At 63.3% G+C, this 56351-nt stretch carries 56 protein-coding genes and 2 pseudogenes (1 of these 58 running past the window's edge); 27 read left to right on the plus strand and 31 right to left on the minus strand.

Annotation, left to right across the window (positions count from 1 at the left end):
- The first annotated feature begins 303 nt into the window (after positions 1-303).
- Together FJ934_RS09735 and FJ934_RS09740 are read left to right on the plus strand one after the other, a co-directional pair.
- Complete coding sequence (locus FJ934_RS09735) at positions 304-642, plus strand: hypothetical protein (protein ID WP_140609143.1); 339 nt, start codon at positions 304-306, stop codon at positions 640-642.
- Positions 643-769: 127 nt separating this feature from the next.
- The gene (locus FJ934_RS09740) at positions 770-1246 is read left to right on the plus strand and encodes an NUDIX hydrolase (protein ID WP_140609145.1); all 477 of its coding nucleotides are present in this window, start codon (positions 770-772) and stop codon (positions 1244-1246) included.
- Between the two features lie 3 nt (positions 1247-1249).
- Here the strand turns inward: FJ934_RS09740 and FJ934_RS09745 are convergent.
- Positions 1250-1788 (minus strand): annotated as a pseudogene (locus FJ934_RS09745) (citrate/2-methylcitrate synthase); the annotation flags it as partial.
- Positions 1780-2135 (minus strand): annotated as a pseudogene (locus tag FJ934_RS27955) (tripartite tricarboxylate transporter permease); the annotation flags it as partial. The pseudogenes FJ934_RS09745 and FJ934_RS27955, both read right to left, overlap by 9 nt.
- A gap of 677 nt (positions 2136-2812) precedes the next feature.
- Here FJ934_RS27955 and FJ934_RS09755 point away from each other — a divergent pair.
- Positions 2813-5305: an EAL domain-containing protein gene (locus tag FJ934_RS09755; protein WP_140609147.1), complete on the plus strand. Its 2493-nt coding sequence runs from the start codon at positions 2813-2815 to the stop codon at positions 5303-5305.
- Between the two features lie 7 nt (positions 5306-5312).
- On the opposite strand, the gene FJ934_RS09760 is transcribed toward FJ934_RS09755, so the two are convergent.
- On the minus strand, positions 5313-5852 hold the full coding sequence (locus FJ934_RS09760; RefSeq protein WP_140609149.1) for a GNAT family N-acetyltransferase: 540 nt from the start codon (positions 5850-5852) through the stop codon (positions 5313-5315).
- A gap of 286 nt (positions 5853-6138) precedes the next feature.
- Here FJ934_RS09760 and FJ934_RS09765 point away from each other — a divergent pair, with 286 nt between their 5' ends.
- Positions 6139-6594: a DUF2214 family protein gene (locus tag FJ934_RS09765; protein WP_140609151.1), complete on the plus strand. Its 456-nt coding sequence runs from the start codon at positions 6139-6141 to the stop codon at positions 6592-6594.
- On the opposite strand, the gene nth is transcribed toward FJ934_RS09765, so the two are convergent.
- Positions 6588-7394 (minus strand): endonuclease III, encoded by an 807-nt coding sequence (gene nth / locus FJ934_RS09770; protein ID WP_140609153.1) that lies wholly within the window; start codon positions 7392-7394, stop codon positions 6588-6590. The genes FJ934_RS09765 and nth overlap by 7 nt on opposite strands.
- A 22-nt stretch (positions 7395-7416) precedes the next feature.
- On the opposite strand from nth, the gene FJ934_RS09775 reads away from it, so the two are divergent.
- Positions 7417-7911: a DUF2244 domain-containing protein gene (locus FJ934_RS09775; protein WP_140609155.1), complete on the plus strand. Its 495-nt coding sequence runs from the start codon at positions 7417-7419 to the stop codon at positions 7909-7911.
- 44 nt (positions 7912-7955) lie between these two features.
- Here the strand turns inward: FJ934_RS09775 and FJ934_RS09780 are convergent, their stop codons facing one another.
- Positions 7956-8771: a class I SAM-dependent methyltransferase gene (locus FJ934_RS09780; protein ID WP_140609157.1), complete on the minus strand. Its 816-nt coding sequence runs from the start codon at positions 8769-8771 to the stop codon at positions 7956-7958.
- A gap of 115 nt (positions 8772-8886) precedes the next feature.
- Between FJ934_RS09780 and FJ934_RS09785 the strand changes: the two genes are divergently transcribed.
- The 5 genes from FJ934_RS09785 (at position 8887) to FJ934_RS09805 (ending at position 13545) form a co-directional block, all read left to right on the plus strand.
- A complete protein-coding gene (locus tag FJ934_RS09785) occupies positions 8887-9765 on the plus strand; it encodes a bifunctional helix-turn-helix domain-containing protein/methylated-DNA--[protein]-cysteine S-methyltransferase (protein ID WP_140609159.1) in 879 nt (292 codons plus the stop codon).
- 269 nt (positions 9766-10034) lie between these two features.
- Positions 10035-10937, plus strand: coding sequence for a ribokinase (locus FJ934_RS09790; RefSeq protein WP_140609161.1), 903 nt, complete (start codon positions 10035-10037; stop codon positions 10935-10937).
- A gap of 10 nt (positions 10938-10947) precedes the next feature.
- A complete protein-coding gene (locus tag FJ934_RS09795; RefSeq protein WP_140609162.1) occupies positions 10948-12390 on the plus strand; it encodes an amidase in 1443 nt (480 codons plus the stop codon).
- An 84-nt stretch (positions 12391-12474) separates the two neighbouring features.
- Entirely contained in the window at positions 12475-13089 is a 615-nt protein-coding gene (locus FJ934_RS09800; protein ID WP_140609164.1) for a LysE family translocator, read from the plus strand.
- Positions 13090-13116: 27 nt separating this feature from the next.
- Positions 13117-13545 (plus strand): hypothetical protein, encoded by a 429-nt coding sequence (locus FJ934_RS09805; RefSeq protein ID WP_181165572.1) that lies wholly within the window; start codon positions 13117-13119, stop codon positions 13543-13545.
- 29 nt (positions 13546-13574) lie between these two features.
- On the opposite strand, the gene FJ934_RS09810 is transcribed toward FJ934_RS09805, so the two are convergent.
- Positions 13575-14519, minus strand: coding sequence for a nucleoside hydrolase (locus FJ934_RS09810; protein WP_140609168.1), 945 nt, complete (start codon positions 14517-14519; stop codon positions 13575-13577).
- Positions 14520-14857: 338 nt separating this feature from the next.
- Between FJ934_RS09810 and FJ934_RS09815 the strand changes: the two genes are divergently transcribed.
- Both FJ934_RS09815 and FJ934_RS09820 read left to right on the plus strand, forming a co-directional pair.
- On the plus strand, positions 14858-15283 hold the full coding sequence (locus FJ934_RS09815; RefSeq protein WP_096450220.1) for an Hsp20 family protein: 426 nt from the start codon (positions 14858-14860) through the stop codon (positions 15281-15283).
- Between the two features lie 121 nt (positions 15284-15404).
- Positions 15405-15662 carry a DUF1150 family protein gene (locus FJ934_RS09820; RefSeq protein WP_140609171.1) on the plus strand — a complete coding sequence of 86 codons (258 nt, stop codon included), beginning with the start codon at positions 15405-15407 and terminating at the stop codon, positions 15660-15662.
- Positions 15663-15717: 55 nt separating this feature from the next.
- Here the strand turns inward: FJ934_RS09820 and ptsN are convergent, their stop codons facing one another.
- From ptsN to lptC, 6 genes are all read right to left on the minus strand, one after another.
- On the minus strand, positions 15718-16182 hold the full coding sequence (gene ptsN, locus FJ934_RS09825) for a PTS IIA-like nitrogen regulatory protein PtsN (RefSeq protein WP_010911486.1): 465 nt from the start codon (positions 16180-16182) through the stop codon (positions 15718-15720).
- A gap of 57 nt (positions 16183-16239) precedes the next feature.
- On the minus strand, positions 16240-16824 hold the full coding sequence (gene raiA, locus FJ934_RS09830) for a ribosome-associated translation inhibitor RaiA (RefSeq protein WP_127279801.1): 585 nt from the start codon (positions 16822-16824) through the stop codon (positions 16240-16242).
- Between the two features lie 266 nt (positions 16825-17090).
- A complete protein-coding gene (rpoN, locus tag FJ934_RS09835; RefSeq protein WP_140609173.1) occupies positions 17091-18617 on the minus strand; it encodes an RNA polymerase factor sigma-54 in 1527 nt (508 codons plus the stop codon).
- 216 nt (positions 18618-18833) lie between these two features.
- Positions 18834-19652 carry an LPS export ABC transporter ATP-binding protein gene (lptB, locus tag FJ934_RS09840; RefSeq protein ID WP_140609175.1) on the minus strand — a complete coding sequence of 273 codons (819 nt, stop codon included), beginning with the start codon at positions 19650-19652 and terminating at the stop codon, positions 18834-18836.
- Positions 19652-20242, minus strand: a complete 591-nt coding sequence (locus FJ934_RS09845; RefSeq protein WP_140609177.1) for an LptA/OstA family protein — start codon at positions 20240-20242, stop codon at positions 19652-19654. The genes lptB and FJ934_RS09845 overlap by 1 nt, the downstream gene beginning before the upstream one ends.
- 4 nt (positions 20243-20246) lie before the next feature.
- Positions 20247-20942 (minus strand): LPS export ABC transporter periplasmic protein LptC, encoded by a 696-nt coding sequence (gene lptC, locus FJ934_RS09850; protein WP_140609179.1) that lies wholly within the window; start codon positions 20940-20942, stop codon positions 20247-20249.
- A gap of 356 nt (positions 20943-21298) precedes the next feature.
- On the opposite strand from lptC, the gene sppA reads away from it, so the two are divergent.
- From sppA to FJ934_RS09900, 10 genes are all read left to right on the plus strand, one after another.
- Positions 21299-22255 carry a signal peptide peptidase SppA gene (sppA, locus tag FJ934_RS09855; protein ID WP_140609181.1) on the plus strand — a complete coding sequence of 319 codons (957 nt, stop codon included), beginning with the start codon at positions 21299-21301 and terminating at the stop codon, positions 22253-22255.
- Positions 22256-22333: 78 nt separating this feature from the next.
- A complete protein-coding gene (locus FJ934_RS09860; RefSeq protein ID WP_006200394.1) occupies positions 22334-22618 on the plus strand; it encodes an integration host factor subunit beta in 285 nt (94 codons plus the stop codon).
- Positions 22619-22672: 54 nt separating this feature from the next.
- A complete protein-coding gene (locus FJ934_RS09865) occupies positions 22673-23005 on the plus strand; it encodes a DUF1049 domain-containing protein (RefSeq protein ID WP_140609183.1) in 333 nt (110 codons plus the stop codon).
- 37 nt (positions 23006-23042) lie between these two features.
- Positions 23043-24008, plus strand: a complete 966-nt coding sequence (locus FJ934_RS09870; protein WP_140609185.1) for an ornithine cyclodeaminase family protein — start codon at positions 23043-23045, stop codon at positions 24006-24008.
- Between the two features lie 113 nt (positions 24009-24121).
- Positions 24122-25213, plus strand: coding sequence for a class I SAM-dependent rRNA methyltransferase (locus FJ934_RS09875; RefSeq protein WP_140609187.1), 1092 nt, complete (start codon positions 24122-24124; stop codon positions 25211-25213).
- Positions 25214-26071 (plus strand): RNA methyltransferase, encoded by an 858-nt coding sequence (locus tag FJ934_RS09880; protein ID WP_140609189.1) that lies wholly within the window; start codon positions 25214-25216, stop codon positions 26069-26071.
- Between the two features lie 13 nt (positions 26072-26084).
- Positions 26085-26567, plus strand: a complete 483-nt coding sequence (lspA, locus tag FJ934_RS09885; protein ID WP_140609191.1) for a signal peptidase II — start codon at positions 26085-26087, stop codon at positions 26565-26567.
- 56 nt (positions 26568-26623) lie between these two features.
- Positions 26624-27613, plus strand: coding sequence for an MDR family oxidoreductase (locus FJ934_RS09890; RefSeq protein WP_140609193.1), 990 nt, complete (start codon positions 26624-26626; stop codon positions 27611-27613).
- Between the two features lie 142 nt (positions 27614-27755).
- Entirely contained in the window at positions 27756-30050 is a 2295-nt protein-coding gene (locus tag FJ934_RS09895) for a PAS domain-containing hybrid sensor histidine kinase/response regulator (protein ID WP_140609195.1), read from the plus strand.
- A 287-nt stretch (positions 30051-30337) separates the two neighbouring features.
- Positions 30338-31213, plus strand: a complete 876-nt coding sequence (locus FJ934_RS09900) for a GNAT family N-acetyltransferase (RefSeq protein WP_181165576.1) — start codon at positions 30338-30340, stop codon at positions 31211-31213.
- Positions 31214-31263: 50 nt separating this feature from the next.
- Here the strand turns inward: FJ934_RS09900 and FJ934_RS09905 are convergent, their stop codons facing one another.
- Both FJ934_RS09905 and grpE read right to left on the minus strand, forming a co-directional pair.
- Positions 31264-31896, minus strand: coding sequence for a trimeric intracellular cation channel family protein (locus FJ934_RS09905; protein WP_140609342.1), 633 nt, complete (start codon positions 31894-31896; stop codon positions 31264-31266).
- 116 nt (positions 31897-32012) lie between these two features.
- Positions 32013-32645 carry a nucleotide exchange factor GrpE gene (gene grpE, locus FJ934_RS09910; protein WP_140609199.1) on the minus strand — a complete coding sequence of 211 codons (633 nt, stop codon included), beginning with the start codon at positions 32643-32645 and terminating at the stop codon, positions 32013-32015.
- Positions 32646-32882: 237 nt separating this feature from the next.
- Here grpE and FJ934_RS09915 point away from each other — a divergent pair, with 237 nt between their 5' ends.
- Together FJ934_RS09915 and FJ934_RS09920 are read left to right on the plus strand one after the other, a co-directional pair.
- Positions 32883-33083, plus strand: coding sequence for a hypothetical protein (locus FJ934_RS09915; protein WP_140609201.1), 201 nt, complete (start codon positions 32883-32885; stop codon positions 33081-33083).
- Positions 33084-33176: 93 nt separating this feature from the next.
- On the plus strand, positions 33177-34199 hold the full coding sequence (locus FJ934_RS09920; protein WP_140609203.1) for a fatty acid desaturase: 1023 nt from the start codon (positions 33177-33179) through the stop codon (positions 34197-34199).
- A gap of 111 nt (positions 34200-34310) precedes the next feature.
- Here FJ934_RS09920 and FJ934_RS09925 read toward each other — a convergent pair whose 3' ends face one another.
- From FJ934_RS09925 to cysG, 6 genes are all read right to left on the minus strand, one after another.
- Positions 34311-34931 carry a DJ-1/PfpI family protein gene (locus FJ934_RS09925; protein WP_140609205.1) on the minus strand — a complete coding sequence of 207 codons (621 nt, stop codon included), beginning with the start codon at positions 34929-34931 and terminating at the stop codon, positions 34311-34313.
- 218 nt (positions 34932-35149) lie between these two features.
- Positions 35150-35683 carry a DUF934 domain-containing protein gene (locus FJ934_RS09930; RefSeq protein ID WP_140609207.1) on the minus strand — a complete coding sequence of 178 codons (534 nt, stop codon included), beginning with the start codon at positions 35681-35683 and terminating at the stop codon, positions 35150-35152.
- Positions 35684-35852: 169 nt separating this feature from the next.
- Complete coding sequence (locus tag FJ934_RS09935) at positions 35853-36617, minus strand: phosphoadenylyl-sulfate reductase (protein WP_140609209.1); 765 nt, start codon at positions 36615-36617, stop codon at positions 35853-35855.
- Positions 36592-38262, minus strand: a complete 1671-nt coding sequence (locus tag FJ934_RS09940) for a nitrite/sulfite reductase (RefSeq protein ID WP_140609211.1) — start codon at positions 38260-38262, stop codon at positions 36592-36594. Before FJ934_RS09940 ends, FJ934_RS09935 begins: the two co-directional genes overlap by 26 nt.
- A gap of 46 nt (positions 38263-38308) precedes the next feature.
- Positions 38309-38602 carry a DUF2849 domain-containing protein gene (locus FJ934_RS09945; RefSeq protein ID WP_140609213.1) on the minus strand — a complete coding sequence of 98 codons (294 nt, stop codon included), beginning with the start codon at positions 38600-38602 and terminating at the stop codon, positions 38309-38311.
- Entirely contained in the window at positions 38599-40044 is a 1446-nt protein-coding gene (cysG, locus tag FJ934_RS09950) for a siroheme synthase CysG (protein WP_140609215.1), read from the minus strand. The genes FJ934_RS09945 and cysG overlap by 4 nt, the downstream gene beginning before the upstream one ends.
- Before the next feature lie 369 nt (positions 40045-40413).
- Here cysG and FJ934_RS09955 point away from each other — a divergent pair, with 369 nt between their 5' ends.
- Positions 40414-40863 (plus strand): host attachment family protein, encoded by a 450-nt coding sequence (locus FJ934_RS09955; protein ID WP_140609217.1) that lies wholly within the window; start codon positions 40414-40416, stop codon positions 40861-40863.
- A gap of 216 nt (positions 40864-41079) precedes the next feature.
- On the plus strand, positions 41080-42906 hold the full coding sequence (locus FJ934_RS09960; RefSeq protein ID WP_140609219.1) for a cation:proton antiporter: 1827 nt from the start codon (positions 41080-41082) through the stop codon (positions 42904-42906).
- Between the two features lie 163 nt (positions 42907-43069).
- Here FJ934_RS09960 and FJ934_RS09965 read toward each other — a convergent pair whose 3' ends face one another.
- The 8 genes from FJ934_RS09965 to FJ934_RS09995 form a co-directional block, all read right to left on the minus strand.
- Entirely contained in the window at positions 43070-43822 is a 753-nt protein-coding gene (locus tag FJ934_RS09965; RefSeq protein ID WP_140609221.1) for an SDR family oxidoreductase, read from the minus strand.
- 164 nt (positions 43823-43986) lie between these two features.
- The gene (locus FJ934_RS09970) at positions 43987-46251 is read right to left on the minus strand and encodes a transglycosylase domain-containing protein (protein WP_140609223.1); all 2265 of its coding nucleotides are present in this window, start codon (positions 46249-46251) and stop codon (positions 43987-43989) included.
- A 341-nt stretch (positions 46252-46592) separates the two neighbouring features.
- Positions 46593-46976: a hypothetical protein gene (locus tag FJ934_RS09975; RefSeq protein WP_140609225.1), complete on the minus strand. Its 384-nt coding sequence runs from the start codon at positions 46974-46976 to the stop codon at positions 46593-46595.
- Positions 46977-47051: 75 nt separating this feature from the next.
- Positions 47052-47285, minus strand: coding sequence for a hypothetical protein (locus tag FJ934_RS09980; protein ID WP_181165579.1), 234 nt, complete (start codon positions 47283-47285; stop codon positions 47052-47054).
- 117 nt (positions 47286-47402) lie between these two features.
- A complete protein-coding gene (locus FJ934_RS27960; protein ID WP_281407120.1) occupies positions 47403-47588 on the minus strand; it encodes an SGNH hydrolase domain-containing protein in 186 nt (61 codons plus the stop codon).
- Positions 47589-47679: 91 nt separating this feature from the next.
- Positions 47680-47883, minus strand: a complete 204-nt coding sequence (locus FJ934_RS09985) for a hypothetical protein (RefSeq protein WP_140609229.1) — start codon at positions 47881-47883, stop codon at positions 47680-47682.
- 85 nt (positions 47884-47968) lie between these two features.
- Positions 47969-48589, minus strand: a complete 621-nt coding sequence (locus tag FJ934_RS09990) for a ribonuclease D (protein WP_140609231.1) — start codon at positions 48587-48589, stop codon at positions 47969-47971.
- Between the two features lie 142 nt (positions 48590-48731).
- Positions 48732-50117, minus strand: a complete 1386-nt coding sequence (locus tag FJ934_RS09995) for a M20/M25/M40 family metallo-hydrolase (RefSeq protein WP_140609233.1) — start codon at positions 50115-50117, stop codon at positions 48732-48734.
- Between the two features lie 422 nt (positions 50118-50539).
- Between FJ934_RS09995 and polA the strand changes: the two genes are divergently transcribed.
- Positions 50540-53494, plus strand: a complete 2955-nt coding sequence (polA, locus tag FJ934_RS10000; protein WP_181165577.1) for a DNA polymerase I — start codon at positions 50540-50542, stop codon at positions 53492-53494.
- Between the two features lie 51 nt (positions 53495-53545).
- Here polA and FJ934_RS10005 read toward each other — a convergent pair whose 3' ends face one another.
- The 3 genes from FJ934_RS10005 to FJ934_RS10015 all read right to left on the minus strand — a co-directional run.
- The gene (locus tag FJ934_RS10005; protein ID WP_140609235.1) at positions 53546-53950 is read right to left on the minus strand and encodes a Fur family transcriptional regulator; all 405 of its coding nucleotides are present in this window, start codon (positions 53948-53950) and stop codon (positions 53546-53548) included.
- Between the two features lie 448 nt (positions 53951-54398).
- Complete coding sequence (mgrA, locus tag FJ934_RS10010; RefSeq protein WP_140609238.1) at positions 54399-55445, minus strand: L-glyceraldehyde 3-phosphate reductase; 1047 nt, start codon at positions 55443-55445, stop codon at positions 54399-54401.
- A 124-nt stretch (positions 55446-55569) separates the two neighbouring features.
- On the minus strand, positions 55570-56351 hold the 3' portion of the coding sequence (locus tag FJ934_RS10015; protein WP_140609240.1) for a Gfo/Idh/MocA family oxidoreductase. 364 nt of this gene lie beyond the right edge of the window; the window shows 782 of its 1146 coding nt (coding positions 365-1146); its start codon lies beyond the right edge, outside the window; it ends in the stop codon at positions 55570-55572.

Here is a 56351-nt window from a genome sequence, read left to right on the forward strand (position 1 = left end):
CGCCCGGCCCCGTCTCGAGCCAGCCTGGAAACTGACCTTGAGAGACGCGCTGACTGCGTTCTGTTTTCACAGTTTCGCCGAAGACGCCGTTGTATCTGACAGACAGGCCGATGCCATTGACGCCATTCAGCTCGAGGCCGGCGCCGACCGATAGAGCGGCGAATCGACCGCTTCCGTCAAGTACAATGCGGGGTTGCCGGGCAGATTCTCCGCTGCGGCAAAGCGGCCTTCGATCTCCCATGCCTTGTTCGAGAACTCCACCCCGGCCATGGCATCGCCGGACAAACGTCCTATATACGAAGGATGAATAGCATCTTTGGCAGGAATGAGCGGATGTCAGTACATCGACCATCGGTGGTTTTTGCATCGGCGGTGCTGGCGGCGGTGGTGTTGGCCGGTGTTGCTGTGCCTGCTTCCGCGCAAGCACTCAACCCCGCTGCCAACGGCAACGCGCTGATCCAGCAGAACGATCTGCAGACCTTGCAGAACCGGGTTCAGCGGGAGCAATTTCAGCAGCAGCAACAGCAGTATCGGGCTCAGGACCGCGTGATCGTCCAGCAGCCGCCGCCGGTCGTGCCGAAGGTCAGGCCGACCTGCCAGACGCAGATAATCGGCAACACGGCTGTGAGCACTTGCCGCTGACAGGCCGGCACCTCCTTTTATTTAGCCGACTTACATGGTAGGCGCGCTCTAGTGCCCCTGCGGCAGTTTGGGTTTTGCAAAGGCGCCGCATCACGCTATGGGGCACTGCACCGACTGGATTTTACGAATGGCAGCCACCAAGAAAAAGGCCGTGCGCAAGGCCAAGAAAGGCGAGAGAATCCGCCAGGTCGCCGCGGTCCCCTTTCGGCGGAACGCGCACGGCGATATCGAGGTGATGCTGGTCACGTCGAGAACGACGAGACGCTTCATCGTGCCCAAGGGTTGGCCGATGAAAGGCAAGAGCGGACGCAAGGCAGCCACCATCGAGGCGCAGGAGGAAGCCGGCGTGCTCGGCAAGACGCTGAGAGAGCCGGCAGGCTCCTATTCCTACTGGAAGCGGCTGGCCAGCCACTTTGTCCGGGTCGACGTCATCGTCTATCTGCTTGAAGTGACGGAAGAGCTTGCCCACTGGCAGGAGGCCAAGCGGCGGCAGCGGGCATGGCTGGCGCCGGCCGATGCGGCGATGCTCATCGACGAACCGGATCTGTCGACGCTGGTGAAGACCTTGAAGCTTCCCGAGCCCGCGCCACTCGACCAGGTATAGGCTTCACGCGCCAGCCTCATCCTCCTCCGGAAACGGCCGCGCCGGTGTGCCTGCATAGGCCCACAGCCATTCGCGCGGCAACGGGCCCTTGTTGCGCTCGGCTTGCTGCGATTGTTCCCAGGCATGCGCCAGGATGCCGACAGAGCGCGACAGCACGAAGAGCCCGCGCGTCAGCGGCGGCGGAAAGCCGAGTTCGCCATAGATGACGGCCGTGGCGCCGTCGATGTTGAGCGGTATTCCTTTGCCTTTGCGCCGCGCGACGTCAGCCTCGATGGCCTCGGCAATCTCGGCGAAACGCCCCTTGACGACACCACGCGCGGCAAAGTCGCGGGTCAGTTCCAGCAGGCGCGGCGCGCGTGGATCTACCGGATGGAAGCGATGGCCGAAGCCGGCACATAGCCCTTCTCCTCGGCGAAGAAGCGGTCGAGCCGTAACGAGACGGCATCTTGGAGCGTCGCCCCACCATCGAGCGCCACCGCGATGTCGCCATAGAAAGAAAGCGCCTGTTCGCCGGCGCCGCCATGCACATCGCCGAGCACGTCGCCGACGGCGAACAGGCCGACGGCGGCAGTGATCACATCGACGCCGTCAAGCAGTTCGGTCATGCCGAAGGTGAAGCGCGGCTGACCCGTCTGCAGGCCACGCCGATCATGCCGATTACGAAGCCGGCAAACAGGCTGGTCAGACCGCGCGATGAAGGCCAGCACCATCGGCGAGAAATATACGGCCGAGCCGAAGGCAAGCGCGAACTTGACCACCACCGGCGCGAGGAAGGCGACGCCCAGCATGCCAAGAGTGCTGGCGACGAAAGAGCCAATCGCCAGGTGGCGAGCGCGGCACCGTCGCGCCCGGACCGCGCCATCTTGTTGCCTTCCAGAGCGGTGACAATGCGACGTCCGCACCTGTCTCTACCGCGTCGAATCCAAGTATCCGATTCGCTACACCATACGCGAAGGCGACGTGTTGCCTTTGCTGGCCGGATCGGGCGGACGCGTGCTCGCGGCATTTTCCGGCCAGCCGGGCGAACCCTACGAGAGCATCCGCGGAACCTGTTGCTGTCTCGCCGTCGGCGACCGAGACCCCGAGACGGCGGGCGTCTCGGCGCCGTTCGGACCGGGAGGCGTTTTGCTGGGCGCCTTGACGCTGGCCGGCCCCAGCACGCGCGTCGACGCTGCGTTTCTTCAACCATGAGACGTCGGTTGCCCTAGCGGCGGCTCGCGCCACCCGTGCCTTCGGCGACGATGCCTCCATGCTGGAGCAAGCCAGCCTCGCGGCGGAGGCTCAGCCCTAGGTCGTTCGGTTGCGACCCAGGCAAGATGGCCGATAAGCCTCAAATACAAACTGATTCAATTCGAAGCAGTTGCCTGACGTTACGTAATATTCGGCCGCCATGGCAAGAATCGCCGCCGCAAACAGCGAAAGTATTTATTTGCTGTTAAGCCCGCCATGATAACCGGATCGTGGTCGCCAGCCGAGCGACATGCGGGAAACAACATCGTCTCAACCGGTGAATGAAACAGTCGGACAGACGCGCTGACAGGATCATGGCAAGCCCATGAGGATTCGATGAAGCTGTCACCCATTGATGCGAGTTCCCGTCTTCTCGGACTCGTATGGCCCTTCGTCGCCGTCGTCCTCATCCAGGCGCTGGTGGCCAGCCTCAGCCTCTACACCCTTTCGGCGGTTCGTGCTTATGTCGGCGGCGAGAGCCAGTGGTCGAAGGGCCAAAAGCACGCTATCTATTTTCTCAGCCTCTATGCCGACACCGGCAACGAGGACTTCTTCAGCGAGTATCGCGCGGCGATCGCCGTTCCGCTGGCTGATCGGTCGGCCCGCCTGGCACTCGAGCAATCTCAGCCCGATATCGAAGCCGCGAGCATCGGTTTCCTGCAGGGTGGAAATCACGTCGACGATGTCCCCGGAATGATCTGGCTGTTCCGGGATTTCCGTGGTTTCAGCTATCTCGATGCCGCCATCCGCCATTGGACGGCCGCCGACGCCATGATCCTCGCCATCCAGCGGCTCGGCGGCACGATGCACGAGACGCTGAGCAAGGGGCCGGCATCTTTGGCCGAGATCAGCGCCTGGAAAACGCAGATCCACCAGCTCGACCGTGAGATCAGCCCGCTTTCCAAGGCCTTCTCGGAAAGCCTCGGCGAAGGTTCGCGCTTCATCAAGATGCTGCTCACCTTTGCCAATCTCGTCACCGCCGCCTTGTTGATACTGCTTGCCGTGTGGCGCACGCGCAAACTGCTCGCGCAGCGTCAGGCCTTCCAGCTGGCGCTCAATACCGAACGCGAGCGCGCCCAGATCACCCTGGCTTCGATTGGCCAGGCCGTCATCAGCACCGGCCCTGACGGGCGGCTGGATTACATGAACGCGGTTGCCGAGAAGCTGCTGGCTTGCCCGTTGGGCACAGCCAGGGGCAAGCCGATCGCATCCTTGTTTCGCCTGGTGGACAAGGACACCAGCTTTGAAGAATCGCAACTGGTCGAGCACCTTCTGGCCGGCGACCCGCGTCGTTCCAGCGCCCGTCCGCAATTGCTGCGGCGGCCGGACGGCTCCATTGTTCCCGTCGCGCTGACCGGCGCGCCCCTGCTCGTTTCCGGCGAAGTGGTCGGCGCGGTGCTCGCCTTCCACGACATGACGCGGGAAGAGGATTATATCGAGCGGCTTTCATGGCAGGCCTCGCATGACGCGCTGACCGGGCTCGCCAACCGGCGCGCTTTTGAAAGCCGGCTGGAAAGGACGATCGTCGACTTGCAGGGGCAGGCCCGGCAGCACGCCTTGATGTATCTCGATCTCGACCAGTTCAAGCTGGTCAACGATACCTGTGGCCATGCCGCCGGCGACCAGTTGCTGCGCCATATTTCCTCGGTGTTGACCAACGAATTGCGGTCCGGCGATGTGCTGGCCCGGCTGGGCGGCGACGAATTCGGCGTGCTGCTGATCGATTGCGAGGCCGGCACTGCGGCCGACATCGCCGAAAGGCTGCGCGCGGCCGTGCAGGATCTGCATTTTTCCTGGGATAACAGGCCCTTCAACACCAGTGTCAGTGTCGGCATGGTGCAGATCGCCAATGCGCAAGCGACGATCGAGGAGGTTCTGCGGGCCGCAGATGTCGCCTGCTACATGGCCAAGGAGAAAGGCCGCAACCGTGTCCAGATCCACAGCGACGGCGACATGGCCTTGCGCGAGCGTTTTGGCGAGATGGCCTGGGTGCAGCGCCTGCACATCGCCCTGGAGCAAAATCGCTTCAGGCTTCATGCCCAGGAGATCTGGCCGCTCAACGACGACGTCGCCGAGGCTGGCGCGCATATCGAGATCCTGTTGCGGCTGACCGACGAAGACGGCAGCTTCGTCACCCCGCAGAGCTTCATTCCCGCGGCCGAGCGCTACGGCCTGATGCCGTCGATCGACCGCTGGGTGGTGCGCAACACGTTCCGCATTCTGGCCGCACGGCAAGCCGATGTGCGCATGGCGCCGATCACTACATGCGCCATCAACCTTTCCGGAGCGACGTTCGGCGACGAAACGTTCCTCGATTTCCTGCGCGAGCAGTTCCTCGTCCATCGCATTTCGCCTGCGATGATCTGCCTGGAGATCACCGAAACCAGCGCCATCGCCAATCTCACCAATGCCATGCGCTTCATTGCCGATCTGCGCGGTCTGGGCTGCCGTTTCGCGCTCGACGATTTCGGCTCCGGCATGTCGTCCTTCGCCTATCTGAAGCACCTGCCGGTCGACTATCTCAAGATCGACGGCAGCTTCGTCAAGGACATGCTAGACGACCGCATCGACCGCGCCATGGTCGAGATGATCCATCACATCGGCAAGGTCATGGGCAAGCGCACCATCGCCGAGTTCGTCGAAAGCGACGGCATCGTCGCGGCCCTGAGGACGATCGGCGTCGACTATGCCCAGGGCTATGGGATCGCCAGGCCACAGCCTTTCGACAGCTCGACGGTGCTGCGCGGCCCGGACATCGCTTCAGCCGCGGCGGCTGCGGCAGATCCGTGGGCCGATCTAGCGCAGAAACTGCACCGCAGAGCCGGCTGAAACCGCCTCAGGGCAGCCGCTCCAGCAAAATTGTCGCCGCGTCGTGATAGGCGGTACGCGTCACTTCACGGTAGCCGCACTTCCTCGCGACGTTCAACGAGGCGGTGTTTTCTGGATCGATGATGCAGACGGTCTTGGCCCGTCCGAACGTCTCCTCACCCCAGCCGTGCACGCGGCTGACGATTTCGGTGGCAAGGCCGGCGCCATGGGCGGCCGGAGCCAATGCCCACCCCGCTTCGGGAATGCCTTCGATCGACGGTTCGATATCACGCTTCAGGTCGTGGAACCCGGCCTCGCCTATGAAACGGCCGGTCGCCTTCTCCTCGACGGCCCAGAAGCCGTAGCCGAGCAGCGACCACAGGCCGGCGTGACGCAGGAAGCGCATCCAGCTTTCCTCGCGTGTGCGCGGCTTGCCGCCGATGAAGCGGGTGACGACCGGGTCGACCCACATCGCCGCATAGGCGTCGAAATCCTCCAGCCGGTGTGCCCTTAGAACGGTTCGCTGCGTCTCGATCACGGGGGCAACGGTCGCTTGCGGATTGTCCATGGATTGCCTCGCTGATGTTGCCCGCGCTTAGCAAATCGCCCCCGGTGTGCAAGGGCCAGCGCGACACGCGCCATCATCCAGGGGCGTGCAATATTCCACGGTGACCTGAGTCGAACTTCAGCCGTGCCAGGCCATATTCATCGAGACGCCGGCGCGCTGCAATTCGTCCAGCATGCTTTGGCATGGGATTTCCCGTCAAGGATGCTACCGTCGCGGCGTACCGATTTAGCTATGCGGCCAGCGGGTCTCTCTCGCAAGCGGCGCCGTTCGAGCAAAGGGAAAGAGCATGGACACGACCGATCTCGTGCTGGCAATCGTCCATCATCTGCTGGTGTTTTCCTTGGCGGGGATCATCGGCGCAGAATTCGTGCTGATCCGTGGCGACTTGCCCGCCGCGACGCTCAAGCGGCTCGCCGGCATCGACCGCCACTACGGCGCCATCGCCGCACTCATCATCATCGTCGGCATCGGCCGCGTCGTCTGGGGCCTCAAGGGCTGGGAATTCTACGTCCACAACTGGGTGTTCTGGGCCAAGATGGCGGCGTTTGCGATCGTCGGCCTGCTATCGATCATTCCCACCGTGCGCTTCATTTCCTGGAACAGGCAAGCCAGCGCCAACCCTTCCTTTGCCGTGCCGGCGAGCGAACTGGCCTCGGTGAAGACCTATGTCCGCGCCGAGGCGTTGGTCTTCCTGCTGATTCCGGTCTTCGCGGCTGCGATGGCGCGCGGTTACGGCTATTGATCCTCGGCGGCCACTGTCTCCAGCGGAGCGATCGGCACCAAGGGTGCCGGAATGCTGGTGGTCTTCTCCCGCGCCTTGCAGATATCGGCGATGACGCAGGCCGGGCAATCCGGCTTGCGCGCCTTGCAGACGTAGCGGCCATGCAGGATCAGCCAGTGATGCGCGTGGCGCATGTACTCGTCCGGGATGATCTTCAGCAGGCCCTGCTCGACCTCTTCCGGCGTCTTGCCGGGCGCCAGGCCAAGCCGGTTGCCGATGCGGAAAATATGCGTGTCGACCGCCATCGTATGCTGGCCGAAAGCCATGTTGAGCACGACATTGGCGGTCTTGCGCCCGACCCCCGGCAGCTTGACCAGTTCATCGCGGTTATCAGGCACCTCGCCGCCATGGTCACGGATCAGCGCCTCCGATAGTGCGAGGACGTTCTTGGCCTTGTTGCGCCAGAGCCCGATGGTCCTGATATGGTCGCCGAGCTTGGCTTCACCGAGCGCCAGCATCTTTTGCGGCGTGTCGGCAAGCTTGAACAGCGCCCGCGTCGCCTTGTTGACGCCGGCATCGGTCGCTTGCGCCGAAAGCACCACCGCCACCAGAAGCGTGAAGGCGTTGATGTGTTCGAGTTCGCCCTTCGGCTCCGGCCGCTGCACCGAAAAGCGCCGGAAAATCTCATGCACCTCGGCCGGGCTATAGAGCGACCTGGACCGCATTGGCCTGGGGCGCGGCCTGGCGGTCGAGCCGTCACGCCGTCCGGGCAAAAGTTCACTTTTGGTCAGGGAAGAATCTTTGGACTTGGGGCTCGCCATTTCCTTCCTATAATATCGTGACATGAGTGACACAAACGCCTCGTTCAAGGCTGACGAACCATTCTTTCATGCGTTGCTGACACCACACCGGTCGCTGGGCAGGACAGGCTTCTTCGTTCTGATGGGCGCCCTGCTGTTCGGCTGGCTGGTGACAGGCGCGTTTTTCCTGTCACGCGGCGCCTGGCCGGTGTTCGGCTTCTTCGGCCTCGACGTCGTCGCCGTCTACATCGCCTTCCGTGTCAACTACCGGGCCGCCCGCGCCCGCGAAGAGGTTTCGGTCTCCCGCACCAGCCTCGATATCCGCAAGACGGATCCTTCGGGGAAATCGGAAGCGCATCGCTTCAACCCGTTCTGGGCACGGTTTTCGGTGGCCCGTCATGCGGAAATCGGCATCACCAGGATGACGGTGGAAGCACAAGGCCAGAACGTGGCGATCGGCGGCTTTCTCGATCCCGACTCCCGCGAAACCTTTGCCACCGCCTTTTCGCGGGCGCTGGCGACCGCCAAGACGCGCTGAACCGACCTTTTCCGAAACCGGTTCCCGTTTTTCGGAATGACGCCCTAAAAGCGATATCGCAGGAGTCTGCCGATCTTGCGCAACGCCGGAATGTGTTTCCAAAGGCGGACGAACAGTTTGGCTGACCAGCCCATGCGGGCGGCGTGTTCGGGCTTGTAGGCGGAAATATCCTCGACGAACCGCAGCTTCGGGACCGCCCGTTCCAACTCGTGCGGATCCTCTATGGACCAGTGGACCTCGGCGCCAGTCACCCTCAGGGCTGGATGGAGCCGAAGCAGCTTCAGCCCGAAACTGCTGTAGGCATCGAACATCAGTTCGCCACTGGCAAGATGCCAAACAAGCCGCGAAAGCAGGCGGAGCCCTTCGTCGGCGGGGAGATAGGGCGTCAGCCCCTCCGCCATCACCATGGCCGGACGGTTGCGGGGCACTTCGGCCAGCCAGCCGGGTTCGATCACCGACGAAGCGATGAGATGATAGTGGTTTCGGGACGGGTAGAGTTTCCGCCTGAGTTCGATGACCTCCGGATAGTCGACATCGAACCAGTCCACGCCGACTGGCGGGGCGACACGGAAGATGCGCGTGTCAAGCCCGCAGCCCAGATGCAGCACGATGGCACCAGGATTTCTGGCCAGAAAATCCTCGACACGGACGTCCAATGTCTTGGCCCGGATTGCCAGGCCGATGCCGAGATTGTCATCGATCTTGAGCCTGGAGAAATCATAATCGATCTTGCGCACCGCCTCGTCGGCGAAATGATCTTCCAGCAGCGAATTGGGCAGCCGGCTCTCCAGCGCCTTGCCGTAGAGCGTCATCAGCAAGGTTTCCTTTGCCCCGGTGATATCTGTTTTTTCGCCAGCCATCGCCGCCTCTTGGGCACGAAATGCGAGTCTATCTGGGCATGCGAGGCGAGAAGGCAAGTTTCGGGTGGCGATCGGCGCCCCAAGGGGCGATATTCCAGGCCAAGGAGACAGTTCCATGAGCACGCAGACAGCGGTCCTCAAAAAGGACATCACGCCCGAGGGCAGCGATTATGAGATCGTTCGCCGTGCCATCGAGAAGATCAGCCTCGACTACCGTGATCAGCCATCGCTGGAAGAACTGGCCGAAGAGGTCGGCGAGACGCCGACCGGCCTGCAAAAACTCTTCACCCGCTGGGCCGGCCTTTCGCCAAAGGCCTTCCTGCAGGCGGTAACGTTGGACCATGCGCGCCGACTGCTCGATTCCGGCATGCCGCTGCTCGAAACCTCGTTCGAACTGGGCATGTCCGGTCCCGGCCGGCTGCATGACCTGTTCGTCACCCATGAAGCGATGTCGCCCGGCGACTACAAGACGCGCGGCGCGGGCCTGACTATCCGTTACGGCTATCACCCCTCGCCTTTCGGCACCGCCCTGATCATGGCCACCGATCGCGGCCTTGCCGGGCTTGCCTTCAGCGACCCCGGCGAGGAGCGCGCCGCTTTCGCAGACATGTCCAGCCGCTGGCCGAACGCCCTCTATGTCGAGGATATGGCCGCGACCGGTCCCTACGCCGCCCGCATTTTCGATCCGACGTTGTGGCGCCCCGACCAGCCGCTGCATGTCGTGATGATCGGCACCGACTTCCAGGTTCGTGTCTGGGAGGCGCTGCTCCAGATACCCATGGGCAAGGCTCGCACCTATTCCTCCATCGCCGCCAGCATCGGCGCGCCGAGCGCCAGCCGGGCCGTCGGCGCCGCCAATGGCGCCAACCCGCTGTCTTTCGTCGTTCCCTGCCACCGCGCCATCGGCAAGTCAGGCGACCTCACCGGCTATCACTGGGGCCTGACCCGCAAGCGCGCCATCCTGGGCTGGGAGGCCGGGCAAGTGTCGTCCTGAAATATCGATTTTTGCTTCCACTTTGCTTCCACAGAGATATATCCTGGCGATAGCATTCGTTCGGGTCAGCCGGAATCGTCAACGGCACTCATACCGTTCAGGTCGACCTCACCGCCACCAGGTCGAGCGGCATCTTCCCGGCCGGCAAGTATCAGGGCATGCTCACAGTGCTGTGTGAGTGACGCGGCAAATAGTGCTGGACCATTCGCGTGGTCTGGCGTCGAACGGCTTGTCAGGATAGCTTCCCGCATTCAGCAGGGAGGCACTTCTTGATTATCGTTGTCGGCTCGATCAACCTCGACCTTATCGCCAATGTCGACCGCTTGCCGAGCCCCGGCGAAACGGTGAGCGGTTCCGGCTTCACCACGGCGCCCGGCGGCAAGGGCGCCAACCAGGCGCTGGCCGCCGCGCGCGCCGGTGTCGCGGTGCGCATGGTCGGCGCCGTCGGCAAGGACAATTTCGCCGCCGAGGCGCTGGCACTGCTGCGCGACGCCAAGGTCGACCTGTCGGGCGTGGGTGAAACCTTTGCGTCCACCGGCACGGCGCTGATCATAGTCGGCGACGACGGCGAGAACATCATCGCCGTGGTGCCCGGCGCCAACGCCTCCGTCGTGCCCGGCGACCTTTCCAAGACCTTTGTGAAAGAGGGGGACGTCGTGCTCCTGCAGCACGAGATTCCGCTGGCGACCATCGAAGCCGCACTCGACCAGGCAAGCGCGGCCGGCGCCGTCACGGTGCTCAACACCGCTCCGTTTCACGCCGAGGCGGCGGCCTTGCTCGGCAAGGCTGACTACGTCGTAGCCAACGAGACGGAGTTCGACCTCTATGGCGAGGCGCTGGCGCTCGGCGGTCGCGACCGGGCGGCACGCATGCGCGATTTTGCCGGCAGGACGGGGCGCACCATCGTCGTCACACTCGGTGGCGATGGCGTGATGGCAGCAACGCCGACCGACTTCCTGACCGTCCCGGCAATGAAGATCACACCTGTCGACACGGTCGGCGCCGGCGACACCTTCTGCGGGTACTTCGCTGCCTGTCTCTCGTCCGGCCTTGCGCTCGACAAGGCGCTGGCACGCGCCGGCGCGGCCGGCTCGCTGGCCTGCCTGAAGCCTGGCGCCCAGCCGGCGATCCCGTTGGCCGCCGATGTCGACCAAGCCCTGAAATCCCATTGAGATAAGAAAAATGCGCCCCCGGACCAAACATGCCGTGCCGCCAGCCGGCGACATTTGCCGGTTGTCGGCTGTCGACCTCGCCGACGCGATCCGCCGCAAGAGACTTTCCGTGCGCGAGGTGGTGACGGCCTTCCTCGACCGCATCGAAGCGGTCAACCCGCTGGTCAACGCCATCGTCTCATTGCGTGAGCGCACGGATATACTGCGCGACGCCGATGCAGCCGATAGCCGGCAAGCGGCCGAAACCGAAACGCTCTTCGGCCTGCCGATCGCCATCAAGGATCTCGCCTCGACCACAGGGCTCCGCACCTCTTTCGGCTCGCCGATCTTCGCCGATTTCGTGCCGCAGGAAGATGACTTCTTCGTCGAGCGTATCCGCAACGCCGGCGCCATCATCATCGGCAAGACCAATGTCCCCGAATTCGGGCTCGGCTCAAACACTTACAACAACGTATTCGGGCCGACGCTGAACGCCTTCGATCCGGCGCTCTCCGCCGGCGGGTCGAGTGGCGGCGCGGCGGTGGCGCTGGCGCTCGACATGGTGCCCGTCGCCGACGGCAGCGACTTCGGCGGCTCGCTGCGCAATCCGGCGGCCTGGAACAATGTCTACGGCTTCCGCCCGTCCCAGGGGCTGGTGCCCGGCGGGCCGGACCTCGAGGTCTTCCACGCGCAGATGGGCGTCGAGGGACCGATGGGCCGCAACGTCGCCGACATGGCGCTGCTGCTGGACGTACAGGCGGGATATCATCCGCAGGCGCCATTGTCCTATGAAAAACCTGGCTCGTTCCTCGAAGGGCTCGCTGGACCAGCAACCAGCGGCAGCATCGCCTGGCTCGGCGATCTCGGCGGTCATCTGCCGATCGAGCCGGGCATTCTCGATCTCTGCGAGGCGGCACTCGGCCGGTTCGTCGAAGCATCCTTCCCGGCTGAACCCTTGCGGCCGGATTTCGATTTCGAGGCGCTGTGGCAGGCTTTCGTGACGCTGCGCCAGGCCAGCAGCGGCTGCGCTCTCAAAACCCATTACGACGACCCCTCGAAGCGCGGCCTGCTGAAGCCGGAAGCCATTTGGGAGGTGGAAAACGCGATGCGGCTGACGGCGCCGCAGATTCGCGCCGCCTCGGTCGTCCGCACCTCCTGGCATCGCACGCTCCTGTCGATCTTCGACCGCTTCGACCTGATCGCGCTGCCGACCGCACAGGTCTTCCCCTTCGCAGTCGGCATGCACTGGCCGCGCGAGGTCGCGGGACGCGCGATGGACAGCTATCACCGCTGGATGCAGGTTTCCGCCTTCGCCACGCTTGGCGGCTGCCCGGCGGTCAATGTGCCGGTCGGCTTCGACGACAAGGGGAGGTCGATGGGCATGCAGCTGATCGGACGGCCGCGCGGCGACGTGGACGTGTTGAGGGCTGCCGCGGCCTACGAGGCAACGCTGCCGTGGCAGGCTGGCGCCTGAGTTGCACGGCATGCGCCGCTACCGCCGCCATGCATTGATTGTCGTTCACCGCGCTGCGCAGCCGGCGCTCTGATCGAGGAAAACATGTCGCTCGAACTCTACGCAGCCTATGTCGTCGCTTGCATCGTCATCATCCTGGTGCCCGGACCCACGGTCACGCTGATCATCGCCAACAGCATCCGCCACGGGTCGCGCGCCGGCCTCGCCAATGTCGCCGGCACGCAGGCCGGCCTTGCCGTCATGATTGCCATCGTCGGTATCGGTCTCAACACGCTGATTTCGGGCATGGGCCACTGGTTCGAGTGGGTGCGATTGATCGGCGCCGCCTATCTGATCTGGATGGGCGTGCAGATGTTCCGCTCCAAGGGCACGCTGAACGCGGACGGAACCGCCAGAAAGCCGCGCGGCGGGTTCTTCATGCAGGGCCTGCTGGTGGCGCTCAGCAACCCCAAGACGCTGATCTTCTTCGGCGCCTTCTTTCCGCAGTTCATCTCTCCAGCCGGCAACTACCCGCTTCAGATCGTCATCATGGGTTTCACCGCCATGATCTTCGCCGCCATGTCGGACTCGACCTATGCATTGGCCGCCGGCCGGGCCGGCCGCATGCTCTCGGCCAGCCGCATCAAGCTCCTGTCCAGGATCGGCGGCAGCTTCATGGTCGGCGGCGGCCTGTGGCTGGCGTTTTCACGGTCGAAATGATGGCGAAGCGCCTTCTTTTGAAATTTTTTGCAGCGATATATTGAAGAGTTGTGCATAGCTGCACAACTCTTCAATATGAAAAAGTCAAACGTTTCCTTTCGGAATCGCTTGCTTATTTGGCAATACGAGTACAGCGACGCAGTGATCGGCGTCACTTTCTTTTGCGCCTTGGCACTGATCAAATCCATCGCGGTCATGGAGCTTCAAATCAACCCGGTCGTCGCCACTCAACGTGTAATGGGCGTGGTCGAATATATCAGAGTGAAACCTATTAGCCCGTACGCCATGGTAGGTCACGATTTATACTACACCTACGATGTGCGCCTCAATGACGACAACACACGGATATGGATCGATGACGATGTCGAGCGGCCGCATCTTGTCGGCTCGCTCATTCCCATCGAGCGGCAACACCACAAGCACGGCGTCGACACCTATCGATTGCTCAATAGGTGATGCCGCGCACGTACCGGCTGCTCCAAACGTCAGTTCAGCCGCCCCAGCCTTTCCACCAGCAGCGCGAAAAAGCCGTCATGATCGATGTCGCGCATCACCATGGCGTTCTTCTGCCGCTTGCTCACGCCCCACCAGTCGATGACGGTCATGCCCATGGTCAACTCCGAGGCGGTCTCCACGCTGACGTTGCAGTTGCGGCCCTTGAACAGGTCCGGCTTCAACAGATAGGCGATGACGCAGGGGTCGTGCAGCGGACCGCCGTCGGTGCCGTATTTGCCCTCGTCGTAGCGCTCGAAGAATTCCAGCATCTCGGCGGTGGCAATGCCAACCTTGCTGCCCAGATCACGAATGGCCTTGATGCGCTTGGCGGTGGTCAGCGCCTTGTGGGTAACGTCGAGCGGCATCATCACGATCGGGATGCCGGACTTGAACACCAGATCGGCGGCTTGCGGATCGACATAGATGTTGAACTCGGCCGCCGGGGTGACGTTGCCGCCTTCGAAGAAGCCACCGCCCATCAGCACGATTTCCTTGATGCGCGATGCGATCCGCGGTTCGCGGATCAAAGCCAGCGCGATGTTGGTCAGCGGCCCGAGCAGGCAGAGCGTGATGGTGCCGCTCTCTTCCCTCATCAGCGTCTCGACGATGAAGTCGACGCCATACTGCTCCTGCAGCTTCATCGTCGGTTCGGGCAATTCCGGCCCGTTGAGGCCGGTCTTGCCATGCACTTCCTCGGCGGTGACCAGTTCGCGCGCCAGGGGACGGATGGCACCGGCATAAACCTTGATCTCCGGCCGCCCGGCCAGTTCGCAGATCTTGCGGGCGTTCTTTTCGGTAAGCTTCAGTGGCACGTTGCCGGCGACGGCGGATATGCCGACCACCTCCAGTTCGGGGCTGCCAAGCGCCAGCAGAATGGCGACGGCGTCGTCCTGGCCGGGATCCGTGTCGATGATGATCTTGCGTGGTTGCGGCATTTCAATTCCTTGTTTGGCTGGCCATGAGCTCATTGGACCGATCGCACGCCAGAGAGACGCCGAACCGACTGCAAGCTGCCGAACCGCTTGACCGGGAATGGTCCCGACCTTGGCGCTTCTCCTTGCATCCGCGCGTCGTTTCAAGCGCCATATCGATTATTCCTGTGAGTCCAGGACGCTGATCCTTTTGGGCTGTTCCTGCGAGCTCACGACCTGGTCTTTTGGGCGGGTCTTTCGATGGCTTGAACTTGGTCGCGAGGCGGACCATATCAAGGCCATCGGGAAAAATGCCATCAGGGTTTTTCCAGTTTATGTCGCTCTTGAGAGGACAGTGTAACATGAGCCGAATGACGCCTTTCTCCAGCCCGCTTCTCCTGGGTTTCGACGCCATGGAAAAGACCTTGGAGCGCCTGGCGAAATCCGGTGACAGCTACCCTCCCTACAACATCGAGCGCCTCAGCGGCACCGACGGCAAGGCCGAAAGGCTGCGTATCACGCTCGCCGTCGCCGGTTTCGCCGAAAGCGATCTCGATGTGACAACGGAGGAAAACCAGTTGGTCGTGCGCGGCCGTCAAACCGACGACACCGAGCGCGAATTCCTTCACCGCGGCATCGCCGCGCGCCAGTTCCAGCGCTGTTTCGTGCTGGCCGACGGCATGCGGGTGATCGCGGCGGAGCTGAAAAACGGCCTTTTGTCGATCGACCTCGATCGGCCGGAGTCCGAACGGCTGGTACGGAAAATAAATATATCGGTGAAAGACTGATCCTTACCACTGCATCGGCCGAAAAAGTCGGCACCGATTTTGCGAAAGCACGATGCACCAACTTGAATGGCTCTCATGCGGGATGGCCTTTAGCGGCGTCCTCGCGCCAAGGAGGCTTGAAATGACCAGAACTGACGAAACCATCACCATGACCAGCGGCGAATTCGCCCATCTCGGCGAAGGCTCTGTCGCTTACCTCCGCAAGGTCTCGAGCGACGAACTGCTCGGCCGCTTCCCCAACATCGGTGAAATCGCGCCCGGCCTCGAGCTGTGGGCCCTGTTTGCCGCCAACGGCCAGCCGATCCTGCTTTCCGACGCGCGTGACCGCGCGCTGGCCGGCGCCATGGAAAACGACCTGACCACGGTCGCCATTCATTAAGGCGGCCGATAAAACAAAAAAGGGCCGCTCACGGCGGCCCTCATCCAAAATGGCTTCAGGCCGCGTGCGAGGCTTGCGTGTCCGACAAAAGCGCGTGGATCGCCGTGGCGTCTCGCGTCCCCCTGATCTTGGCCACCGTGTCGGCGTCGCGCAGCACGCGCGCGATGCGCGACAGCGCCTTGAGGTGATCGGCACCCGCCCCTTCAGGCGCCAGCAGCAGAAACACCAGATCGACCGGTTGGTCATCCAGTGATTCGAAATCGACCGGCGTTTCCAGCCGGGCGAAAACGCCGGCGATGCGCTTCACGCCGGCGAGCTTGCCGTGCGGGATGGCGATGCCGTTGCCGACGCCGGTCGAACCCAGGCGCTCACGCTGCAGGATGGTGTCGAACACCTCCCGTTCCGGAATGCCCGAAATCGCCGCCGCCCGCTCGGACAGCAATTGCAGAAGCTGCTTCTTGGAATTCGCCTTCAACGCCGGCAAAATCGCCGGAACGCTGATAAGATCGCTCAGATCCATGCTTGAAAATCCTTGTTCGCCTGCCGCGCCAGTCCCCACCCCTCGTGCGGCTGGCTTTTATCCCTGTGCGACTTTGGTCGTGGACGGATCGATCCAGCCGATGTTTCCGTCGGGCCGGCGATAGACGATGTTGAGATGGTCGGTTCCGGCATTGCGGAAAACAACCACCGGACTGTCCTTGGTATCGAGCTCGATGACGGCCGAGGCCACCGACATGGTCTTCAGCGTCATGGTCGATTCGGCGACGATGGCCGGTGCGAAATCCTCCGGGATTTCCTCGTCGTCATCGGCAAGCGGTGCCATCACGGTATAGGCAATGTCGGTCAACTCGCCATTGCCATTGCCCGAATTGTGCGATTTCAGACGGCGCTTGTAGCGCCGAAGCCGGGTCTCCAGCCGATCGGCCGCGGCCTCGAAGGCCAGGGTCGGATCCTGGGCATCGCCGGTGGCCTGCAGCGAGGCGCCGGAATCCAGCCGGATCATGCAATCCGCCGAATAGCGCGAGCCCGATTTGATGACGGTGACGTGCCCCGCGAAGCCGCGATCGAAATATTTGCCGATCGCTTCACCGACACGATCGTTGATGCGTGTGCGGAACGCATCGCCGATATCCATGTGCTTTCCCGATATGCGCAGATTCATCTGAAAACTGACCTTCCTTGCTCAGGCTTCAAACTGGCCCGAGTTTATACTCGTGATCCGTGCGCACAAGCTTTGCGGCGTCACTCGCGCCGATTTAAATCCGAACTTTCCGGTTGATCACAAGCCGCCTTCTTGACCATCCCGGGGCCATTGTCGTGACGGACCATCCGCTAGCGGGCATCAAGCCCGTCTCATGCGGGCGGGCTTCTAGCCACTTCACCGCGCCTTGTCAATAAAGCTCGAGAGCTGTGGAAAATCGCAAGGGCCTAACGGCCGGCGCTGGCGCGCGCCCGCTTCTCGCGCCGGCGCTGCACGGAAGACGGAATATTCATGCCTTCCCGGTACTTGGCGACCGTGCGCCGGGCGATATCGACGCCGCTTTCCCTGAGCATGTCGACGATCGCGTCGTCGGACAGCACGTCGACAGATTTCTCCTCGTCGATCAGTTGCTTGATGCGGTCACGTACCGCTTCCGAGGAATGCGCGTCGCCACCGCCCGACGCGGCGATCGAGGCGGTGAAGAAATAGCGCAGCTCGAACACGCCACGCGGGGTCAGCATGTATTTGTTCGCGGTGACCCGGCTGACCGTCGATTCGTGCATGCTGATGGCATCAGCCACCGTGCGCAGGTTGAGCGGTTTCAGGTGGCGCACGCCATGGACCAGGAAGGCATCCTGCTGGCGCACGATCTCCGAGGCCACTTTGAGGATCGTCTTTGCCCGCTGGTCGAGGCTGCGCGTCAGCCAGTTGGCGTTTTGCAGGCACTCGGCCAGAAAGTCCTTTTCCGCCTGATTCTTGGCGTGCGGCGAGACCTGGGCGAAATAGATATGGTCGACCAGCACGCGCGGCAGCGTTTCGGCGTTGAGCTCGACCGTCCAGCTGCCGTCATTGGCCGCGCGCACCTCGACATCGGCGACAATGGCGTCGCTGGCGCCGCCTGAAAAAGCCATGCCCGGGCGCGGATCGAGTGCCCGGATCTCGGCCAGCATATCGAGCAAATCCTCCTCGTCGACGCCACAGATCCGCTTCAGCGCCTGGAAATCGCGCCGCGCCAGGAGTTCGAGATTGGCCACCAGGGCCTGCATCGCCGGGTCGAGGCGATCACGAACGGCAAGCTGCAGCGACAAGCATTCGGCAAGATCGCGGGCGAACAGGCCGGCCGGCTCGAAGGTCTGGCACACCGCCAGGACCCTGCCCACGGCGGTGTCGTCAGTGCCCAGACGCCTAGCGATTTCCGCAAAATCGGCCCTGGCATAGCCGCTCTCGTCCAGGCTGTCGGCGAGTTCCCCGGCGATCAGCCGCGCTGCGGGATCGGCGAAGGCGAGCGCGATCTGCTCGCCGACATGGTCGCGCAAGGTGACGGCACTCGCCGCCATGTCGCCGACGTCGAGCCCCTCGGACGAGGAGCCGCCGCCATTGCCCGAGGCCGATTTCCATTGTGCCGTCAGGTCGGGTCCGAGCCGCTCGCTGGTGCCGGGATCGTCGGGAAACAGGTTCTCAAGTGAGGTATCGAGTTTTTCCGAGATCGCCTCGGCGCTCCATCCCGCCTCGTTCTCGAACCAGTCGCCGTCGGCGGCCGCTTGCGGCTCCACCTCGGTTTTCTGCGCCTGGTCGCTGACAGCATCGTCCTGCGGCTCCGCGCGCTCCAGCAGCGGGTTGCGTTCGATCTCCTCGTCGATGAAATGCTCGAGTTCGACATGGGTGAACTGCAGCAGCCGAATCGACTGCATCAGCTGCGGCGTCATCACCAGCGACTGCGACTGTCGGAGCTGTAGTTTCGCCGCCAACGCCATGGTTCGGTTTCAAACGCCTCCTCTACGCGTCCGGACTGCCGGAAATGAATTTCGCGGCCGGCCATAGAAACTGGCCCGGCTTTTGCTTGTCAAGGCGAAGGCTAGCAAAACCCGCTTACCGGACGGTTAGCCTGGCGAAAATCGCGGAAATACAGGCGGTCACACGCAAAATCGTGACCAGGAGCGGTTCATCGATTCTACCGATGCTGAACAGCCCTAAAGCGTAAAACCCTCGCCCAGATAAAGCCGCCGCACGTCGGGGTTCGCCACCACCTCGTCGGCGCGGCCATGGGTCAGCACCTGGCCGGCATGGATGATATAGGCGCGGTCGATCAGACCGAGCGTCTCGCGCACATTGTGGTCGGTGATGAGGACGCCGATGCCGCGTGCCGTCAGATGGCGCACCAATTGCTGGATATCCGCGACAGCGATCGGATCGATGCCGGCAAAAGGCTCGTCGAGCAGCATGTAGGCCGGGCGCGTCGCCAGAGCGCGCGCGATTTCCAGGCGGCGCCGCTCGCCGCCGGAGAGCGACATGGATGGCGCCTTGCGCAGATGGCTGATGTGGAATTCCTCGAGCAGTTCGTCGAGATTGCGTTCGCGCACCTTGCGGTCCTTTTCGACCACTTCCAGCACGGCGCGGATATTCTGCTCGACGTTGAGGCCACGGAAAATCGAGGCCTCCTGCGGCAGATAGCCGATGCCGAGGCGCGCGCGACGGTACATCGGCATCGAGGTGACGTCGAAGCCGTCGATCTCGATCGTGCCTTCATCCACCGGCACCAGGCCGGTGACCATGTAGAAACAGGTTGTCTTGCCGGCGCCGTTGGGGCCGAGCAGCCCGACGGCCTCGCCGGCACGCACGCCCAGCGTGACGCCGCTGACGACCTTGCGGCCCTTATAGCTCTTGGTCAGGCCCTTGGCGATCAAGGTTCCCTTGAACTTGGCCTTGTCGGCAGTGATTGTGGCCGGAGCCGAAACCTTGCCTGCGGCCCGTCCCGGAAGACGCGCCGTCAGCGACGACAGGCTGGCCATCAGGGGTTCGTCGCTCCCGATTTCGGCGGCGGCGTGATCGACATCTGGACACGCTGCCCAGCGCATGGGTCGACCTGAGCCAGCCCGCTTTTCATCTGCACGGTCAGCTTGCAGCCGACCAGGACATTGTCGTTTTGCGACAGAACGACCTTTTTGCCCGAAAGCACCAGCACCTGGCTCTTCATGTCGAAGCTACCCTGATCGCCGGTCGCGACCTGCTGATCCGACTTGATGTAGACCTTGTCGTAGATTTCCAGGTGGTCGATGTTGGCAGAGCCGGTCATCGCCGCCCCCGCGGCTTCCGTGCCCTTGGCCGCTGCGTTGGGATCCTTGACGTAATAGACCATCATCTTGCCGGCCTTCATCAGCGTCGGCCCTTGGGCGACCGTGACATTGCCCGTGAAGATGGCGACATTCTCGGCCTGCCGCACTTCAAGCTTGTCGCTCTCGATCTGGATAGGCTTATCGCCGGCCAGTTTGAGGCCTGACACCTGACTGGTGGCACTGGACTGCGCCAGCGACGGCGTCAGGCTAAGCAGGAGCAGCGCCGAAGTTGCGGCCGCAAGCCGTGTCGAACTGTTGAGCCACATTCGCCTATTCGCCCTTTGCCTCAGCCGCCTTCAGACTGGCGGGATCGATGTTGACGCGCACCCTGTTCTCGAACACCAGGATCTTGCCATTGTCCTGGACCGACAAGGAATCCGCCGTGATCCGCGACCCGCCACGACTGACATCGACGGGATCATCCGTCTTCATAGTGCCTTTGCCCATGTCGAGGAAGACCGATTTGAACTTGGCTTGCATACCATCGGTCGTGGTTATCGAGACGTCACTGGTCAATTTCATAGTATTGCCGTTGCGATCGTAGGTGCCCTGCGAGGCCTTGACCGCCGCGACATTGTCTGGCCCGACCGGAACCTTGGCGTCTATGCCTTCGAGTTCGATGATGCCTTGCGTGCTGACATCCTGTATCGCCCGCAGGGCCGTCATCGAATAGGGCTGCTTCTGTTTGGTGAAACCGTTGAGCTTGGGATTGGCCATCACCAGCTTGCCGTTGGAAAAAGCGGTGCCTTCGGCCTGCACCGCGACGGAGACGGGCGCCGCAAGATAGGAATAGACGGGGAAGGCGACGGCGATCAACGCCGCAGCCAAGGGCACCGCGAATTTGAGCACCCGCACGCGGCGCGAATGACGCTGGGCGCGGTCGAACGCATCGCTCCGTGTCCGGCCATCCGCCGGGGGAGCCAACTCCGTCTCGGGGCTGGTCGGTTCATTCGGTCGCGCTAACATGACTGCTTTCTTCTAAAACCCTGCCCGCCCGGAGCACCGCCTATAGGTGGGATGCCAGCGCCCTCAAGCAAGCACAAGCCGACGAAACGCGCAAAAATGTGACAACTGCCGTTGTACAAACGAAAACCAGGTCAGCACAACAACCGGTACTTCATAGCAGAAATGGACGCCGTTGCGTCGTTTTTCATCGCTGCTGTTCCTCCCTTTACCTTGGGTCCGTTGCCCAGGCCAGTCACAAAATGGACAGCCTGAGGATCGGCGCGCGCGGATTGCCGCGCCATCGGGAAGACGGAACTGCTTCCCGATGTGGGCATCATGGTCTAAAGCATCTCTTCCCGCCGATTGTGAGGCTGACCATGGCAATGAGAGCCGACGACCTGATCGACCGCCGCCGTTTGCGGCGCAAGCTGACTTTCTGGCGTGTCGCGGCCTTCGGCATCGTGGCGCTTGGGGTGATTATGCTCTCGGCCTGGCTGTACCGCGACGATTTCGGCGGGGCGACTGTCGACCATATCGCCAAGGTCAGGATCGAAGGCACCATCACCGAGGATGACGAACTGATCAAGCGGCTGGAGACTATCCGCCAGTCGTCGAAGGTAAAAGGCGTGATCCTTGCGATCGATTCGCCCGGCGGCACCACTGTCGGCGGCGAATCGATCTTTGAGGAGGTGCGCAAGGTGGCCGCCGACAAGCCTGTAGTGGCCGAAGTCGGCACGCTCGCCGCCTCGGCGGGCTATATGATCGCCAGTGCCGCCGACCACATTGTCGCCCGCAAGACCTCGATCGTCGGTTCGATCGGCGTGCTGATCCAGTATCCCGACGTCAGCGGCCTGATGGACAAGCTCGGCGTCAAGCTGGAGGAGGTGAAATCCTCGCCGCTCAAGGCCTCGCCGTCTCCCTTCAAGCCGACCAATGACGACGAGCGCGCCATGGTCCGCAAGCTCATCCTCGACAGCTATGACTGGTTCGTCGGCATCGTCGCCGAGCGCCGCAAGATGACCCATGAACAAGCGTTGGCGCTTGCCGACGGTTCGATCTTCACCGGCCGCCAGGGTGTCGCCAACGGCCTGATCGACTCCGTCGGCGGCGAGACCGAGGCCATCGACTGGCTGGCGACCAAGGGTGTCGATGCCAAACTCAAGGTGGTCGAGTGGAAGAACACCGAACGGCGCGGAGGCTTCTTCTGGTCAAAGGCCATGGTGAAAACGATCGGCGGCGCGCTCGGCCTGCCTGACTACAGCGGCGATGTCATCCACGAACTCGGCGCCGACCGCTTGTTTCTTGACGGTCTCGTTTCCGTCTGGCACCCTTGAGACGCCGCTTGGGACTGAAAAAACAAACAAAATCATCCTGATAATTTTGACCGCACGGCTTTCACGGGGACCCGTCTGATGATCAAGTCCGAACTTGTGCAGATTATTGCCACGCGCAATCCGCATCTTTTCCTGCGCGACGTCGAAAACATCGTCGGCGCGATCTTCGATGAAATCACCGACGCCCTTGCCGAAGGCAACCGGGTCGAACTGCGCGGCTTCGGCGCCTTTTCGGTGAAAAACCGCCCCGCGCGCACCGGCCGCAATCCGCGCACCGGTGAATCGGTCGAGGTCGAGGAGAAATGGGTGCCGTTCTTCAAGACCGGCAAGGAACTGCGCGAAAGGCTGAACGGCGGCAAGTAGGCGCAACATCAGCGCCAGACGGCCTTGTCCGGCCCGCTTGCGACGGAAGATATCATGCTCAATCGCTTCATGCTCATCGTGGTCTTCGTGCCTCTCGCGATCATCCTGATCGCTTTGGCCGTCGCCAACCGCGAACTCGTCGCCTTCACGCTGGACCCGTTCAACCCCGGCAATCCGAAGCTGACGCTCACCTTGCCGCTGTTCATCTTCCTGTTCCTGGCGCTGGCCATCGGCATGATCGTCGGCAGCCTGGCAACCTGGGTCAAGCAGGGCCGCTACCGCAAGCTGGCGCGTCAGCGTGGCGTCGAGGCGGAAAACCTGCGCCAGGCGGTCAGCCGCACGCCTGCGGCGCCGCAGGGACCGGTGCTGCCGAAGCCGAGCAATTGAACCGCCGGCCGGCGCCTTTCGTTTCACGGAGCTTTTCATGCTGACCATTTCGGCCGCCGAGGTCGACCGTGCGCTGACCTTTCCTGGATTGGTCGGAACGTTGCGCACCGCGTTTCGAGAGGGTGCGGTGCAGCCCGTCAGGCATCATCACGCGGTCGAACGGCCCGATGGTGCGGCCTCGACCTTGCTGCTGATGCCGGCATGGACCGATTTCAACGCCGCCGGCACCTCGGCCGGGGGGCACATCGGTGTCAAGATCGTCACCGTCTCGCCCGATAACAACGCCATCGGCAAGCCCGCCGTGATGGGTCTCTATCTTCTGCTCAACGGCAGCACCGGCGAACCGGAAGCCCTGATCGACGGCCAGCGGCTGACGCAGTGGCGGACGGCCTGCGCCTCGGCGCTCGCGGCGTCCTATCTCGCTCGTGACGATGCTTCACGCCTACTTGTGGTCGGCGCCGGCGCCCTGTCGCCGTTCCTCGCCAAGGCGCATTCGGCGGTGCGGCGGATCAAAACCATCCGCATCTGGAACCGTACCCCGGCCAATGCCGAGAAAGTCGCGGCCGATCTGCGCGCCGAGGGCTTCGCCGCCAGCGCCGCGATCGATCTCGATGCCGAGCTTGGCCAGGCCGACATCGTCTCCTCCGCGACGATCACCACCACGCCGCTTATCAAGGGCTCGCTGTTGCGGCCGGGAACCCATGTCGACCTGGTCGGCGGCTTCACCCCGACGATGCGCGAAAGCGATGACGACGCGATCGCACGCGCCCGTGTCTATGTCGACACCCGCGCCGGCGCCACCAAGGAGGCCGGCGACATCGTCCAGCCACTGGCCTCCGGCATCCTGAAACCGGAAGCCATCATCGCCGACCTGCACGAACTCGCCCGCAATCAGAAGAAGGGCCGCGAGAGCACTGACGAGATCACGCTGTTCAAGTCGGTCGGCGCCGCGCTCGAGGACCTTGCCGCCGGCATTGCCGTTTACACGGCGCTCAAGCCGTAACATCTGCGAGCTTCTTCGCGGCCCCAGTCGCCAGCCGTTCCACAATCGCCGTTTGTTGCGCACAAGGGCATAGCTGTGGCAGAAGCGGGCCGAACCGCCGGAGATGCTGCCTCTTGAAGTCTTTTCGCGACAAACGCCGCGACGGCCGCCCGCACCAGCCGGCGAAGGGTGGGGCCGCACAGCCGCGCCCGCAGGAGAATCGGCCAGCGGTCAAGACAGACGCCAAGCCGCGCGAATCGCGTGACTTGAAACCAGATAACCAGCTTGAACCGAGGTCCGCGCCGCGCATCCTTACCCGTCGCGATGGCGCCCTGCCGGCCGAGCAGCTTCCGCTGATCCTCGAAGTGGCGCCCAACGCCGATTATGCGCTGCTCGACAGCGGCTCCGGCCAGAAGCTTGAACAATACGGCCCCTACCGCATCGTGCGGCCCGAGGGCCAGGCGATCTGGCAGAAGGCCTTGCCGGCAAAGGACTGGGAGCGTGCCGACGCAATCTTCACCGGCGATACCGACGAGGAAGGCATTGGCCGCTGGCGCTTTCCCAAGACGCCACTCGGCGAAACCTGGCCGATGAAGCATGACGGCATTGATTATCTCGGCCGTTTCACCTCGTTTCGCCATGTCGGCGTTTTTCCGGAGCAGGCCTCGCACTGGGACCACATGGCCGGGCTGATCGCGGCGGCGAAGCGGCCGGTCAAGGTCCTGAACCTGTTCGGCTATACCGGCCTTGCCTCGCTGGTGGCGGCGCGCGCGGGCGCCGAGGTCACCCATGTCGACGCCTCGAAGAAGGCGATCGGCTGGGCGCGCGAAAACCAGGAGATGGCGGGGCTCGGCAACAAGCCGATCCGCTGGATCGTCGACGACGCGATGAAATTCGCCGAACGCGAGGAGCGCCGCGGCAGCCGCTATGACATCATTCTCTTCGATCCGCCGGCCTATGGCCGTGGTCCCAAGGGCGAGGTCTGGCAATTGTTCGAGGACCTGCCGGCATTGACCGATCTCTGCCGCGCGATCCTGACGCCGAAGCCGCTTGCCGTGGTGCTGACCGCCTATTCGATCCGCGCGTCCTTCTTTGCCATCCATGCCTTGATGCGCGACACCTTTGCCGGCATGGGCGGCAGGGTCGAATCAGGTGAGCTGATCATCCGTGAAAAGTCCGCCGGCCGGGCGCTTTCGACATCACTGTTTTCGCGTTGGGTGGCCTGAATGAACGAGCGGCACGTGGGCGCACCCGGCCAGGTGAAGGAAGTCACCAGCCTCGCCAATCCGCTCGTCAAGGACATCAAGGCACTCGCCTTGAAGAAATTCCGCGACCAGCAGAACGCCTTCATGGCGGAGGGACTGAAGCTGGTCATCGATGCGCTCGACCTGGGCTGGCAGATCAGGACCCTGGTCTTCGCCAAGGCCGGACGCGGCAACCCGGCGGTGGAGAAGGTCGCCGCGCGCACGGTTGCCGCCGGCGGCACGGTGCTCGAAGTATCGGAAAAGGTGCTTGTCGCCATCACTCGCCGCGACAATCCGCAAATGGTGGTCGGCGTCTTCTCGCAGAAATTCCAGACACTGAAGGACATCCGCGCCGGCAATGGCGATGTCTGGGTGGCGCTCGACCGGGTGCGCGACCCCGGCAATCTCGGCACCGTCATCCGCACCGTCGATGCCGTCGGCGCCAAGGGTGTCATCCTGGTCGGCGACACCACCGATCCTTTTTCGGTGGAGACGGTGCGCGCCACCATGGGCTCGATCTTCGCCGTGCCGGTGGCGAAGGCAACGACCGAGGCCTTCCTTGCCTGGCGCGGCGGGTTTTCAGGCCTCGTCGCCGGCACGCATCTGAAAGGCGCGGTCGACTACCGCTCGGTCGACTTTTCCCGCGGACCGGTGCTGCTGATGATGGGCAACGAGCAGCAGGGCCTGCCCGAAAGCCTGGCGGCCAGTTGCGACAGGTTGCTCAGGATTCCGCAAGCCGGCCGCGCCGATTCGCTCAATCTCGCCGTCGCCACCGGCATCATGCTGTTCGAGATCCGGCGCGGTGCGCTGAAGCTCGACCCCATCGCGGACTCCAAGTGAGGGCTATCCAACCTTGAAATCGTGGTCTCCCTACGCCCTGCTCGTCATCGTGGCCATCGCGCTCGACCAATGGATAAAACATCTGGTCGAAGCCGGGCTGCCCTTCCAGGAAAAGCTCGATCTGTTGCCGTTCCTGGCGCTGTTTCGCACCTACAACACCGGCATCGCCTTCTCGATGTTCTCCTCCTTCGGCGACACTGGCCTGGTGGTCATCGCCGTGCTGGTCGTCGCCTTCGTACTTTATCTCGCCACCCGCACGCCGTCAGGTCATGTCGTCGCCCGCACCGGCTTTGCACTGATCATCGGCGGTGCGCTGGGCAATTTGATCGACCGCGCCGTCTACGGCCACGTCATCGATTACATCCTGTTTCACACGCCGGTCTGGTCCTTTGCCGTCTTCAACCTCGCCGACGCCCTCATTTCGGTGGGCGCGGCACTCGTCGTCTTCGACGAACTCATCGGCTGGCGGCGCGAGCCCACGCCTTCGAACGATTGACCCGACGCGGCCATCGCCGCACAGTCACCCCGACAAGCAAGCTCGCGGAGAAAAAGATGTCCGAAACCTTCAAAGCCATCCTCGTTTCGCGCGACGCCGACAAAAAGCAGTCGGTAGCCGTGACGGACCTCACCGACGCCGACCTGATGGAGGGCGACGTCACCGTCGCGGTCGAGGCGACGACGGTGAACTACAAGGATGGACTGGCCATTACCGGCAAGGCGCCGGTGGTCCGCCGCTGGCCGCTGGTGCCGGGCATCGACTTCGCCGGCACCGTCATCTCCTCTTCCAATCCCGACTGGCGCAAGGGAGACAAGGTCATCCTGAACGGCTGGGGCGTCGGCGAGACCCATTTCGGCGCCTATGCGGCGCGCGCCCGTGTCAACGGTGACTGGCTGGTGCCGCTGCCGAAAGGCATGAGCCCGCACGATGCGATGGCGGTCGGCACCGCTGGCTACACCGCCATGCTTTCTGTCATGGCGCTGGAACGGCACGGCATCCTGCCCGATCGCGGCCCCGTGGTGGTGACGGGCGCGGCCGGCGGCGTCGGTTCGGTCGCGATCTCGATCCTGTCCAGCCTCGGCTACCATGTCGTTGCGTCCACGGGCCGCAATGCCGAAAGCCCCTATCTGATCAACCTCGGCGCCGCCGAGGTGATATCGCGCGACGAGCTCAACCAGCCCGCCAAACCGCTGGCCAAGGAGCGCTGGGCCGGCGGCGTCGATTCGGTCGGCAGTCACACGCTGGCCAACGTTCTCTCGATGACTTCCTATGGCGGTGCCATCGCCGCCTGCGGCCTGGCCGGCGGCATGGACCTGCCGGCAAGTGTCGCCCCCTTCATCCTGCGCGGCGTCTCGCTGCTCGGCATCGATTCGGTGATGGCGCCGAAGGCCGTGCGCCTCGAGGCCTGGCGTCGCATCGGCACCGATCTCGACTTGAAGAAGCTTGCCAACCTGTCCACGGCCATCGGCTTCGACGGCATCATCGATGCGGCACGCGATATCGTCGACGGCAAGATCCGCGGACGCGTCGTCGTCGACATGTGACCGGCCTCGCCTATCGCTGGCGGCGGACGGAATTGCCGAATCTGGTAGCGGACCCTCCGCTGCCAGGACAAAATGCCCTATCTGCTAAAATTCGAACGATCCGCCGCAATCTTCCATAATCTCTGTCTGGCAAGGATTTCGCATGATCGCGGAATCCGGCAGCCAACGGGCGGACACTGGCGACGACGCCGATGCGGTATCCGCGCCGGCGCCGATGGCGGCACGGCGGTTTGTCGCCGCGCCACCGCTGGTACCCGAACAGCAATTGGCCAGGCAGCAAGGCCTGCCGCTCCTGACTTTCGTTGTCATCCTGGCGCTGGCGGGCCTGTCGCATCTGACCGGCGCGCCGATCTTCATCAGCCTCGCGCTGCTGGCGACCGGCCTCGCTGGCCTTGCCATGCATCTGCACGCCAGACGTCGCGTCCATCGTACCGCAGTGCTGTTTGACGAGACCACTGCCCGCAGCCGCGCCGAGATCGAGACGCTGGCCGACCGCATGTGGGAGATGCAGGAAAGCGAGGAGCGCTTTCGCGGTCTCATCGACGCGCTTGGCGACCTCGTCATCCACCGCGATCGCGACGGTTACATCGTCTATGCCAACAAGGTGTTCGCCGATCTGGTCGGTACCGATCAGCGCGACCTTGCCGGAAAGACGTTGGCCGAACTCGGCATCGAAGTCGGCATCGTTCCCGATGCCGCCTTTTCCGATCACGAGTGCCTGAGCTCCACCGACGTCGCCATCCGTACGCCGAGCGGCCCGCGCTGGTTCTCGTGGATCGAGCTGTCGGTGCGCGAGAAGGACAGCGGCGCGGTTTCGCATCGCGCCATCGCCCGCGACATCACCGCCCGCAAGCGCGCCGAATCCTCGCTGATTACAGCGCGCGAGCGAGCCGAGTATGCCAGCCAGGCCAAATCGCGCTTTCTCGCCACCGTCAGCCATGAAATCCGCACGCCGATGAACGGCATCATGGGCATGGCGAGGCTCTTGGCCGACACCAGCCTGTCGGCGGAGCAGCAGACCTATGTCGGCGCCATCTCGACCTCCGCCAGCGCCCTGCTCGCCCTGATCGAGGACCTGCTCGACTATTCCAAGATCGAGGCTGGACGCTTCGATCCGGAACCGCAGCCCATGTCGGTGCGCGAGATCGCCGAGAACATCATCGAACTGCTGGCGGCGCGCGCCTTCGCCAAGGATATCGGCCTCGGTTGTCACGTCGAGCCGGACGTACCGCAAATGATCACCGCCGATCCGGGCCGGGTCAGGCAGGTGCTGCTCAACCTCATCGGCAACGCCATCAAGTTCACCGACAGCGGCGGCGTGCTGGTCAGCGTGGCGCGTGCCCGCACCGAGACCAGCGACCGCATCTGCTTCACCATCGCCGACACCGGTCCCGGCCTGCGCGACGAGGACATGGAGCGCATCTTCGAGGAATTCGAGCAGGCCGACGGCACGTCGACGCGCGCCCATGGCGGGGCCGGTCTTGGACTTGCCATCTCCAAGCGCCTGGTGGCTGCCATGGGCGGCACGATCTCGGTCTCCAGCCGGCTTGGCCAGGGATCGGAATTCGTCTTCGAAATCCCGGCCATGGCAGCCACCGAGGCGCCACAGGGCCGGCTCAATGCCCTTGCCGGCAGGCGCGCGGTGATCCTGTCGAAGAACACCGTTGAAGCCGACGCCATCGCCCGCACCATCCGCACCAATGGCGGCACCGCCGGGATCGCCACCACCGTGGCGCAGGCCGCGTCCTTTGCCGATGCCTGCGACGTGCTTCTGGTCGACGCGGCCATGGAGGAGAGCGACGGACGTCTGCTCAAGCGGTTGCGCCAAAGCGGCCTTTCCGATTGCGAAGCCGTCACGCTGATCGCGCCGACCGACCGCGGCATGCTTGGCGAATTCCGCGCCAGCGGCTACGCGACCTTCCTGGCCCGGCCGGTGCGCGGAGGAACACTTTTGCGTGTGCTTTTGAGCAACCATGCGTCGGCTCTGGCCCAGCCCCATCCGGAAATGCGCCGCATCCCGGCGCTTTGCGCCGCCGGCGAGCGCCAGCAGGGCCTTTCCGTGCTGATCGCCGAAGACAACGACATCAATGCCATGCTGGCGCGCGCCACGCTGTTGAAGGCCGGGCATCGCGTCAAGGTGGTCGGCAACGGCAAGGCCGCCGTCGAGGCCATCACCAGCGCCGGACATAAGCACCGCTTCGACGTGGTGCTGATGGACCTGCATATGCCGGTCATGGACGGGTTGGACGCAATTGCGGCCATACGCCGCCATGAGGAGGAAACGGCCGTGGCGCCCGTGCCGATCATGGTGCTGTCAGCCGACAGCCAGGAAAAGACCCGCCATGCCGTGCTCGCCCATGGCGCCAGCGGCTTCGTGACCAAGCCGCTGGACCCGGACGCCCTGGTCACCGCCGTCGAGAGCCAGGTGGCCGCCTGAGCTGTTTTTTTCCGGCCGCGCCGCGAATGCATGTCGCCTTAGAGCGGCCCTGGTTCCGTGAGGATGACATCCATGAAAACAATGGCTTGAGGCGCGTCGCCTCGATCCGTGCGGACGCGGGGCGCCTCGACTCTGCTCACCGAACATAGCCGGTTGACCGTTTTCGCCAGCCGACGAAGTATTGCCCGCGACGGCGTATCACGGTACTGTCACAATCCTGTTGCACCTACACCGTATCCCCGTGCCAAGAGGGATGGCTCGAAGGAGAATCACTCGTGCATACAGTTATGCCGGAATGTGACACTCGGCCGAACGCCAGCAGCGCCTTGCTCGCCGGGCGTAACGTCGATTCCGTCATGAAGGGCGCAGCGCTCGGCCGTATCGGCAACCTCGAAGTGCGGCTTGCCCGCAACGAGGCCGAGATCGCGGCCGCGCAGGAAGTGCGCTACCGTGTTTTCTACGACGAGCTTGGCGCCAGGAAGGATCTGTTCCAGGCGCAGGATCGGCGTGACGCCGACCGGTTCGATCCGCTCTGCGATCATTTGCTTGTCTTCGACAATTCGATTTCCGGTCCCGAGCACCGCCGCATCGTCGGCACCTACCGCCTGCTGCGGCAAGAGATCGCGGCCGCTGCCGGAGGCTTCTATTCCGAAGGCGAATTCGAGCTGACCAAGCTCATCGCCCGTCATCCCGGCCAGCGTTTTCTCGAACTCGGCCGTTCCTGTGTTTTGCCCGAGTACCGGTCGAAGCGCACCATCGAGGCGCTGTGGCAGGGCATCTGGGCCTACATCAATCACTACGAGATCGGCGTGATGACCGGCTGCGCTTCCTTCCACGGCACCGTGCCGGCCGCGCATGCCGAGGCGCTCACCTATCTTGCCCATCACTGCCGGACCAACTCGGCCTGGGATGTGCGCGCCGTATCCGGGCGCTATTGCTCCATGGACCTGATGCCGATCGAGGCGGTCAACGCCAAGGCGGCAATCGCGGCGATGCCGCCCTTGGTCAAGGGTTATCTGCGAGTCGGCGCCCGCATCGGCGACGGCTGCGTCATCGATCGCGAATTCTCGACGGTCGACGTCTTCGTGGTGATGCCGGTCAAGGAGATCGGTGCCCGCTACGTCAACTATTATGGCGGAGAAGCGCAGCGCTTCGCGGCCTAGTGAGCAGCAGTGATAACCACCACTGACTACTGACTAATCCCTAGTCACCCTTACGGAATGTCTTCGGGCCGCCGGCCGGGCCGGCTCTTGTAGGACGCAAACGCCCAGCCAAAGCGCAGCGCACCACCACGCACGGCGAACGCCACGGCGAAGCCGGCCAAACCGGAGACAATCTGCGGCAATCCGGCGACATCGCCCAGGGTGAAGATGGCGGCGCCCGCCAGAGCGGCCGTGACATAGATCTCCGGCCTCAGCAGCACCGAAGGTTCCCCAGCCAGGAGATCGCGCAATATGCCGCCGAAGGTCGCGGTCAGCATGCCGGTGATGATCGAAACCACCGGCGAACCGGTGATTGCCAGCCCCTTCGCCGCGCCCATCACCGAAAAGGCTGCAAGCCCGATGGCGTCGAGCCACAGCAGCAGTTTGTAACGGGACTCGACCCGATGCGCGGTGAAGAAGACCAGGACCGCCACGATAGCGCAAATCAGCACATAGTCGCGGTTCACCACCCAGAAGACAGGCACATTGAGGATGAGGTCGCGAAAGGTGCCGCCGCCGATCCCGGTAATGCTGGCCAGAAACAAGAACCCGATAATGTCGAGCTGTTTGCGAGACGCGGCCAACGCCCCGGTCGCCGCAAAAACAGCAACGCCGGCATAATCGAGAAGGGCGATGGGATTCAAAGACATGAGGCAGTAGGCGGTGGGGATTAGGGATTGGCGTATGAATAGCACGAAGCCGTGCGATTGATACGTCTCCTTAGTTCCGTACTGCCTACTGCCTACTGCCTATTCCCTTACTACGCGTCCTTCTCGGCCTGCTCATTGACCGGCCCCGGCTCGACGGGTGCCTCGGCGGCGATCTTGGGTCCGCCCTTGGCGACGCCGACCATGGCCGGGCGCAGCACGCGCTCCCCGATCGAATAGCCTGGCTGCACGACTTGGACCACCGTATTGGCCGGCACATCGGGATTGGGCACTTCGAACATCGCCTGGTGGAAATTGGGATCGAACTTCTCGCCCTCCGGAGCGAGTTTCTTGACTCCATGCCGTTCCAGCGCCGACAGCATGGCGCGTTCGGTCAGGTCGACGCCTTCGATCAGTGCCTTGAAACCGGCATCACCAGATGCCTTGGCCTCGGCGGGAATGGCGTCGAGCGCGCGGCGCAGATTGTCCGACACCGACAGCATGTCGCGCGCGAAATTCGCAACCGCATAGGTGCGCGCGTCGTGCACGTCGCGCGCGGTGCGGCGGCGCAGGTTCTCCATCTCGGCCGCGACACGCAAAGCGCGGTCCTTCAGCTCTTCATTTTCCTTCAGCAGCCGCACAAGCGCTTCATAGTCGCCATCGATGCTGCCTTCCGTGCGCTCGGCATTGGCCTCGGCCGCCTCCGCTTCACTGGGCACGCGTTCGTCTTTTGCCTGGTCGCTCATCGCCGTTTCCCGTTATCTCGAATGGTCTGGATTTTGTGCCCGATATCGAGGTTCGGCGGCCAAAAATCAAGGGGTAAGCGCCCCTCGGCCTTTGGCCGGCACTAAGCCGTGACCGGCGGTGATACTTCGATTTTAATTCAAATTTTACCGTACTTGCCAGCTTTGCTTGCCACAAGGGCGTGATGCGGGAACCATTCCCTTGCTGGAGGAGTTTCGGAACCGACATAGGATTTTGAAATGATGACCCGCAACAAGGCTGAAAAGGGAGAACGGCTCGCCACGGAGGTCCGGCGCCAGCTTGGTGCCGAGGCGATGACCCGTTTTTTGCGCACCTTGCCGGCTTTCCGCACCGAGGCCGACATTCCCGACCGCTTCAGGCAATTGCTCGACCGCCTCGACCGATTGGAGGATGGGGACGTAAGCTGGCGACGCCACTAAGGCTCTCGCCAGGATTCTTACGCGACAATTACGCGCGGTAATTTCGCGTGATAGTCGCCTTGCGGCGGCGGCACGCCCCGCCTATGGTTCGTGATGAACATGATTTCCCCCGACGCGGCCGCTAACAGCAAGCGCGCCTGGCTGAAGATTCTGGCGCGCTACAAGAAGCCGGACCGGCGGCGCAGTGCCATCGAACTCGCCATCACCCTCATTCCATTTGCCACGCTCTGGGCGCTCTCTTCGGCCGCCTATGCCTATGGCCATTGGTGGGGGCTGGTCCTCATCCTTCCGGCGGCCGGGTTCCTGGTGCGCATCTTCATGATCCAGCATGATTGCGGCCATGGTTCCTTCTTCGCCAATCGTGTTGCCGACGACTGGATCGGCCGCGCGCTCGGCGTCCTGACGCTGACGCCCTACGACTGCTGGCGCCGTGCCCACGCGACACATCATGCCGGCGCCGGCAATCTCGACGAGCGCGGCATGGGCGACATCCGGACCCTGACCGTTGCCGAATACCGGCGGATGTCCTGGCGTGGCCGCCTGGCCTATCGGCTTTACCGCCATCCGCTGGTGATGTTCGGTCTCGGGCCGATCTGGCTGTTCATCTTCTCGCAAAGGCTGCCTGTCGGCATGATGCGTGTCGGGCTGACGCCCTGGGTGTCGTCAATGACCACCAATCTCGCCATCGCGCTTGCGGCGGCCTTGCTCATCTGGGCCGTTGGCCCCGGTGCGTTTCTGATTGTCCATCTGCCGATCGTCATTCTCGCCGGTTCGGCCGGCATCTGGCTGTTCTATGTCCAGCACCAGTTCGAGGAGACGGAATGGGCAAAGGATGACGAATGGGAATTCCAGCGCGCCGCCTTGCACGGCTCGTCCTATTACGATTTGCCGCCGGTGCTGAACTGGTTCACCGGCAATATCGGCGTCCACCACGTACACCACCTCTCCGCCAAGGTGCCGGGCTACCGTCTGCAGGAAGTGCTGCGCGATTATCCGGAGCTGCGCGGCATCGGTCGCGTCACGCTGCTCGAGAGCTTGCGCTGCGTCAAACTCGCATTGTGGGACGAAAACCGCCGCAAGCTGGTGTCGTTCCGTGAGGCGCGGGCGGCGGTATAGAGTCTGCCTTCTCCCCGTCGCTATACAGGGAGAAGGTGCCGGCAGGCGGATGAGGGGCAGCGCCGGGCCTTCAATGTGATTTGAAAGCGAACGATACCTTGGATCTTAACCTCAGGCCGCCTGACGCTCGTCGCGCATCAGCATCTCGCCGTGGCGGATTTCCGTGCCCAGCACCTTCAGGCATTCGCGGATGAAGTTGGATAGGCCGGGCCAGCCCTTGGCCGACACCAGATTGCCGTCGACATGGGCGCCGGTCGGCGCGACATCGATGTAGATGCCGCCGGCCAGCGTCACTTCCGGTTCGCAATAGTGGAGCGCGGCCACTTCCCTGCCCCTTACCACGCCATCGACCGCGATCAGGATCTGCACCCCATGGCAGATGGTGAAGATCGGCTTGCCGCCCTCGTGGAAATGCCGCACCAGCGCCTGCACCCGCTTGTCGATGCGGATGTATTCCGGTCCGCGCCCGCCGGCCGCGTAGACGGCGTCGTATTTGGCCGGATCCACCTCGGCAAACGTCTTGTTGAGGATGTAGTCGTGGCCGAGCTTTTCCGTGTAGGTCTGGTGGCCTTCGAAGTCGTGCAGCGAGGTCTTCAGGACATCGCCCGCTTTCTTGTCCGGGCACACGACATGGACGGTGTGTCCGACGGCATGCATCGCCTGTTCGAAAACGAAAATCTCATATTCCTCGCTGAACTCGCCAACGAGCATCAGTATCTTCTTGCCAGCCATTCCCGGTTCCTCCCTTGTGGCCATTTATTTCGGATCACGAAATAATAATGCCATCCTACGGCCAAGACGTGCTTTGGGAAAGAGAGAAACGCAAAATTGGTCGGACCAGTTTGGCAAAATTCCACCTCTCTCAGACGCGGTGCTATCACCTCGACTGAAACGGGTTCACCTAGTTCGACCAGACTGCCGCAAGAGGTGGCATGGAGGACAAGCTCACGTCAGCTAGAGCGCACGCGCCGCCACGAATATTTTGGGCCTTTGGGTTCCGGCACCGCGGCTGGCTGGTAATAGAGTCCCAATCCGCCTGTGCGGCCCTCTTCCAGGCGCTTCAACAGCACAGGGTTCGAGATCTCGAATTCGTCGAAGCCGAGCCGCAGCATATGCGGCAACTGGTCGACCAGAACCTGCCCGGTGGCGCGCACCGCGCCTTCGAAATGGTAGCGGCTGCGCAGCAATTCGCCCTTGGAGAAGGAGCGACCGTCGCTGAAGGCCGGGAAAGCGAGCGCCACCAGCGACAGCTGGTCGAGCAGGTCGGCGATCTTCTCGAGCTGGTCGCCGGGCTGCAGCAGGACGCCGAGCCGCTCCCTGGCGGAAAGGCGCACCTCCGGATCAAGATCGAGGAACGGCTGCAGCGGCAGGATGAAGCGGCCATTGCCGGAAAGCGCGTCCGCGTTTTCGGCATGAGCCCACTCGTCCTCGCGAAAACCCTCCGGGGTCCAGAGCCGGGTCTCCGGTGTCGTCGGTCCAGTCATCAAAATTCCCAAAATTCGAAGAGCTCAAGGGTGTGTTGAAATTCAGGTCAGGCCACGTCGAAAACGGCTGCTTCCGAGAACCGGAGCGGAGCGTACTTGAAGTACGTGAGCACCGGAAGCGCAGGAAGCAGCCGTTTGCAGACCGGCCTCACCTGAATTGCAACATACCCTATAGTGATGCGTCGGTCAGCGAAACTTCCAGCCCCGACAGATGAATGCCGCACTCGGTCTTGGCATGACCTGCCCAGCGGCCGCTGCGCGCGTCCTCGCCCGGCTGCACCGGCTGCGTGCACGGGAAGCAGCCGATCGAGAGATAGCCGTAGGCGACGAGCGGATTTTCGCGCAGCACATGCGCGCGCATATAGTCCGCCTGATCCGATGTCGTCCAATGCGCCAGCGGATTGATGCGGATGCGCGGGCCGACCGCCTCGAACACCGGAAGTGCTGCCCGTGTCGAAGCCTGGAAGCGCTTGCGCCCGGTCAACCAGGCGCGAAAGGGTGCGGCCCCACGCGCCAGCGGCTCGACCTTGCGCACATTGCAGCAGGCATCGGTGTCGCTCTGGTGGAGATTGCCCGTCGGGTCGATCCGCTCGAGTGCAGCCTCCTCCGGCTTGATGACCTGGATGTTGGTCAGCCCGAAATCGGCGACGAGCGCGTCGCGGTAGCCGAGCGTCTCCTCGAAATGCTTGCCGGTGTCGAGGAAGATGACCGGTAGCGACCGGTCGATCTCGGCGATCATGTGCAGCAGCACGGCGGAATCAGCGCCGAAAGACGACACGGCCGCGATTTCGTCGCGGAACAGTTCGCCGGCCGCGCGTTCGATGATCTCGAGCGGCTTCAAATGGCCATAGAGCGCGTCGAGCCCCGCCGCCTTGGCGGCGACGCCATCATCGACATCGACAATGCGGTCAAGCGGCCTTGGCTTCGCCAGCATAGAGCGCCTCCTTGAACGGCGCGGGACCGACACGGCGGTAGGCGTCGATGAATTTTTCCTGTGGGTCGGTCCGAAGACCGAGATAGGTGTCGACGATCGTCTCGATGGCATCGGTGATCTCTTCCGACGAGAAGCCGCGGCCGATGATCTCGCCGACCGATGTGTTCTCGTCGGCCGAGCCGCCGAGTGTGACCTGATAGAGCTCGGAGCCCTTCTTCTCGACGCCGAGGATGCCGATATGGCCGACATGGTGATGGCCGCAGGCATTGATGCAGCCTGAGATCTTCAGCTTCAGTTCCCCGATCTCGCGCTGCCGCTCCAGCGAGGCGAAACGGCGCGAGATTTCCTGTGCGATCGGGATCGAGCGTGCGGTCGCCAGCGCGCAATAGTCGAGGCCCGGGCACGAGATGATGTCCGAGATCAGGTTGGAATTGGCCGTCGCCAGGCCAATGTCGACAAGGGCGTCATAGACCGCCTTGAGGTCGGCGCGCGCCACATGCGGCAGGATCAGGTTCTGCTCATGGCTGACGCGAAGCTCGTCGAAGGCGTATTTTTCGGCGATGTCAGCCACCGCTTCCATCTGGCTGTCCGAGGCGTCGCCCGGCACGTCGCCGATGCCCTTGAGCGAAATCGTCACCGCCGCGTAGTCGGGATGGCGGTGCGTCACCACATTCTGGTCGAGCCACTCCGAGAAACCCTTGGAATCGAGGCGAGCCAGCTTGACGGCCTCGTCGCCACCCGGCCGCCCGGTCAGTGCCGGCGGCGCGAAATAGGCCTCGATGGCGCGGATGTCGGCCTCAGGCAGTTTAAGCTCGGCGTCCTTCAACTCCTGCCACTCGGCCTCGACCTGACGGGTGATTTCCTCGACGCCGGTCTCATGGACGAGGATCTTGATGCGCGCCTTGTACTTGTTGTCGCGGCGGCCATAGAGGTTGTAAACGCGCAGGATCGCCGTGCAGTAGGACAGAAGGTCGGCTTCCGGCAGGAAGTCACGGATTTTTCGCGCCACCATCGGCGTGCGGCCCTGACCGCCACCGATATAGACGGCGAAGCCGAGCTCGCCGGCGGCGTTCTTCTTCAGATGCAGCCCGATGTCATGCGTCTGGATGGCGGCACGGTCGCGCTCGGCACCCGTCACCGCGATCTTGAATTTTCTGGGCAGGAACGAGAATTCCGGATGCACTGACGACCATTGCCGCAGGATCTCCGCATAGGGACGCGGATCGGCGGCCTCGTCGGCGGCAGCCCCGGCAAAATGGTCGGCGGTAACGTTGCGAATGCAATTGCCGCTGGTCTGGATGGCGTGCATCTCCACACTTGCCAGATCAGCCAGGATCGCCGGAATGTCCGACAGCGCCGGCCAGTTGAACTGAATGTTCTGACGCGTGGTGAAATGTCCGTAGCCCTTGTCATATTTGCGGGCGATGTGGCCGAGCATGCGCAACTGCTTGCCGTTCAGCGTGCCATAGGGCACCGCTATGCGCAGCATATAGGCGTGCAGTTGCAGATAGACGCCGTTCATCAGCCGCAGCGGCCGGAACTGGTCCTCGGTGATCTCGCCGGACAGCCGGCGCTGGACCTGGTCGCTGAACTCGGCGACGCGGGCCTGGACAAAATCGTGGTCGAACTCATCGTAACGGTACATGCTTCGTCTTTCAGGGCGCGTCCGCCCGTTTCATTTGGTATTCTGGCTAGGCTGTCCGCTCGGCCTGCTTGCCGAGATCGCCACGGATCGTCGGGCCCGCGGCGCGGATCTTCTCGCGCAGCCGCACGGGCTCGACCACGCCGTCAACGATTTCCGCGTCGATCAGGTTGACGTCGACCACCTCGTTGGCGGCAAACGCCCTGGCGCCGATCGCCTCCAGGCGATCCTCGGCCGCCTTATCGTGGGCAGGGTCCGCCTGATCCACCGTCTCTGCCCAGCCGCCATCGGCGTACCAGACGGCAATGCCGTCGCCGAGGCGATTGGCGGTCAATATCTTCATGGCTGAACTCCTTCGGCAGCGACGGACGCACCTGCAATCCTGTGTGCCGCGAGCGGCTCGGATCGCTCGAAATTGGCCCCAGCGACAGCGTCGCCGATAATGGTCATGACCGGGCCGGAAAGATCGGCCCGTGCTTCCAGCGACGGCAGATCGGCCAGCGTGCCATGGAAACGGCGGCGGTTGGCAAGGCTGGCATTCTCGACCACGGCGACCGCCGTATCCGGCGAAAGACCGGCTTCGATCAGCCGGCCGGCAACCTCGGCCGCGACCGAGCGGCCCATATAGACGGCGACCGTGGCGCCGGAAATGGCGAGCCTGGCCCAGTCCGGCAGCGAATTGCCCTTCAGATCGTGGCCGGTGGTGAAAACCATCGACGAGGAGACACCGCGCAAGGTGAGCGGCAGCTCGAAATCGGCGGCGGCGGCAAAGGCCGCGGTGACACCCGGAACCACCTCATAGGCGATGCCGGCGTCACGCAGTGCCGCCATCTCCTCGCCGGCGCGGCCGAACACCAGCGGATCGCCCGACTTCAGCCGCACCACCCGCTTGCCCTGGCGGCCAAGTTCCACCAGCAGCGCATTGATTTCGGCCTGGCTCTTGGTATGGCAGCCCTTGCGTTTTCCGACCGCCAGGCGCTCGGCATCACGTCGGCCCATGGCGATAACCGCCTCCGGCACCAGCGCGTCATGGACGATGACATCGGCCTCCATCAGCAGGCGATGCGCCCGCAACGTCAGCAGATCCTCGGCGCCCGGGCCGGCGCCAACCAGCGCGATGTGACCTGATGCCGGCGCGTTCGACAGGAGCAGATCAGTCGCCGCCTCATACGCTCGCGAAAGCTCGCCAGCCTCTATGGCACGCGCCGGCGCACCGCCGAAGAAGTCGCTCCAGAACCGGCGACGAATATTGCCTTTGGGCAGTCTCTCGGCAGCGGCACGGAACGAAGCAGCGAGCGCCGCCAGCCCACCGAACGACGGCGACAGCATGCGGTCGATGCGGCTGCGCAGCATCTGGGCAAGCACCGGGCCTGCCCCTTCGGTGCCGATGGCGATGGCGACCGGCGCGCGATTGACCAGCGCAGGGGTGAAGAAATCGCAGAGTTCCGGCCGGTCGACGGCATTGACCGGAATACCCAGCCGGCGCGCGTCCGCTGCAACGCGGCGGTCAAGCTCCCCATCGCCGCTGGCGGCAAACACCATGACCGCGCCGTCAAGTTGTGAGGCATCGTAGGCCGCCGCGATATGGCTGGCACCGGACTGGGCGATGAAGGCAAGCAGATCCGGTTCGGCATTTTGGGCGATGATGCGCAGGACCGCGCTCGACTGTCCGATCAGCCGTGCCTTGGCCAGCGCCTCATCACCGCCGCCGACAATGGCCACGGCTTCACCCTTGACCCGCACGAAGACGGGAAAGGCGTTGAGCTTGGCATTGACCTGCGGCATGTGAAACGCAATCCAGGAACAGTGTCGCGGTTTTACGCCCGGGCGCGAAAAACCAGAAGCAAAGCACTCGCGCATCCGGTGATGGCAGGCAATCGCTTTTCCGCAACGGCGAAAGGCAGGAGAAAAATATTCTTCACGGTGGGAGTGGGCGGCGTCAAGTAGCCGGTTCGAGCCTTCATTTTAGCGGATTTTAGCCGTCGGCGTCCTGCCTCGCAAAACAGTTTTTTCCAATTTCTACTATTTTTGTAGATTAAAGATGTCCGCCCACCTTTGGGGTCCGCCGCCACGGCATTCGGTTCACCTTGGGTTGGAACGTTGCCGGGCTGGAACGCGTTCCGAATAGTCTCATACTCAAGAAGGAGCGCTATCATGAACACGATCAGGCTGAAGCACGGTATCTGGGTTTTGGTGGCCGACGGCGAAAAGGCGCTCTTCCTCAAGAACGTCGGCGACAGCAAGTATCCCAATCTTGAAGTCATACAGGTGGTGGAGCAGGAAAACCCGCCCACGCGCGAGCAAGGGACCGACAGCCCCGGCCGATACAATGACGGCCCCTCCGTGCACCGTAGCGCGGTCGAGGATACCGACTGGCACCGCATAGGCAAGGAACGCTTCGCCGACGAGATCGCCGGCCGGCTTTACAAGCTCGCCCATGGCGGTGCCTTCGACAGCATCGTTCTCGTCGCTCCGCCGATAGTGCTCGGCGCCATGCGCAAGAAGCTGCACAAGGAAGTCGAGGACAAGGTCGCGGGGGAAATTCCAAAGACGATGACCAACCACGCTATCCCTGAGATCGAGGCTCTGTTGCAGGCAGTCTGACCGCGGACGGTCCGTCGGCCAGGGAGGCGCGCACCGTGCTGGCATTCGACCGGACTGGGAACCTTTCGGCCCGCTCGAGTATTTGTCGCCCCACCGCCGTTTTTCGCGCCCTTGCGGGTTGCGTCACCGTCGCCCCTTCCACCATATTGCGCATGAGGCGGCGGCTCCGGGCGGCGCATATCCGACATCGCCAGCTTGAAAGGCGCGCAAAACACAATGCCGCATGACACGCCCCTTATGGCCACAATCGTCGCCGGTCTGGGGCTCGCTTTCATCTTCGGCGCTCTCGCCAACCGTTTCCGCATTCCGCCGCTGGTCGGCTATCTCGTAGCCGGTGTGCTGGTCGGGCCGAACACGCCCGGCTTCGTCGCCGATGCCAGTCTTGCCAACGAACTGGCCGAAATCGGCGTCATCCTGCTGATGTTCGGCGTCGGCCTGCACTTCTCGCTGAAGGATCTTTTGTCGGTCCGCGCCATCGCCGTGCCGGGTGCGATCGTTCAAATCGGCTTTGCCGCGCTGCTCGGCATCGGGCTTGCCTGGATGCTTGGCTGGTCGATGGGCGCGGGTGTGGTGTTCGGCCTGGCGCTGTCGGTGGCCTCGACCGTGGTGCTGCTGCGTGCCTTGCAGGAGCGCCGCCTGATCGAGACCGAGCGCGGCCGCATCGCCGTCGGCTGGCTGATCGTCGAGGATCTGGCCATGGTGCTGGCGCTGGTGCTGCTGCCGGCGCTTGCCGGTGTGCTGGGTGGCCAGGAGCAGGCGGATGTGCATTCGAGCGGCCTGCTGTCGCTGCCGGCCAGCTACGGCATCTGGGGCGTCGTCGGCATCACGCTGGCCAAGGTCGCCGCCTTCGTCATCGTCATGCTGGTGGTCGGCCGCAGGGTCATTCCTTGGATCCTGCACTATGTCGCCCATACCGGGTCGCGCGAACTGTTCCGTCTCTCGGTGCTGGCCATTGCGCTCGGCGTCGCCTTCGGCGCGGCCAAGCTGTTCGGTGTGTCGCTAGCGCTGGGCGCCTTCTTCGCCGGCATGATCATGAGCGAATCCGAGCTCAGCCACCGCGCGGCGGAAGAATCGCTGCCGCTGCGCGATGCCTTTTCAGTGCTGTTCTTCGTCTCCGTCGGCATGCTGTTCGATCCGTTCAGCCTGATTAGCAACGGACTGCCGATCCTGGCCACGCTCGCCATCATCCTTATCGGCAAGTCGCTGGCGGCGTTCGTCATCGTCGTCGCCTTCGGCTATCCCCTGGCCACGGCCTTGATGATTTCGGCCAGCCTTGCCCAGATCGGCGAATTCTCCTTCATCCTGGCGGAACTCGGCGTCGGGCTGAAACTATTGCCCGAACAGGGTCGCGACCTGATCCTTGCCGGCGCCATTCTGTCGATCGTGCTCAACCCGCTGATGTTCCTGGTCATCGACTGGATGAAGCCGTGGCTGGAGACTCGTGCCGCCAGGACCGCACCGCCGGCGGACACAAAGCCGGTCGGTCCGGCGACCGAACCGGGCCAGGTGGCCTCGGTTGCCTCGACTTTTCAAAAGGAAGACGGCCCACCACCGAAGACGGCGCTCACCGGTCATGCCATCCTGATCGGCTACGGCCGCGTCGGCGGTCTTGTCGGCACTGCGCTGAAAGAAGCGGCCCTGCCCTTCCTCGTCATCGAGGACGCCGACAAGACACTGGCAAAGCTGAAAGCTGACAATATCGAGACCGTGGCCGGCAATGCCGCCAACGCCGAAGTGTTCGCCGCCGCCAATCCCGAAAGCGCCAGGCGGCTGATCCTCGCCATCCCCAATGCGTTCGAGGCCGGCCAGATCGTGTTGCGGGCACGCGCCGCCAATCCCAACATCAACGTCGTCGCCCGCGCCCATTCCGATGCCGAGGTCGACCATCTCAAGGGGCTCGGCGCCGACACGGTGATCATGGGCGAGCGCGAGATCGCGCGTGGCATTGTCGAAGAGGTATTGGGCAACCATGCTGGGCAAAAGCCAGTTCGCGATGCCATGGCGGAAGGCGCAGGAGCCGCGCCTATCGCTTCACAATCGTGAGGCCCGCTTCGATCAGCTATGTCCTGAAGGGCCGATAAATTCAGCGATGCGATCCAGGATCTCGCATGCCTGGCGAATGCTCAGGCTTGCGGTCCATTCATAAATCAGCGGCGACCCAACGATGTTGGTTTCCGTGAACGCCCATATCCACGAACCGGCTCGCTCACACGTGCTGGCCGCCATTGATGTGGATTTCCGAGCCGGTCACATAGGACGCCTGGCTCGAGCACAGGAAGAAGATGATGTCGGCGACTTCCGCAGTGGTGCCAAGCCGGCGCAGCGGAATGGTCTCGACGATCTTTTCCGTGCCCGGCGACAGGATCGCCGTGTCGATCTCGCCCGGCGCGATGGCGTTGACGCGGATGCCGTGCGGGCCGAAATCATGCGCCATTTCGCGCGTCAGCGAGCCGAGGGCCGCCTTCGAGGTCGCATAGGCGGTGCCGGCGAAGGGATGGACACGAGTGCCGGCGATCGAGGTGACGTTGACGATCGAGCCCCTGGCCGCCGCCAACTCCTTGAACAGGCCGCGCGCCAGCATGATCGGCGCGAAGAAATTGACCTGGAACACATCGCGCCAGACATGCATGGGCGTGTCGATCGAGTTCATGCGGCTGTTGCCGTCCTTGAGCTTCGGCGAAATCCCGGCATTGTTGACCAGCGCGTGCAACTGGCCGCCATGCGATTCCAGCCGGTGACGGATCTCCGAGACCGCAATGCCGACATCCTCCTGGTCGGCGAGGTCGACCTTGATGTGGTCTTCCGGGCCAGCCGGCCATGGGCAATCCTCGGCAAAGGCCTGGCGCGAGCAGGTGATGACGCGCCAGCCCTCGCGCGAAAAGCGTTTGACCGTCGCATGGCCGATGCCGCGGCTGGCGCCGGTCAGCACGATGGTTTTTCTGGTGTCGAGTTCAGCCATGTCGCGGTCTCCGGGCCGGAGATGTAGCCGAACGCCGCGGCGCTGGCGAGAGGCGGATTGACGCCGCTTAGGCGACGGTCGCCCAAAACTGACCTCGGCCTTGGGAAACGACAGGCGTAAAAAAGCGCGTCCCATGAATCCGTTTCGACGCGACGCCCTTCGCGTCAGCCGCCGCCCAGAATATCCAGGATCGAGGTCCGCCGCTTCTTGAGCGGGCCGCCGACGCTGCCTGGCGGCACCGGATGTCCGACAGAGGCGGTGGCGCCGTCATCCGCCGGCATGTTGAAGCCATCGGCATCGACGGTCTGGGCCGGCCGCGCGACGCGGGCCGGCGCTGGCGGTTGCGCCGGCGCGGATGGCGCCTGCTGGCCGACGGACGCTGATGGAACCGGTGCCACCTGGTTGTTGTCAGCCGAGGGTATGTCGTCGGGCACGATCCTGTCGGCCGGTGTCGATTTCCAGGTGCCGGGCAGCGGCCGCACCGGCACACCCTCATGCGCGGCGACCATGAATTCGTGCCAGGCCTGCGCCGGCAGCGCGCCGCCGGTGACCTTCTTCATCGCCGTGCCGTCATCATTGCCGAGCCACACACCGGTGGTGAGATTGGCGGTGTAGCCGACGAACCAGGCATCGCGCGAATTCTGGCTGGTGCCGGTCTTGCCGGCCGACGGCCAGGCGAAAGCCGCTTTCTTCGCGGTGCCGATCTCGACGGTGCCGGTCATCATCGAATTCATCATGCCGACGATCTCAGGCTTCACCACACGCGGCGCGCTGCCGCCAGCGCCGTCATAGAGTACCTTGCCGTCGGCGGTCGTGATGCGGCGAATGAAGTGGATGTCCGGCTTGTAGCCGCCATTGGCGAAAGGCACATAGGCCGAGGTCAGCTCCAGCGGCGTCACTTCCGAGGTACCGAGCGCGATCGATGTGTTGGCCTGCAGGTCGGACTGGATGCCCATGCGATGCGCGGCTTCCACCACCGCGTTCGGCCCGACTTCCATGGTCAGCTGCGCGGCAACCGAGTTCAGCGACTTGGCCAGCGCGGTCGCCAGAGTGACCTTGCCGAAGTACTTGCCGCCGTAATTGTCGGGCGTCCAGTTGCCGATCTTGATCGGCGCGTCGTTGCGCACGCTGTCGGGCGTGCGGCCGGCCTCAAGGGCCGCCATATAGACGAACGGCTTGAACGCCGAGCCCGGCTGCCGGCGCGCCTCCGAGGCGCGGTCGAACTGGCTGGTCGAATAGTCGTAGCCGCCGACCATGGCGCGCACCGCGCCGGAATCGTCGATCGACACCAGCACGCCCTGGGTGACGTTGAGCTTCTTGCCGCTGTCGTCGATCAGCCGACGGATCGACTTCTCGGCGAGCTTCTGCAGGTTCAGGTCGACGGTGCTGTCGATGACGATGTCGCCGCGCACGTCGCCGATCAGGTCGGGCAGTTCTTCCATGATGGTGTCGGCAACATAGTTTTCCGAGCCGGTCCAATAGGATGGCGAGCGTGTCGCCGGAGCGCTGAGCGCCGTCTTCAGTTCCTTGTCGCTGATCTTGCCCTCCTCGCGCATGGCGGCGAGCACGAGCTGCGAGCGTTCCTCGGCGGCCTTCGGATCGCGCGCCGGCGACAGCCGCGACGGCGCCTTCAAGAGGCCCGCAAGCAGGGCTGCTTCCGATAGGGTGACGTCGCGCGCGCTCTTGCCGAAATAGCGCCGCGAAGCCGCCTCGACGCCAAAGGCGCCGGAACCGAAATAGACCCGGTTGAGATACATTTCGAGTATCTGGTCCTTGGTGTGCTTGTGTTCCAGCCACAGCGCCAGCAACACTTCCTGCACCTTGCGTTCCAGCGTACGGTCGGGCTTCAGGAACAGGTTCTTGGCCAATTGCTGCGTCAGCGTCGATCCGCCTTGCGAAAAATGCCCGCCAAGCAGGTTGGTGACCATGGCGCGCGACAGGCCGATCGGATCGACACCGAAATGCGAATAGAAACGGCGATCCTCGATAGCGATGACCGCCTCGGGAATATAAGGCGACATTTCGTGCAGGCCGACGGCTTCGCCGCCGCTCATGCCGCGATTGGCGAGCAACTGGCCATCGGCTGAGACGATTTTGATGTTGGGAGCGCGGTCGGGGATCGACCATGTCGTGGCCGCCGGCATCTTGGCGCCGTAGTAGATGACGACGCCGGCCACCGCGATGCCGCCCCATATGGCGAGCACGAAGCACCAGTAGAACAGCCGGCCCAGCACGCCGAACAGGCCACGCCGGCTTCTGCCGCGTCCGCCGCGCGACGATTTCGCTTTCGACGATTTGCGTTTTGCGGAGGTTTTGCGGTTGCTCGGCACGACGCGGTCCTCCTCGCTCACCGAAAGACCGGCCGAGGACCGCGTCTGCGACGGTCCCTCGAAGCTGGGCTCGATGCGGCTGTCTCTGCGGTTCGCCATGCGCTGCGCTGTCTGTTCCCGATGCCTATGGCGCTTCGGTTGAAGAGTAGATGCGGCGATTTAAGGGCGGGTTAAGTCGGAAAAATTCAAAGCGATTGATAATCAAATGCTTGGCAGCCTGTCCATTTCCGAGATTGCGGATCAGGCGCCGGCAGGCGGTCGCGTCCGACGAGAGAGACCGATCAGAGCCATTGGTCGGAACGCCGGTATCCGGCAGCGGACAAGCCTTTGGTACGCTGTCACGCCATGGTCTCCGTCAGGGCGCGATCGCAAAATACAGCTTCGCATTCGACCGCGCCCCAATTCAATCCATCCCCAGATGATCACCTGGTGGACATGCGTCAACCAATCGCCGCACGGACCGAAAGCGCGGCCCTGGACGATTGCATTACCTCGCCGACATGGCAGTAGCAGACGATCTCATGCAGTTGGTGATCGGTCAGCTCGAAGAAGCGCTTGGCTTCGCCATAACTGTCGTCCTTCAGACCCTCGTCTTTCAAAATGGGGTCCGTAAAGGCAACCGATATCGGCGAGCCATCGCCTCGCATGACATTGCGCTCGGGCGGCGCACGGTATTCGGTTCCGGCAAGCGCTGTGAGCAGCCGGCGGGGCTCACGTTCGAGAAGTTCGGCCCAACGTACGAGACGCTGGGTTCGGCTCATTACCGGCTGTGTGACACTAATTTCGGCCACTGCATGCAGTTGGTCCAGTGTTTGGTGCTTCATGGCAACCTCCTATTCGTTAGGTTGGCTGGCCCCAAACGCCCTATGCCGGCATCATAGCGCCGAAGCGTCGATCCGTCATTCTAATTCCATTTCGGGTCGGTCTCTCTTTCGGCACTGCGCCGGTGCAATGGCGCTGCCTTGCCGGCGATTTTCAGCGCCACCGAATATCGAGAGCAGCGAGAAGAAAGCCAGCGTTCGCTCTTCGCATGTGATCGCCACCACGCTGTTCGACCGGTCGATGTCGGGGCCTTTCGGGCCGCCCTCCTCGGGATTGCCCCTGCCACGCAGGAAGGTTTCCTCGTCGAGCACGGCGACCGAGCGCGCGGGGCCCCGATGCCCATCGGCGACTGCTTGCCCCCGCATTGATGGTGCTGACTGAGCCGATGGCGCCCTCGACGGTCAAGCGCGATGCAAGCATTCCTGGTTTCAACGGCTGAGACCCGCTGCCTTCGCCAGATAGGGCGCCAGTGCCAGCGCGTAGGTCGCCGTCATGTGGTGGTAGTCGCGCCAGACAATGATGTTGCCGACGACCGCAGCGCAGGTTTGCTTGCCGCATAGAGCATCGTTCATGTCGACGACGCGGACATCCGGCAATGGCCCGGCGGCGAGCAAGAGAGCGAGCGCGGAGCGGAAGGCTCCGAATCGGCCCCGATATCAACGACTTCAGGCTATTCGAAAGCAGCTGGCCTCGCCAGCGGTACGCTCACTGGTCGTCATCGTCGCTGGCAGCAGGCCGCCAGTTGGTCGGTTCGACCTTCTTTTGCGTGTGGCTGTCGGTATAGACCCACCAGCCGTCGTCGCGGTACTGCGCGATGGATTCGTTGATTAGGCCGTCGCTGTCCTTCCAGGTGACGGTGACCTTGGAGCCGTCGGTCGGCGCGGTCGATATCGGCTTACGGTCGGTCATGTCATCCCCTTTTTCCAGCCGGCAGAACGCCACGGCCGGCATCTGGTTCCAAACCGCCGTCGAGCGCGGATCGTCGCCGGGGCCCTCAGCTATGGGCGAAGATATCCTCCTCGCCCCAGCCCATCAGGTCAAGCTTGGCGCGTGTCGGCAGGAAGCGGAAGCAGGCATCGGCCTCCTTTGTGCGCCCCTCGCGCGCCAGCCTTCCCGCCAGCACCTCACGCAACCGATGCAGGTAGAGCACGTCGGAAGCGGCATATTCGAGCTGTTCGGGCGACAGCGTTTCGGCCGCCCAGTCGGACGATTGCTGCGCCTTGGACAGGCCGACGCCGAGAAGCTCGAAGCAGATGTCCTTCAGCCCGTGCCGGTCGGTATAGGTGCGGGTCAGCCGCGAGGCGATCTTGGTGCAGAACACAGGCTCGGCCATCACCCCGAACGCATTATAGAGCACGGCTAGGTCGAAGCGCCCGTAGTGGAACAGCTTGGTGATGTTGCGGCTCCTCAGCAGGCTGACGAGGTTCGGCGCTTTCTTCTGGCCCGGTGCGATCTGGATGACGTCGGCGGTGCCGTCGCCCGGCGATATCTGCACCACGCAGAGCCGGTCGCGATGCGGATTCAGCCCCAGCGTCTCGGTATCGATGGCCACCGCCCCGACATTGTAATGCGAAAGGTCAGGCAGGTCATTTTTGTGAAAGCGGATGTCGGCCATTGTCTTCTCCGGTCGAGCCAGAGCGTCCCTTGACCAGCAAGGGGCGCCGCAGCGCCTTGATTGTGGCCCGTCCTCGCCGCGATCGGCTGAAAAATCAACAGAAAGTTGGTTTTTCAGCCGATATCGCGATCTCTACGCCATCTCAGCGCGTCAGCGCGTCCAGAATGCGCGCCCAGGAACGCTGGCCCTTATGGAAGGAGCTGAGCTCGTATTTCTCGTTGGGCGAATGGATGCGGTCGTCGTCGAGGCCGAAGCCGACCAGCAGCGATTCCATGCCGAGATAGGTTTGGAAGTCGCCTACTACCGGGATCGAGCCGCCGCTGCCGGTCGTCACCGCCGGCTTCGGCCATTCGTCAGACAGCGCGGTCTTGGCCTTCGCAAGGAACGGTGAGTCGTAGGAAAGCTGGATTGCCGGCGAACCGCCATGGGCGTGGAATTCGACCGAACAGTCGGCCGGAATGCGCTCCTTGACGAATTGCTGGAAGGCGGCGCGGATCTTCTTGGGATCCTGCTTGTGGACGAGGCGGAAGGACACTTTCGCCGATGCTTCCGCCGCGATCACGGTCTTGAACCCCTTGCCGGTATAGCCACCGATGATGCCGTTGAACTCGGCAGTCGGCCGCGCCCAGGTCAGTTCCAGCACCGAACGTCCCTTTTCGCCCGACGGGATAGACAGGCCGACAGGTCCAAGGAAGGTCTCCGCGGTCTCGCCAAGCGTCTCCCATGATTTCAGCACCTGGGTCGGTGTCTCCTCGACGCCGTCGTAGAAGCCGGGAATGGTGATGTGGCCATCCTTGTCGTGGATGTCGGCCAGCACCTTGGCCAGGATTCGGATCGGGTTGGCAGCGGCCCCGCCATAGAGGCCCGAATGCAGGTCGCGGCCGGCGGCCCTGACCGTGATCTCCTCACCAACCAGCCCGCGCAGTCCAACGCAGATCGACGGCGTGTCACGGTCCCACATACTGGTATCGCAGACCAGCGCGAAATCGGCCTTGAGCTCCTCGGCATTGGCTTCGAGGAAAGGCTTCAGCGAGGGCGAACCGGATTCCTCCTCACCCTCGAACAGAATGGTGACGCGGCACGGCAAATTGCCATGCACCTGCTTCCAGGCGCGGCACGCCTCGACAAAGGTCATCAATTGGCCCTTGTCATCGGCCGAGCCGCGCCCGGTGATCACCTTGTGGTCGGGTCCGACCTGCTTGATATCAGGCGCGAACGGATCGTTTTCCCACAGTTCGATCGGGTCGACCGGCTGCACGTCGTAGTGGCCGTAGAACAGCACATGCGGCGCGCCGGCAGGCCCGTCATGATGCGCAACCACCATCGGATGGCCGGGCGTGTCGCGCACGTTGGCGTCGAAGCCGATCAACTTGAGCTCCGCCACCAGCCATTCCGCCGCCTTGCGGCAGTCGGCGGCATAGGCCGGATCGGTGGAGATCGACTTGATCCTGAGCAGGCCGAACAGCCGTTCCAGGTTCTGGTCGAGATTTTCGTCGAGACGGTCGAGGACGGGGGAAACTGCGGACATTTACGAAGCCTTTCGATTCAGTGCCGGGACCGTAAAGGCAGAGCGGCGAGACGAAAAGCCCGGGACGATTGGACCACGACCCGGCACGGTCGCCGCAAGGCAAAAAAAATGCCGCCGTGGTGGAGGGGGAACCACGGCGGCCTTTTACTCGAAACGATGCGGCAGCCCGGAGAGGGGGATAGGCTGCCGCAGTTGCCCGGGATAGGCGGGGGACGGGCCTTGCTCCGGACTTCGGCGAAAACTGCCGATGACGTGTATTTGGGTCTGTGAACGTGGCGATTCAAGGGCATCAACGTTACACTTTTGTAACGTGCTCGTGAGCGGCCAGGTATAACCCCGATCTGTCAGGGTGTTGACGGAACAAATCCCTGGCGATGTCTTTGGCATGGACCAAGCCATCGCGCCGCGCTATCCCTGCCGGCATGAAAAAAGGCGACCATCTCTTCCTTGTCGACGGCTCCGGCTACATCTTCCGCGCGTATCATGCACTGCCGCCGCTGACCCGCAAGTCCGACGGCCTTCCGGTCGGTGCCGTTTCCGGTTTCTGCAATATGCTGTGGAAGCTGATGCAGGATGCCCGCAACACCGATGTAGGCATTGTACCGACGCATTTCGCGGTCATCTTCGACTATTCCTCCAAAACCTTCCGCAACGACCTCTACCCCGAATACAAGGCCAACCGTTCCGCACCGCCGGAGGATCTGATCCCGCAATTCGGCCTGATCCGCCAGGCGACCAAGGCGTTCAACCTGCCTTGCATCGAGATGGAGGGCTTCGAGGCCGACGACCTGATCGCCACCTATTGCCGGCTGGCCTGCGAAGTCGGCGGCGACACCACCATCATCTCCTCCGACAAGGACCTGATGCAGCTGGTCGGCGATACGGTCGGCATGTACGACCCGATGAAGGATCGCCAGATCGGCATCCCCGAGGTCGTCGAGAAATGGGGCGTGCCGCCGGAAAAGATGGTCGACCTGCAAGCCCTCACCGGCGACTCCGTCGACAATGTTCCGGGTGTGCCCGGCATCGGGCCGAAGACGGCTGCGCAGTTGCTGGAGCAGTTCGGCGACCTCGATGGGCTGCTGGCCCGCGCCGGCGAGATCAAGCAGGACAAGAGGCGCGAAACAATCATCGCCAACGCCGACAAAGCGCGCATTTCGCGCCAGCTGGTGACGCTGAAGAACGATGTGCCGGTGGCCGAGGGCCTGGACGATTTCGTGCTTCATGCCCCAGACGGGCCGAAGCTGATCGGCTTCCTCAAGACCATGGAATTCTCCTCGCTGACCCGCCGCGTGGCGGAAGCGACCGGCACCGAAGCCGGCGACGTCCAGGCCGTCGCGGTGACCGTCGAGCGCGCCGATGCCGCGCACGGGCCCGATGTGGGCGCGGGGGCACCGGACATTGCCCGAAACGGGGTTGGACCAGAGGCAGACCCAACTGCTACACCGACGACGCAGACACCTAAGCAGGGGGACACCCCTTCCCTGCTCTCCGCGCTGCGGCTGGAGGGCGCGGCGACGCGCAAGATCGACACGTCGGCCTATCATTGCGTCCGCGATATCGCGACGCTGAAGGCCTGGATCGCCGAGGCGCGGGAGACCGGTATGGTCGCCTTCGACGCCAGGGCGACCTCCCCCGACCCGATGCAGGCCGAACTGATCGGCATGGCAATAGCCACGGCGCCCGGCCGCGCCGCTTACATCCCCTTCGCCCACAAGAGCGGCAACGGCGATCTGCTGGGCGGCGGCATGCTTGAGAACCAGATTGCTCTTCGCGAAGCGCTGGCGCTGCTGAAGCCGCTGCTCGAGGACAGGTCGGTCCTCAAGATCGCGCAGAACCTGAAATACGATCTGGTCATCATGAGCCGCTACGGCATTGATGTCGCGCCGTTCGACGACACCATGCTGATCTCCTACGTGCTCGATGCCGGCACCCCGCATGGTCACGGCATGGACTCGCTTGCCGAGAAATGGCTTGGTCACTCACCCCTCCAGATCAAGGATGTGACCGGCTCCGGCAAAAGCTCGGTCGGTTTCGATCAGGTCGGCATCGACAAGGCGACCGCCCATGCCGCCGAGGACGCCGATGTGACGCTGCGGCTCTGGCTGGTGCTGAAGCCCCGGCTTGCGGCCAAGGGCCTGGTCTCGGTCTATGAGCGGCTGGAGCGGCCGCTGGTGCCCGTGCTGGCCCGCATGGAACAGCGCGGCATCTCCGTCGACCGGCAGATCCTGTCGCGGCTGTCGGGCGAACTCGCACAAGGCGCCGCCCGGCTCGAAGAGGAAATCTATCAGCTCGTCGGCGAGCGCATCAACATCGGCTCGCCCAAGCAGCTCGGCGACATCCTGTTCGGCCGCATGGGCCTGCCAGGCGGTTCGAAAACCAAGACCGGCCAGTGGTCGACCTCGGCGCAGCTTCTCGAAGACCTTGCCGCCGAGGGCCACGAACTGCCGCGCAAGATCGTCGACTGGCGCCAACTGACCAAGCTGAAATCGACCTACACCGATGCCCTGCCCGGCTTCATCCATCCGGACACCAAGCGCGTCCACACCTCCTACGCGCTAGCGGCGACCACCACGGGACGTCTTTCATCCTCCGACCCCAACCTGCAGAACATCCCGGTGCGCACCGCAGAAGGCCGCAAGATCAGGACCGCCTTTATCGCCGACAAGGGCAACCGCCTGGTCTCGGCCGATTACAGCCAGATCGAACTGCGCGTGCTTGCCCATGTCGCCGAAATCCCGCAACTGCGGCAGGCTTTCGCCGATGGGGCGGATATCCATGCCATCACCGCCTCGGAAATGTTCAACGTACCCGTCGAAGGCATGCCTTCGGAAATCCGCCGCCGCGCCAAGGCGATCAATTTCGGCATTATCTACGGCATTTCGGCCTTTGGCCTGGCCAATCAGCTGTCGATCCCGCGCGAGGAAGCCAGCAACTATATCAAGAAGTACTTCGAGCGCTTCCCCGGCATCCGCGACTATATCGAGGAGACCAAGGCCTATGCCCGCGAGCACGGCTTCGTCGAGACGATCTTCGGCCGCCGCATCCATTATCCAGATATAAGGTCATCGAACCCGTCGATCCGCGCATTCAACGAGCGCGCCTCGATCAATGCCCGCCTGCAGGGCACCGCCGCCGACATCATCCGCCGCGCCATGGTGCGCATGGAGGAAGCGCTTGAGAAGGCAAAGCTGTCAGCCCGCATGCTCCTTCAAGTGCATGACGAACTGATCTTCGAGACGGTGGAGGCGGAGGTCGAGGCGACGATCCCCGTCGTGCGCCACGTCATGGAAAACGCGGCGATGCCGGCGGTGTCGATGTCGGTGCCGTTGCATGTCGACGCGCGAGCGGCGAATAATTGGGATGAGGCGCATTAAGCGCAAGCTTCATCATCCTCGGGCTTGACCCAAGGATGACGAAGCGAAGGCTTACGCCGCCTCGGCCCGACACTTGGCGCACGTCCCGCGGAATTCGATCACCGCCTTCTTGGCGGCGAAGCCGGTGGAACGCACCCATTCGTCCAGTCGGTGTCCGACGTCGTGATCGGACATTTCGCTTACCTGCCCGCAGCTGTCGCAGATGGCGAAGGCGGTCATCGAATGGCTGTGGTCGTGCGGTTCGGCACAGGCGACGAAGGAGTTGATGCTTTCCAGCCGGTGCACGAGGCCTGACTTCACCAGCGTGTCGAGCGCGCGATAGACCTGAAGCGGCGCACGGAAGCCGCGTTCACGCAGCTGGTCGAGCAAGGTGTAGGCGCTGAGCGGCCCGCTGGCGGTCTCGAGCTTTTCGAGCACGCACAACTGGTTCTTCGTCAGCACATCCCTTGCCGCCATGGTCCCGTTCCAACTTTCCCGCGCCAACTACCGGCTGTTTGCCTGTTCAAACGGCCTGATCTCATTCAGATAGCGACGAACCGTCGTCTTTGCTACTCTTCTGTTGTTGGCCGGGTCGATCGATGAGGTGCCGGCACAGAGGTGACGGCAGAATTGATGGCGAAGCGACATTCAAAATACTGACAAAGTTCTCGATGGGGTTTGCCTCGCTTGGGAAGTTCGATCGGGCTTCGGGAAGCGCTATGTTCAAATTGACACGCCGGACGCTGCTTGTCGGCACATCCGCGCTGATGGCTGCGGGCACGGTTTCGTTCCTGGCGCTGGGGGCATCGCGCACCATGACTGACCGTTGACCAGCAACATGATCAGGCCGAAGACGCCCTGACCCGGCCTCTGTCATGAACAAGGCCGGCGGGAGCAATCCCGCCGGCCTTTTAGCCGGCTCCGGCTATTTCCTTGGCGGGCCGTTGCGTTCCGCGGAAGCCGCCCACAGATTAATGTCGGATTCGCGTGCGTAGCCATCGATCTCCGCCAGTTCGGCATCGCTGAAATCGAGCACCCTCAGCGCCCCGACGCAATCCTCGACCTGTTCCGGCCGGCTTGCGCCGATCAATGCCGACGTCACCTTGCCTCTGCGCAGCACCCAGGCCAGCGCCATCTGCGCCAGCGTCTGGCCGCGCCTGCCGGCGATGGCGTTGAGTGCCTTGATGTTGGCAATAGTGCGGTCGTTGATGAAGGCTGTCTTCAGCGACTTGCCCTGGGAGGCACGGCTGCCTTCAGGGATGCCGCCGAGATATTTGTCGGTCAGCATGCCCTGGGCCAGTGGCGAAAACACGATGGAGCCGACGCCGAGTCCCTCGAGCGTATCGAGCAGGCCGTCGTCCTCGACCCAGCGGTTCAGCATCGAATAGCTCGGCTGATGGATGACGCATGGCGTGCCGAGCTGCCTCAATATATCGGCGGCTTCGCGGGTGCGCTGCGAATTGTAGGAAGAGATGCCGGCATAGAGCGCCTTGCCCGAACGCACCGCATGGTCGAGCGCGCCCATGGTTTCTTCCAGCGGCGTATCGGGATCGAAGCGATGCGAATAGAAGATGTCCACATAATCCAGCCCCATCCGCTTGAGGCTCTGGTCGAGGCTGGCCAGCATGTATTTGCGCCCGCCCCATTCGCCATAGGGACCGGCCCACATTTCGTAGCCGGCCTTGGTCGAGATGATCAGCTCGTCCCGATGGGAGGCGAAATCGGTGCGCAGTATCTCGCCGAAGGCTGTCTCGGCCGATCCAGGCGGCGGCCCGTAATTGTTGGCAAGGTCGAAATGGGTAATGCCGAGATCGAAGGCCTTGCGGGCGATCGCCTGCTTGGTCCGGTGCGGCGTGTCGTCGCCGAAATTGTGCCACAGCCCGAGCGAGATCGCCGGCAGCTTGAGGCCGGACCGTCCGCAACGGTTGTAGATCATTTTCTCATAGCGGTTTTCGGCGGGTACGTAAGGCATGGGGAATCCTCGATCTGAAACGGGCGCGGCAGCGAACGCAACGGCCAGCCCAACGCCCACCCTTTAACCTCTCCCCGCGGAAACGGGGAGAGGGGCAGTCAAAATTATCGATAATCTCTGCAGCCTATTTTTTCTTCTTGGCCAGCAGCCCCTTCGCTTCCTTGACGCCGAGTGCGGCCGGGCGTTCGCAACTCGTCTGCATGGCGACGAATTTCCCGCTTTCGCCCGAGCGCAATATTCCGGTCATGACATCGACGGCATGCAGCGCCAGTTCCATCGAACAGCGGTGCGGCCGCCCTTCGACGATCGCCAGCGCCATGTCGGCCAGGCCCGCGGTGCGGTAATTGGCCATCATGCCGTGGCCGTGCATCTCATTCGGCACGCCAAGCGGATGCTTCCATTTCGGCAACTTCTTGACCGGCTTGCCCTCTTCGGTGAAGCGCACGTCGCCGCCGAAGAAGTTCGGATCGGGCACGAACACCGTGCCTGCCTCGCCGTAGAGTTCCATCGGCGCGTGGCCATGGGCCCAGACATCCCAGCTGGTGTTCAGCGTCACCACGGCACCATTCTCGAATTCCAGCAGGCCGTGGATGGTGGTCGGCGTGTTGACCGGGATTTTTTCACCCGCTCGCGGTTTCGATGAAATCGTCCGCTCCTTGGCCGGGGTCGTCGCAAAGGCCGCCACCTGCTTCACCGGGCCGATCAGCTGGATCAGATTGGTGATGTAGTACGGCCCGATATCGAGCACCGGCCCCGCGCCTGGCTGGAAGAAGAAGTCGGGATTCGGGTGCCAGTGCTCCATGCCGTGGCCCATGACATGGCAGGTGCCGCTGGTGATGTTGCCGAGCTTGCCCTCGTCGATCAATTCGCGCACCAGCTGATGCGCGCCGCCGAGGAACGTGTCCG

Origin of the sequence: Mesorhizobium sp. B2-4-12 (assembly GCF_006441575.1) — a bacterium.
Taxonomy (GTDB): domain Bacteria; phylum Pseudomonadota; class Alphaproteobacteria; order Rhizobiales; family Rhizobiaceae; genus Mesorhizobium.

Excerpts from the sequence above, each read along its gene's own strand:
- FJ934_RS09735 (WP_140609143.1), top strand. The coding sequence starts at position 304 with ATGAATAGCATCTTTGGCAGGAATGAGCGGATGTCAGTACATCGACCA.
- FJ934_RS09740 (WP_140609145.1), top strand. The coding sequence starts at position 770 with ATGGCAGCCACCAAGAAAAAGGCCGTGCGCAAGGCCAAGAAAGGCGAG.
- FJ934_RS09755 (WP_140609147.1), top strand. The coding sequence starts at position 2,813 with ATGAAGCTGTCACCCATTGATGCGAGTTCCCGTCTTCTCGGACTCGTA.
- FJ934_RS09760 (WP_140609149.1), bottom strand. The coding sequence starts at position 5,852 with ATGGACAATCCGCAAGCGACCGTTGCCCCCGTGATCGAGACGCAGCGA.
- FJ934_RS09765 (WP_140609151.1), top strand. The coding sequence starts at position 6,139 with ATGGACACGACCGATCTCGTGCTGGCAATCGTCCATCATCTGCTGGTG.
- nth (WP_140609153.1), bottom strand. The coding sequence starts at position 7,394 with ATGGCGAGCCCCAAGTCCAAAGATTCTTCCCTGACCAAAAGTGAACTT.
- FJ934_RS09775 (WP_140609155.1), top strand. The coding sequence starts at position 7,417 with ATGAGTGACACAAACGCCTCGTTCAAGGCTGACGAACCATTCTTTCAT.
- FJ934_RS09780 (WP_140609157.1), bottom strand. The coding sequence starts at position 8,771 with ATGGCTGGCGAAAAAACAGATATCACCGGGGCAAAGGAAACCTTGCTG.
- FJ934_RS09785 (WP_140609159.1), top strand. The coding sequence starts at position 8,887 with ATGAGCACGCAGACAGCGGTCCTCAAAAAGGACATCACGCCCGAGGGC.
- FJ934_RS09795 (WP_140609162.1), top strand. The coding sequence starts at position 10,948 with ATGCGCCCCCGGACCAAACATGCCGTGCCGCCAGCCGGCGACATTTGC.
- FJ934_RS09800 (WP_140609164.1), top strand. The coding sequence starts at position 12,475 with ATGTCGCTCGAACTCTACGCAGCCTATGTCGTCGCTTGCATCGTCATC.
- FJ934_RS09810 (WP_140609168.1), bottom strand. The coding sequence starts at position 14,519 with ATGCCGCAACCACGCAAGATCATCATCGACACGGATCCCGGCCAGGAC.
- FJ934_RS09815 (WP_096450220.1), top strand. The coding sequence starts at position 14,858 with ATGAGCCGAATGACGCCTTTCTCCAGCCCGCTTCTCCTGGGTTTCGAC.
- FJ934_RS09820 (WP_140609171.1), top strand. The coding sequence starts at position 15,405 with ATGACCAGAACTGACGAAACCATCACCATGACCAGCGGCGAATTCGCC.
- ptsN (WP_010911486.1), bottom strand. The coding sequence starts at position 16,182 with ATGGATCTGAGCGATCTTATCAGCGTTCCGGCGATTTTGCCGGCGTTG.
- raiA (WP_127279801.1), bottom strand. The coding sequence starts at position 16,824 with ATGAATCTGCGCATATCGGGAAAGCACATGGATATCGGCGATGCGTTC.
- rpoN (WP_140609173.1), bottom strand. The coding sequence starts at position 18,617 with ATGGCGTTGGCGGCGAAACTACAGCTCCGACAGTCGCAGTCGCTGGTG.
- lptB (WP_140609175.1), bottom strand. The coding sequence starts at position 19,652 with ATGGCCAGCCTGTCGTCGCTGACGGCGCGTCTTCCGGGACGGGCCGCA.
- FJ934_RS09845 (WP_140609177.1), bottom strand. The coding sequence starts at position 20,242 with ATGTGGCTCAACAGTTCGACACGGCTTGCGGCCGCAACTTCGGCGCTG.
- lptC (WP_140609179.1), bottom strand. The coding sequence starts at position 20,942 with ATGTTAGCGCGACCGAATGAACCGACCAGCCCCGAGACGGAGTTGGCT.
- sppA (WP_140609181.1), top strand. The coding sequence starts at position 21,299 with ATGGCAATGAGAGCCGACGACCTGATCGACCGCCGCCGTTTGCGGCGC.
- FJ934_RS09860 (WP_006200394.1), top strand. The coding sequence starts at position 22,334 with ATGATCAAGTCCGAACTTGTGCAGATTATTGCCACGCGCAATCCGCAT.
- FJ934_RS09865 (WP_140609183.1), top strand. The coding sequence starts at position 22,673 with ATGCTCAATCGCTTCATGCTCATCGTGGTCTTCGTGCCTCTCGCGATC.
- FJ934_RS09870 (WP_140609185.1), top strand. The coding sequence starts at position 23,043 with ATGCTGACCATTTCGGCCGCCGAGGTCGACCGTGCGCTGACCTTTCCT.
- FJ934_RS09880 (WP_140609189.1), top strand. The coding sequence starts at position 25,214 with ATGAACGAGCGGCACGTGGGCGCACCCGGCCAGGTGAAGGAAGTCACC.
- FJ934_RS09890 (WP_140609193.1), top strand. The coding sequence starts at position 26,624 with ATGTCCGAAACCTTCAAAGCCATCCTCGTTTCGCGCGACGCCGACAAA.
- FJ934_RS09895 (WP_140609195.1), top strand. The coding sequence starts at position 27,756 with ATGATCGCGGAATCCGGCAGCCAACGGGCGGACACTGGCGACGACGCC.
- FJ934_RS09900 (WP_181165576.1), top strand. The coding sequence starts at position 30,338 with ATGCCGGAATGTGACACTCGGCCGAACGCCAGCAGCGCCTTGCTCGCC.
- grpE (WP_140609199.1), bottom strand. The coding sequence starts at position 32,645 with ATGAGCGACCAGGCAAAAGACGAACGCGTGCCCAGTGAAGCGGAGGCG.
- FJ934_RS09915 (WP_140609201.1), top strand. The coding sequence starts at position 32,883 with ATGATGACCCGCAACAAGGCTGAAAAGGGAGAACGGCTCGCCACGGAG.
- FJ934_RS09920 (WP_140609203.1), top strand. The coding sequence starts at position 33,177 with ATGAACATGATTTCCCCCGACGCGGCCGCTAACAGCAAGCGCGCCTGG.
- FJ934_RS09925 (WP_140609205.1), bottom strand. The coding sequence starts at position 34,931 with ATGGCTGGCAAGAAGATACTGATGCTCGTTGGCGAGTTCAGCGAGGAA.
- FJ934_RS09930 (WP_140609207.1), bottom strand. The coding sequence starts at position 35,683 with ATGACTGGACCGACGACACCGGAGACCCGGCTCTGGACCCCGGAGGGT.
- FJ934_RS09935 (WP_140609209.1), bottom strand. The coding sequence starts at position 36,617 with ATGCTGGCGAAGCCAAGGCCGCTTGACCGCATTGTCGATGTCGATGAT.
- FJ934_RS09940 (WP_140609211.1), bottom strand. The coding sequence starts at position 38,262 with ATGTACCGTTACGATGAGTTCGACCACGATTTTGTCCAGGCCCGCGTC.
- FJ934_RS09945 (WP_140609213.1), bottom strand. The coding sequence starts at position 38,602 with ATGAAGATATTGACCGCCAATCGCCTCGGCGACGGCATTGCCGTCTGG.
- cysG (WP_140609215.1), bottom strand. The coding sequence starts at position 40,044 with ATGCCGCAGGTCAATGCCAAGCTCAACGCCTTTCCCGTCTTCGTGCGG.
- FJ934_RS09955 (WP_140609217.1), top strand. The coding sequence starts at position 40,414 with ATGAACACGATCAGGCTGAAGCACGGTATCTGGGTTTTGGTGGCCGAC.
- FJ934_RS09960 (WP_140609219.1), top strand. The coding sequence starts at position 41,080 with ATGCCGCATGACACGCCCCTTATGGCCACAATCGTCGCCGGTCTGGGG.
- FJ934_RS09965 (WP_140609221.1), bottom strand. The coding sequence starts at position 43,822 with ATGGCTGAACTCGACACCAGAAAAACCATCGTGCTGACCGGCGCCAGC.
- FJ934_RS09970 (WP_140609223.1), bottom strand. The coding sequence starts at position 46,251 with ATGGCGAACCGCAGAGACAGCCGCATCGAGCCCAGCTTCGAGGGACCG.
- FJ934_RS09975 (WP_140609225.1), bottom strand. The coding sequence starts at position 46,976 with ATGAAGCACCAAACACTGGACCAACTGCATGCAGTGGCCGAAATTAGT.
- FJ934_RS09985 (WP_140609229.1), bottom strand. The coding sequence starts at position 47,883 with ATGACCGACCGTAAGCCGATATCGACCGCGCCGACCGACGGCTCCAAG.
- FJ934_RS09990 (WP_140609231.1), bottom strand. The coding sequence starts at position 48,589 with ATGGCCGACATCCGCTTTCACAAAAATGACCTGCCTGACCTTTCGCAT.
- FJ934_RS09995 (WP_140609233.1), bottom strand. The coding sequence starts at position 50,117 with ATGTCCGCAGTTTCCCCCGTCCTCGACCGTCTCGACGAAAATCTCGAC.
- polA (WP_181165577.1), top strand. The coding sequence starts at position 50,540 with ATGAAAAAAGGCGACCATCTCTTCCTTGTCGACGGCTCCGGCTACATC.
- FJ934_RS10005 (WP_140609235.1), bottom strand. The coding sequence starts at position 53,950 with ATGGCGGCAAGGGATGTGCTGACGAAGAACCAGTTGTGCGTGCTCGAA.
- mgrA (WP_140609238.1), bottom strand. The coding sequence starts at position 55,445 with ATGCCTTACGTACCCGCCGAAAACCGCTATGAGAAAATGATCTACAAC.